Source organism: Magnetococcales bacterium, assembly GCA_015232395.1.
Classification (GTDB): domain Bacteria; phylum Pseudomonadota; class Magnetococcia; order Magnetococcales; family JADFZT01; genus JADFZT01.
This window is the reverse complement of sequence record JADFZT010000028.1, coordinates 1-53,389: the sequence shown is the minus strand read 5'-3', so window position 1 is coordinate 53,389 and position 53,389 is coordinate 1. Positions and strand designations below refer to the sequence as shown.

Sequence of the window (53,389 nt, the reverse complement as noted above, 5' to 3'; positions counted from 1 at the left end):
GGAGCCCTCTACGGCGCTGCCTTCATCGGCCTGTTGCTCACCGCTGCCATGGTGGTCATCACCGAATATTTCACCGCACCGTCCATGGGTACGATGTCGGCATAAGCACGAACCTCAATGGCTTGTTGGGGGCAGATCTTCACGCAGGAGTAGCACTCCCAGCACTGATCGGGCTCTTGGTTGAAGCCCTTCATGCGATCCTTGTCCAACTTCATGAGGTTGTTGGGACAGATATACATGCAGGCCGTTTTATCCTGACCTTTGCATCCGTCACACTTGTCGCTGATTACAAAACTCGGCATTACAAACTCTCCTGGAAAAAAGGGTGTGTAAAAGTCTTCCTGGATGGTGTCACTTGGCTATTAGCCGGTCGCTGCCTTGTGCAGCTTGATTTCCACCTTGTCGGAATCCTTGAGGCTCGCATAGTAGGCCTGAAGAATTTTGACCACCTCGGGCCGACTGAATTCCGCCGGGGGCTCTTCACCCTCGGAAAGCATTTTGCGCAGCTTGGTTCCGGAAAGCAGAAGCCTGTCGTCCTTGCCGTGGGGGCAAGTCTTCATGGAGGCCATGCCAGCGCACTTGTAGCAGAAGAAGGTCCAGTCAATCTTGAGAGGACGGGTCTTCAACTCTTCTTCACTGACCTGATCAAAGATGTATTGAGCGTCGAAGGCGCCATAATAGTCACCCACACCGGCGTGGTCACGACCGACGATCAGATGGGAGCAGCCGAAGTTTTGGCGGAAGACGGCGTGGAGCAGGGCCTCTTTGGGACCGGCATAACGCATCTCCATGGGATAACCGGCCATCACCACGGTATCGTCGACGAAATAGTTTTCCAGCAGGGTGTTGATGGCATCGGCGCGCACTTCAGCGGGGATGTCACCGGCTTTCAGCTTGCCCAACACCTGGTGAACCAGCACGCCGTCCAGGATTTCGATGGCGATCTTGGCCAGAAACTCGTGGGAGCGGTGCATGGGGTTGCGGGTTTGGAAAGCTGCGACCTGGCTCCATTTTTTTTCATCAAACATCGCCCGGGTTTCAGCGGGAGATTTGTAGATGTCGGGATATTTTTCCGGGTAGCCGCCTTCGGAGAGCACCTGAACCGAACCGCCCAGGTTGACCGCCGCCTGGTTCATCACCTTTTGGACGCCGGGATGCTCCAGGTCTTCGGTCTGAAAGACGCTGCGGCACTCCAGCTGCTTGTCGATGGTATATTTTTCCTCGACCTTCATGATGCCGCGAATTTCGCTGGATTCGTCATCGACCAGGGCCACTTCCTGACCGACTTCCAGTTGGTCTGCCTGCTCCTCGGTGGTGGAGAGGGTGACGGGGATGGGCCAAAACACGCCGTTGGCGAGCTTGGTATCATCACAGACACCTTTCCAGTCAGCCTTACCCATGAACCCGTCCAGAGGCGTAAAAGCCCCGATTCCCAGCATGATGAGATCGCCGGATTCACGGGAAGTCATTCTAACCTGGGTCAGGGTTTTGGCCTTGGCCAGACCTTCCGTCAAGGCGTTTCCGGTCAGCAGCAGGGGTTTGAGCTCCCCACCTCCATGGGGTGGAACAAGTCGCGACATGGGCATCTCCTCTAAGGGTGCAAAACAATTTTCAGGGGTGAATTTGAAGAGGCTTCTTCAAGTGCCTTTGCAAAGCCGATGAGAGCCCGCCCCCGATGGCTCATGCCATCTTTTTGGGCCGCTGTCATTTCGGCAAAAGTGTGTTCCGGGGCCTCCAAGGGGAAAAAAACCGGGTCGTAACCAAAGCCATTTTCCCCCCTCCTGGTATGACCAATCCGACCTTCAACAGTGCCGGAAAAGTGAAAAACCTCATCCGGCCCAAGAGCCAGGGAGAGGAGACATTCAAAACGGGCAGTGCGTTTTTCATCCGGCACGCCGTCGAGATCTTTCAGCAGGCGTTCCAAATTGTCGGCGTCACTGGCGTTGGGGCCTGCAAAACGGGCCGAGTGAACCCCCGGCGCCCCCCCCAAAGCATCCACAACCAGCCCTGAATCATCTGCCAAAGCAGCCAAACCGGTCTGTTTGGCGATGGCAACCGCCTTCTTGTCGGCGTTGGCTTGAAAAGTTTCCCCATCCTCCACCACCTCGGGAAACTCCGGAAAATCGTCCAGAGTGAGCAGTGTGACGGCCAAACCAGATACAATCCTTTGTATTTCCTCGATTTTCTTTCTATTGCGGGTGGCAAGGACAATCTTCAAGTTGGGCGCTTTTCCTGGGATATCGGAGTATTATCAAATTCTGATAGGGGATGTTATGCATGGCTAATTTGGCCTTGTCAAGACCCTGTTTCAGGATAAAATTTTTTTATCGTTAATCGAATATACTTGGGAAACAAAAAGCCTGGATTTCTCCCCGGACAACACGCCAAAAAACCCCCTCCCCTCTCTTTCAAAAAAACCTTGATCAGGGAAGATTTTGGCCTGTTCATGCAATGTGGATGACCTTGAGACCGGCGGTATGATAAACAGAGAGTGCGGTCGATTCACCCAATGTGGTCAAAAAAACTTTCACATTCGCCCCCAAGGAGGAATAACCATCATGCGCTGCCACGAAGTGGACTATGAAATTATCGGCGACGACATTCAACTGGTAGAGGTGGAGCTGGATCCGGGTGAAACGGTCATTGCTGAAGCCGGAGGCATGAGCTACATGGAGGAAGGGATCGAATTTGAAGCCAAGATGGGGGATGGCTCGAATATGTCCGGAGGCTTTTTCGGCGGCCTGCTCAACATCGGCCAGCGGGTGTTGACCGGTGAATCCCTCTTCATGACCCACTTTACCAACCGAGGCCACGGCAAACGGCGGGTGGCCTTTGCCGCCCCCTTCCCGGGAAAAATCATTCCTCTCGACCTCGGTCAACTGGGGGGATCGATCCTCTGTCAGAAAGATTCATTCCTGGCCGCCGCTCTGGGCACCCAACTCTCCATCGCCTTCAGCCAGCGGTTGGGAGCCGGTTTTTTTGGTGGTGAAGGGTTCATTCTGCAAAAAATTTCCGGGGATGGTTTGGCCTTCATCCACGCTTGCGGGGCCATCGTCGAAAAAGAGCTGCGCGGAGAAACCCTCAGAGTCGATACCGGCACCCTGGTCGGCTTCACCCCGGGACTCGACTATTCCATTGAGACGGCTGGGGGGTTGAAATCGATGTTTTTTGGTGGGGAAGGGTTGTTCCTCACCACCATCAGTGGCACTGGCAAGGTGTGGCTGCAAAGCCTGCCCTTCTCCCGCCTGGCCGAACGCATCCTGGCCCAGGCCCCAGCTTCCGGGGGAAATCAGGGAGAGGATTGATCTGTCTGGGAACACCCACACAGTGATTGAAGCTTCCTGGTGGCGGAATCGGTGAATGACAAATTCCAGTCATTTCTGCCATACTGATTCCAGTCATTTCTGCCATACTGTTCGAAACTTCCATTTTGGCTAAGGAACCCCCATGGAGGTCACTCTGACACCAAGCCAGGAAAGCTTCATCAAACAGCGCATTCATGAAGGCGCCTTCACCTCCCCCAGTGAAATCATCAGCGAAGGGCTGCACCTGTTGATGGAGAGGGAGCAGGAGAAAGCCAAAGAGCTGGCTTGGCTTCGCAGGGAAATCCAGATTGGTTTGGACCAGATCGAACGGGGTGAAACCGCAACCTTGGAAGAAGTCATAGCAGGCATGGATGAAATGATTGCCAAGGCCGAACCTGGCTGATCTCTCGCCTTTTTTCCGGCCCAAAAGGAGCCCATACTGTGAAAACAATTTTTACTCAAGTAAGCCCTTCCGAGCTCCCGGATCACTGGAAAAAACGCTTCCATCCCGATCCAAACTGTACTCTTCGTGTTGAAATTGAGGAGGAAGGATCTCCTCTCAAGTCTGACAAAAAAAACGCCGACGCCCTTGCTGCCTGGAAAAAACGCCAACAATTTTTAAAAGAAGCCGCTCAGTGTGGAGGCCATGAGGATTCCGAAGCCTGGATCAGAGAGATCAAATCAGATCATATCAATGCCAGATAAAAAAACACTCTCGCATTATTTAGCCTATCAACGCATGCAATCTAACTAGGCTCATTCCAGACATCAGCAGCAAACACTAAAATTTTGGAGAAAAAAATGCGATCGACACTCGGCGAATTTTTTTACATCCAAAGAGCAGCTGAAAATTTGGACAGAGGAGGGGAGCTGAGCCCTTTTGAAGAAGCCATGTTTCACAAATCGCCCGACTTTCGAAAACAAGTTGGCGAACACGTTTCATCATCTGGACAGTGGCAATACTATCAAATAATAAAAGATATGGGTTACACACAAGACAAAACACTGTTCAATGAAGAAACAATTACAGATGTTTTGATAAACCCAAGCAAAGAAAACACACTAATAAAGAAGGCAGATATTTGGCTGCCAAACGTTACAGAAGAGTTGATTGAGATATGCAGAAAAAAGCAACACCTTATCCATGAACTAACGCCTCGAAAATATGAAGAACTGATAGCTGGCATATTTTCCAATAATGGGTTTGATGTCGAGTTAACTCCTGAAAAAAATGACGGCGGGTTTGACGTTATTGCTATAAAAAAGTGCGGCTTGACAGGAGACACCGTCAACCTTATTGAGTGCAAAAAATATGTCCGCAAAAAAGTTGGTATCATAGTTGTCAGAGGACTACTTGGAGTAGTTAATCACAACAAAGCTCACAAAGGACTAATTGTCACTACATCCAATTTCACGAAACCAGCGCTTGATTTTGCCGAGTCAAACAAAACTAAAATTACACTAAAAGACCACGACAATGTACTGGATTGGCTAAAAACATTAAATCTGCCAAAATAACAATTCACTCCCTACCAGGAATACTGAAAACAGAAAAATAATCCACTTAACTGCCCAGATTCTTGACACGAAGGGTCCAGGCATGGATCATCGGTGGGTTTTTCCTTGAAACAGGGAGTCAGACGTGAATTTTCAGGAACTGATCTTTGGATTGCAGGCCTACTGGGCCAAAAAGGGGTGCGTGGTGTTGCAGCCCTACGATATGGAGATGGGGGCTGGCACCTTTCACCCTGCCACCTTCTTGAGAGTGCTGGGGCCGGAGCCCTTCAACACCGCCTATGTCCAGCCCTCCCGCCGCCCCACCGATGGCCGCTACGGTGAAAACCCCAACCGCTTACAGCACTATTATCAATTCCAGGTGATCCTGAAGCCCTCCCCATCGGACATTCAGGATCTCTATCTGGAGTCGCTGAAGGCGATCGGCATCGACCCCATGGCCCACGACATCCGCTTTGTCGAGGATGACTGGGAATCCCCCACCCTGGGGGCTTCGGGGCTCGGTTGGGAGGTGTGGCTCGACGGTATGGAAGTGACCCAGTTTACCTATTTTCAGCAGGTGGGCGGGGTCGAGCTGAAACCGGTCTCCGGTGAAATCACCTACGGCATCGAGCGCCTGGCCATGTATATCCAAGGAGTGGAAAATGTCTACGACCTCTCCTGGAACGGTGAGCTGACCTATGGGGATGTCTTCCACGCCAACGAGGTAGCCTACTCCCGCTTTAACTTTGAGGCCGCCGATACCGAGGTGCTCTTTCCCCTCTTTACCACCCACGAAGCCGAGGCGTTGCGGTTGGTGGAGCAAAAGCTCTCCCTGCCCGCCTACGATGCCGTGATCAAGTGTTCCCACACCTTCAATCTCCTGGATGCCCGAGGGGCTATCAGCGTCACCGAGCGGGCCGGTTATATCGCCCGGGTGCGCAATCTCGCCCGCCGGGTGGCGGAAGCCTATGTAGCGGAGCGGGAAGCGATGGGATTTCCACTGATCAAAAAATAAGGTGATCCCCTGATAGGGACTTTTTTGAGAAACCAAATGGTCCCCCATCAGTCTGACTGATCTATTTGAATCAACCAAAACCGGCCGCAGTGATTTTTCCAATGCTGGGCCGGGGAGGAGTGATGTGAACGAATTTTTGTGGGAAATCGGTTGTGAAGAGATACCGGCCCGTCTGCTGCCCAAAGCCATCGTCACCTTTCGGGAGCAGCTGGAAAAAGCTCTCAAGGATAACCATCTGACCTTTGCATCGGTGGATAGCCAAGGCACCCCCCGACGCTTGATGGCGGTGGTGCGTGATCTGGCCGACAAGCAACCGGACGTATCGGAGCAGCGCAAGGGTCCGGCAGTGAAAGCGGCCTTCGACAAGAAAGGCAACCCCTCCCGAGCCGCCCAGGGGTTTGCCCGCAGCTGTAAAGTGGAGGTGGATCAACTCCAGCGCATCGATACCCCCAAGGGGGAATATCTCGGCTATACCCTGCAAAAACCGGGACGCTCTGCCACGGAAGTGGTACCAGAAATCATGACCCGGATTCTCTCCACCCTCCCCTGGCCCAAAACCATGCGCTGGGGAGCTGGGGAGATGCGCTTTGTGCGACCGGTCCATTCGATGCTGGCGCTGATGGACGGCACCATCCTTCCCTTCAAGACTGAAGATGGTCTCGCTTCCAGCGATACCATCGAAGGCCATCGCTTTATGGGCCGGGGCCCCCACACCGTCCACTCTGCGGCTGAATATGGGCAAACCCTGGCCGACAATAAGGTCATTCTCTCCCTTTCCGAACGCATGAAGCAGATCCGCGCAGGGGTGGAACAGCTGGCTGAAGAGGCCGGAGGGCGTGCGGTGATGGATGAAAAACTCCTCTCCGAAAATGCGTGTCTTACCGAATGGCCGGTGCCCCTCATGGGCCGCTTTGATGCCAAATTTTTGGAGATTCCCCCGGAGGTGCTCATCACCTCCATGAAAAACCACCAAAAGTTTTTCTCGGTGGAAAACAGCGATGGAACGCTCCTACCCCGTTTTATCGTCATCGCCAACATGGAGACCCCGGACAACAACGTCATGGTGACGGGCTACGAGCGGGTGCTTAGAGCCCGCCTGGAAGATGCCGCCTTTTTCTGGAAGGAAGATCGCAACACCCCCCTGGAATCCCGGCTGGAAGGACTGGATCGGGTTGTCTTTCAAAACCGTCTGGGCTCGGTGGGGAAAAAAATCCGTCGGATGGAAGGGTTGTCCGCCCATCTGGCCAAAGCCATACCCGGGGGGAATGTGGAGCGGGCCCAACTGGGTGCCAGGCTTGCCAAATGTGATCTGCAGACCGGCATGGTGGGAGAATTTCCGGAGTTGCAGGGGATCATGGGGGGCTATTATGCCCGCAACGATGGCGTCGAAAATGAGGTCGCAACCGCCATTGAGGAGCACTATCGGCCCCAGGGAGCGGGAGATACCCTGCCTGAAACCCCCACCGGCACCATCGTCTCTCTCGCCGACAAACTCGACACCCTGGTGGGCTGCTTTGGGATTGGTCTTGTTCCCACCGGCACCAAAGATCCCTTTGCCCTGCGCCGGGCCGCCCTCGGTGTGATCCGCATGATCCTGGATGGCGAAGGTCTGCGCCTCTCCCTCTCCCAGGTGCTGGGCTCTGCCCATCTGCTCTATCCGGAAGGTATACTGGATCAAACCCGGACCAAAACCGTCGCCAGCCTGCTGGACTTTTTCTATGGCCGTCTCAAATCCCATCTCAAATCGGACGGCTTTGATTATGACCTGATTGATGCGGTACAAATATTGGGTCTGGATGATCTCAACGATGCCGTTGCCCGGGTGAAGGCCCTGTCGGAATTTAAAAAGCTCGAAGCCTATACCGCTCTGGTAGGGGCCAACAAGCGAATCCGTAATATTTTGGAAAAGGCCGATCCAGACAAAAAAGCCAAGGCAGGCAACTCTCTGGGTGAACCAGATGCCGCCCTTTTCCAAAATCCCGAGGAGGAAAACCTCCACCAAGCCGTCAGCGGCTCCCGGGATCAGGTGGCCCAAGCCTGCAAGAAAGGTCACTATGGGGAAGCCCTGAAAATTCTCGCTGGACTCCGGGAAGGGATTGATGCCTTCTTTGATCAGGTGTTGGTGATGGATCCCGACCCCAAGATACAAAACAATCGCCTGGCGCTCTTGGCCCAGGTGCGCAACAACTTTCAGCAGGTGGCCGATGTCAGCCGCCTGGTGCTTCCGGAAAATCGCTAGGAGCCCTCCATGGTACGCAACAAGCAGGTTTTTTTCTTTGGTGACGGTCTGGCCGAGGGGGATGCGGATATGCGCACCATCCTGGGCGGCAAAGGGGCGAATCTCGCCGAGATGACCCGTATCGGTATTCCGGTGCCAGCCGGGTTTACCATCGGCACTCAGGTGTGCAACGCCTTTTTGGCCAACCGTGAACAGTTTCCCCCGGATCTTCAGCCAAGTGTCGAATCAGCGCTGGCCTGGGTGGAAAAAACCATGGACGCCCGTTTTGGGGATCCTGAAAACCCCCTGCTCGTTTCGGTGCGCTCCGGGGCCCGGGCCTCCATGCCGGGCATGATGGATACGGTGCTCAATTTGGGTTTGAACGACGCCGCCGTCAAAGGTCTCATCAAAAAGACCAACAATCCCCGCTTCGCCTATGACTCCTACCGCCGCTTTATCCAGATGTATGGGGAGGTGGTGCTGGGGGTGGAACATCACCTGTTTGAAGAGAAGATCCAGGCGCTGAAAAAGCTCCGGAACAAGGAGCGGGATGTGGACCTCACTGCTGAAGATTGGCAGGAGCTTGCCAGCCGTTTCAAGGAGATCATTCTCCAAGAGACCGGCAAACCTCTCACCGAGGATCCCCATGAACAACTATGGGCCGCTATCGGTGCCGTGTTCAAATCCTGGAACATCCCCCGGGCCATCACCTATCGCCGACTCCATCATATTCCCGACCACTGGGGTACAGCGGTCAATGTCCAGGCCATGGTCTACGGCAATATGGGCGATGACTGTGCCACCGGGGTGGCCTTTACCCGGGATCCGGCCACCGGCGAAAATCGCTTTTATGGGGAATATCTCATCAACGCCCAGGGCGAAGATGTGGTGGCAGGCATCCGCACTCCGCAGCAGATTACGGTAGAAGGCAAGGAGCGCAATCGTTCGGACCTTCCGGCCATGGAAGAGACCATGCCGGAGCTTTACAAAGAATTGCGCCAGTTTGTCCGGCATCTGGAGACCCATTATCGGGATATGCAGGATCTGGAATTTACCATCCAGAACAATCGTCTGTGGATTCTGCAAACCCGCAACGGCAAGCGTACCACCGAAGCGGCGCTCACCATCGCCGTAGATATGGTCAAGGAGGGCCTGATCACCCGGGAAGAGGCGATCCGCCGCCTGGATCCCACCGATCTCGACCAAATTCTCCACCCCACCCTGGATCCCGTAGCCCGGGCCGACAAGCCGGTGCTAACCACTGGACTGCCTGCTTCTCCTGGAGCGGCTTCCGGGCAGGTGGTGTTCAATGCCGAAGATGCCGTGGCCGAAGCCGAAGCAGGACGGGATGTCATTCTGGTGCGGGATGAGACCAACCCCGAGGATATTCAGGGCATGCATGCGGCCAAAGGCATCGTCACTGCCCGTGGTGGCATGACCTCCCACGCGGCGGTGGTGGCCCGGGGTATGGGGCGGCCTTGTGTCTCGGGTTGTGTGGATCTGCGCATCGATTTTGCCAACGAACGCTTCAACGTCGGTAGCACCCGGGTCAAAAAGGGGGATTGGCTCACCATGGATGGGGCTTCCGGTGAAATCATGGTGGGGCGCATTGCCACCCGGGATCCGGAACCCAGTGAGGATTTCACCACCTTCATGAGCTGGGCTGACGGCATTCGCCGGATGGGGGTTCGGGCCAACGCCGACACCCCGGAAGATGCCCGCATCGCCCGCAAATTCGGCGCTGAGGGGATTGGGTTGTGCCGTACGGAGCATATGTTTTTCCAGGAAGAGCGCATTCTGGCGGTGCGGGAGATGATCCTGGCCCAGGATGAAGCAGGCCGCCGGGCTGCCCTGCAAAAAATCCTGCCCATGCAACGGGGAGACTTTGAAGGGCTGTTCCGGGAGATGCAGGGCTTGCCGGTCACCATCCGTCTGCTGGACCCGCCTCTCCACGAATTCATCCCCCGGGATGAAAAAGGCCAGGCCGAGGTAGCCAACTCACTGGGGCTGCCGATTTCCGACATCCGGGAACGGGTGGAGGATATGAAGGAGTTCAACCCCATGCTGGGCCACCGGGGGTGTCGCCTGGGTATCACCTACCCGGAAATCTATGAGATGCAGGTGCGGGCCATCATGGAAGCGGCCTGTGATCTGGTCAAGAATGAAGGATTTACCATCACCCCGGAAATCATGATCCCATTGGTAGGCCACAATAAAGAACTCGAAGCCATGCGCCGAACCTGTCAGGCGGAGTGCGACCTGGTCCAGAAAGAAAAAGGGGTCACCCTGAAGGTGCTCATCGGCACCATGATCGAACTGCCTCGGGCGGCCCTTGCCGCAGGCCGACTGGCTCAGAGCGCAGAATTTTTCTCTTTCGGCACCAACGACCTCACCCAGACCACCCTGGGCATCTCCCGGGACGATGCCGGGATCTTTCTGATGGAATATGTGGACAAGGGGATCATCCCCCAGGATCCCTTCGTCACCGTGGATCGAGCCGGTGTGGGTCAGTTGATCAAGATCGCGGTGCAACAAGGCCGGATCACCTATCCGGAGATTAAACTGGGCATCTGTGGCGAGCACGGCGGCGACCCGGCCTCCATCGCCTTTTTCGAGCAGGTGGGGCTGGATTATGTCTCCTGCTCCCCCTTCCGGGTCTATATAGCCCGGCTGGCCGCAGCCCAAGCCTCCCTGGGAGGGATGAAGGATACCATCTCCTATGAGGAGCAGACGATCAAACTGAACTGACGGGATGCCATCAAGCTGAAAAGTGGTGGTTTTACTGATTGAGAAAGGGTGTTGGCTGGATCGCTTCCAATAGGCCAACACCCTTTTTTTTCCCCTCCCTCTCCCCCCTCCCCACCCAACAGGCTCGCTTTACTTTTTCCCAAGGCATTACCAAAATAGTGGTTTGCTTCGTGAGCTTGCCGTAAAGCGTTCTCTTGGAACTCCCCGGCAATCGGTCGCTTTTTATCCGTTCAAACCTTTCTCTAACGTTTTTGTCTCTCCGGAAGAGCTCTGCTGTGGTACGATTTATCGGTCTTATCAGCATTGACCGCGAACAAAGCCGACCATTTGCCTAAATTTCCGGATGATTTCCAATGAACCGGAGATTCAAAATCCACCCTCCCGGGAGAGGATCGGGAGAAGATGGATGAGCCCAGGTTGAGACCATGTCCCAAATCACCAAAATCCAAATCTGCAAAGGGGTCTACTGGGTTGAAATTCCCCAGGCTGGGCTGAAAGTCCTCTGCGGCTGCCCTGCCGACAGCGTCAAGCATCTCATGAAACGGGGACTCATCGTCACCATGGAAACCAAAGGGGTGCCTTACGAAACCGGCCCCAGTGCCATTTTACTCTCCGACTTGGTGATACAAAATGGGCACATCGCCAATCTGGCGGAATTCCCGGTGATGCAGATGCTCTATAAACAGGGCATGATTCTCCCCAACCATCCCAATAATACCGGTGCCAAACCCCTGCTCATCGGTCGTGGGGAGCAGGTTAAAAGCCAGATGCAGACCATCTTTCGGGGCAATTATGGTCTCATCTCCGAAGATGAAATTTTGGAAACCGGCACCCCGCCGGAAGATGCGGAATGGATGATGCGCATCAAGCGCTGGTTTGCCTTTGGCAACATCCGCCCCTTCCAGGAACTCCTGGAAGCCCGCATCGTTGAAGATTCCCCTGTGGAAATTCAAAACGGGGCCTTCATCCAACGTAAGCGGCTCAATGTCTTCGAATTTCAATATGATGATGAACGGGTTAGCGTCGATCTCAATCTGGGCCCCAACGACGCCTATGAATCCGCCTATCCTCTGGGATTTCAACGCATCAAGCGGGAATATTTCGGCATCATCCACTCTGGCGAAGGAGACGGCTGGGATGTGGACCGCCCCACCATGTCCTCCATCCTGATGTTCCAGGGTAAAATCTATCTGATTGATGCGGGCCCCAACCTGCTCTATAGCTTAACGGCGCTCGGTATCGGCATCAGCGAAATCGAAGGTCTTTTTCATACCCACGCCCACGACGACCATTTTGCCGGTATCGCCACCCTCATGCGGGCGGGCCACCGGATTAAATATTATGCCACCCCCCTGGTGCGGGCTTCGGTGGAAAAAAAATGGTCGGCCCTGCTCTCCCTCGACACCCAGGCCTTTGCGGATTTTTTCGACATTCAAGATCTCACCTTCGAGCGCTGGAACCAGATTGAGGGGCTTGAGGTCAAACCGATTTTTTCTCCCCACCCGGTGGAAACCAGCCTGTTTCTCTTTCGTACTCTCTGGGAAAATGGCTATCCCACCTATGCCCACTTTGCCGACATTTCCGCCTTTGACGTCCTCAAGCGGATGATCACCGACTCCCCCACCGAGCCGGGCATCAGCGCGACCTTTTTCGAAACGGTCCGCAGCGCCTATCTCACCCCGGCTGATCTTAAAAAACTCGATATCGGTGGGGGGTTGATTCATGGCCGGGCTGAAGATTTTCGGGACGATGCCTCGGGAAAAATATTGCTTTCCCACATTGCCCGGGAGTTGACCGATGCCGAAAAGGAGATCGGCTCCAGTGCCCCCTTTGGGGTCACCGATACCCTGATACCGGATCGTTCCGATAGCCTGCGCCGCAGCGCCTATGAATTTTTACGCTCCTATTTTCCCACAGCCAAGCGCCACGACTTCCGGATTTTGCTCAACAGCGAACTGGGGGAGCTGAATCCCGGGACCATTATTCTCAAGGAACATGAGGTCAATAAAACCATCTTTTTGATCCTGGCCGGTAGTGTGGAGCGGATCCAAACCAAGCAAAACCTCAAAAGCGTGCTGTCAGCAGGCTCCCTCCTGGGGGATCTTACCGGGCTCTATCAACTCCCCTCCCCGGCGACCTATCGCACCGCCAGCTTTGTCCAGGTGCTCAAATTTCCCTTCCGGATCTATCTGGAGTTCGTCAAACGCAACGACCTCTACAGCAAAATTGAAGCAATCCACGAAGCCCGGGATCTGTTGGAGCAGACGTCACTCTTTGGTGAGGGACTCTCCCACACCACCCAGATCGAAGTGGCCGAATCGATGCACCTCCACCAATACCAGACCGGGGAAGAGGTGGCGGCTGGAGAGGAGCGGGACTTTCTCTATCTGGTCAAAAGGGGACGGATGGAGCGATTCTTGGGGGAGGAGTCCATCGAAATGTTGGGCCCCCGGGATTTTTTCGGGGAGGAGACGGCAGTCTTCGATACCCCCAGCCTGTTCGGTATCCGAGCGGTCTCTCGAACAGATGTCTATCGGATTCCCGCCAAGGTGGTCCGAGCCATTCCCATCGTTCGCCTCAAGCTGTTCGAAGCCTTCCGTAAGCGCATGGGCATCCTGCTGGAGAGCGAAAAACGGCTGACCCTTTTCCACTGGCGGGAGGCTTTCAGTATCAACGTCCAGGTGATGGACGCCCAGCACCGCAAGCTTTTACAGGTGGCTGACTCCATTCACGCCGTTTTAAACCGCTCGGAAACCCCCCAGCAAAGCGTACACAAGTCGTTGAAAATTTTGATTGAGTTTGCCAAGTGCCACTTCCATGATGAAGAAGAACTCATGATACGTCATGGCTATGAGGCCCTTGCCAGCCATCGGCAACAACATGAAGTGCTATTGGAACGAATCCACGCTTTTCAGGTCCAACTCCAGATGGAAGCAGATTGGTCAGGTATCGATTTTCCGCGTTTTTTCAAAGAGTGGATCATCGACCACATTCTGCCGGAAGATAAAAAATTTGGCTCCTTCCTGAATGGGAAGGGAATCTACTGACCCGGCTCAGGCCCCATCCAGCGGGCTTCATGCCACTCATTTTTTTTTCAGGAAAATTCATGAACGATACCACCAACAGTAACGACCGTTTAATCAAACCCATCAAAATACAGGCCATCCCCGCCTTTGAATCCGAAGCCACTTCCGAAACCTCCCGCAAAGCTGAAGCCAGCAAAGAGTGGAAGGAAAAACGCGAGGCGGTCACCAAACTCAGCAAGGAGGGCAACTGGGAGGAAGTGCTGAATATCCTGAAAGCCCTCTCCTCCAAGTTTAAAAATGTTGAAATTTACAAAGCACTGGCCCAAAGAGTCTGGGTGGGTCTAAAAACCCAGGCACCGGTGACTGAGCCCGTAATCGCCCTCTTTCATCTGCTCAACACCCTGGGGCCCAAGCATGAACTGGCCGGCCCCATCGCAGCCCTGGCCCATCTGGTCGCCAAACACCGCACCCCCGACCATCCCGACCGGGCTCTGGCTCAGGGGCAAGCCCAGCAGATGTTTGATCTGGTGTGCAAAACCGCCGGGGTGGAAAATAAACCGGCCTTTGACAAGTGGGTCAAGCTGAACAAGCTGGACGACCCCGACCACTACATTCCCCTGGTGATGACCGGCCTGGAACATATGGTGGGAGATGATTGGTGGATCGATCGGGAGGCGCTGCAAAAATCGGTAGATGAGGCCCACGCCGCCGAGGAAGCATCAAGCTGACAGCACCCAACACCGCAACGCTCCCATAAAAAGGGGGATTCGGGTAAATAAATACGCTACCCGAATCCCCCTTTTTGTTTTCAGTTGTGCCCTTCTCCTTATGACCCATCTTAAAATGAAAGGGGGATGATTTTCCCTCTACGAGGCTTCCTTTTCCGGCAGCAGCTGCCCACAGGCCGCCGCGATATCCCCTCCCCGACTCTCCCGCATCACCGTGACCAGTTTTCGATCCCAGAGCACCTGTTGAAAGCGTTCGACAGCCTCAGGGGGGGATGGTGAAAAGGAGCTACCGGGCCAGGGGTTGAAGGCGATCAGGTTGATTTTGGAGGGAATCCCTTCCAGATAATCCGCCAGCTCCCGGGCATCCTCCACGCCATCGTTCACCCCATCCAGAAGCAGATATTCCCAGGTGATCCGCCGCCCTCCCTTCAGGGGATAGTTCCAGGCAGCCTGTTTCAGCTCGGCCAGATTGTATTTTTGATTGAGGGGGACGAGCCGGTCCCGCACCGAATCCCTGACAGAGTGAAGAGAGATCGCCAGATTGACCCCCAGGTCGTGCCCCACCCGTACCAGGCGTGGCGCCACACCAGCGGTAGAGAGGGTAATTTTTCGGGAGCCGATGGCCAAACCGTTGGGATCCATCAGAATACCCACCCCCTTGACCACCGCATCATAGTTGTAGAGAGGCTCTCCCATGCCCATCAGCACCACGTTGGTGACCCGGCGCTCCTGGGGGCCCAGTTCCGAACGGGCAAACACCACCTGGGAGACAATTTCCGAGGCGGTCAGATTGCGGGAAAGCCCATAGGTACCGGTGCGGCAGAAGGGGCAGGAGAGGGAACAGCCCGCCTGGGAGGAGATACAGAGCGTCCCCCGATTGACCTCGGGAATGTGGACCGCCTCCACCCGCTCCCCATCACCAAAGGCCAGCAGCCATTTTTGGGTGCCGTCCCGGGAGATCGCATGGGAACGTATTTCGGGCCTGAGGGGGACAATGCTGGCCGCCAGTCGCTCCCGAAACCCCTTGGAGAGATCGGTCATAGCCGCCACTTCCCCGGCCAGTCGCACGTAGAGCCAGCGCCAGAGCTGTTTGCTTCGAAAAGGCTTTTCTCCCCAGGAAACAAACAGATCAGCCAGCTCCTGGCGGCTCATTCCCAGCAGGTCGATGGTGGAAGGAGCGACCGTGGGGGTGGCGGGCATCGCTATGGGTTCGGCCAGCTGTTCAAGGCCCGCACCAGCCCCTGGATTGGAGCTGGTGCGGGTGGGTATCGTCAACGGGGACACAGTTCCTCATCGGTAAAGTAAAAGGCGATCTCCCGAGCGGCTGTTTCGGGGGCATCGGAGCCGTGAACGGCATTGGCATCGATGGAGGCGGCAAAGTCGGCACGGATGGTGCCGGGGGCGGCATTGGCGGGATTGGTAGCGCCCATCACCTCACGGTTTTTGGCGATGGCATTCTCCCCTTCCAGCACCTGCACCAGGATGGGACCGGAACTCATGTAAGAGGTCAGGTCGTCAAAAAAGGGTTTGCCCTCGTGGACATCATAAAATTGCCCGGCCCGCTCCCGGGTGAGATGAATCATCTTGGCTGCCACGATCTGCAAGCCGGCACCTTCAAAACGGGAAAGAATCTCGCCGATGACATTTTTAGCGACGGCATCGGGTTTAACAATGGAAAGGGTACGTTCGACGGACATGAAAAACCTCCTGAAACGGGCCTGTGGTGTAGTGTGAATGAAAGCGGAGACTGCTGGACGCGGCACTCCAAGGCAGATGCGATCCTGCTTGCTTACCCCCACCGCGACCTATATATTGCCGCCATTATCGTCTGAATTCCCCTGCAAATCCACCCACCGTCCCACCATCGGGAGAGGTTTCATGTGCATACGGACACTGGTGACACTGATTTTTGCGGCTGCACTCCTAACCCCGGCCGCTGCCACCGCGCAACTCTGGTATCCTAAAGAGTTTTCTGCTGACATCACCCTGGCCAACCCCAACAACCCCCAAGACAAGGCCCAGGGGAAAATTTATATCGGTAAGCAGCGTTTTCGTACCGAAGGAAAACACCTAGGGGTTCACAAGGCGGTTATTGTCGATGCCCAGGCCAAAAAAGCCATGACCCTCTATCCCGGCAAAAAAGAATATCACGACGGCTACGGCCAGGCCCCAAGCCCCCCACGGCCTGATAGACAGCCCCTGCCCAGCACCTCCAAAAAGCTCTGCCAACAACAAAATGGTCCCCAGTGCAAACTGCTGGGCACCGAACAGCTCAACGGCTACAAAACCAACAAATGGGAAATCACCCTGCCCAAAGGGCGTCAGGGTAACGGGATGAAAATGACCCTGTGGACCGCTCCCGAGCGGCAGATCATCATCAAGCAACAGGCGGAAAATGGCCCCACCATGGAACGCAAACTCCTGGGCGTTGAAAATATCCAGGGCAGGCCCACTGAAAAATGGGAAGTAACCACCCGCTTCAAAGACAAATCCAAACGCCTCATCAAATGGATCGATCAGGAGCTTTTGGTGCCCATTCGGGTGGAGGACAGTAAGCGCCCGGGCTTTGAGCTGACCAATATCCAGGTAGGCCCCCAATCCAGCCAGCTGTTTACCCTGCCCAAGGATTACCGCAAAGTAGCCCCCCCGGCCCGCCCTTTAGGCGCTCCCCAACAAGGTCAGAGAAGCCAGCAGCAAGGTGGTGGCCAGCAACCAAATCGATAAATCAGCACGTTGGCACCCGAATCATCCAGCGACGCCATACCACAGAAAAAACCAAAAAGCCCCCTTCCCATTTCCGTTACCGGATTTTGGAAGGGGGCTTTTTTTGGTATCAGAGATGGAAAAAGAGCTTGATGGGGAAGGCCCGAAAACCATGTCGGGACAATCTCTTCAACAAACCAAACCCACACCAGGCTTCCGATGGATAGAGCTCAGATGTAGGAACCACCCCCCCGAATGTTGCGAGGATCGTCATCCGGCGTCGGCTCCGGAGAGGGCTTGGGGAGTGGCTTTTGCTGCTGCTGTTGCAAACGCTCCTCCCAATCACCCAACAACTCTTTCAAATTATCCAGCATCCGGCGGGAGCGTTCGTTCAAGGCCGGGGCGTGCTTGTCGTAGGTGAGACGCCCCGCATTCCCCAAAGCCTCAAGGGCGTCCAAAAGATGCTGACCCGCCTGATTGAGCGCCTCCTCAGCCTCCTGGGAACTCTTGGGCAAGGGCTTTGGCTCCACAGGGGGAACAGGCCCGGAATCTCCCTCCTGGGCACTCCCCGAAAGAGGCATTCCCACCACCCCAGCGACCATCAAAGCCATACCCAGCCTGGACCATTTCATCGACGCTTCTCCGGATTTGAAAGTTGAATCATGAAGAGGTAGTGGAGAGTTGGGGGAAATTGTTTCATGCCAGGGGATCCGCTTTCGATATCTCCAGAGGAGGTCGATCTTTCATTCTGGAAAAAACAGTGAGCCCAGAGAGCTGTCAGAGGCCCAGTAGCGGCGTTGATGTGGACACTCTGAATCAGCTTCGACACGCCAAACCAGATCCGCCTGGGTAGATAGTCGTTTTGGAGAAGCCCTCAGGAGCAGGAAGGCACATCCCACGGTCCCCACCCCATAGCGGCGGCCACCTGCTGAACCATCTGGGGGTAGGCGAGGGTTTCTCCAGTGACGGCGCGACCAAATTCAGCCTCATCCATCCAGAGAATTTCCAAAACTTCCCGACTCAACGCCCGAGGTTCCCCCTGCCAGGCGTCACAGCGGAAGAGAAAACCGATATGGGGTTTATCCTGCTCCAGGCAAGTCACCACCTCCACCTGCTCCGAAGCCAAAATATCGATCCCCACCTCTTCCTGAATTTCCCGTTTCAGGGCGATCGGCAGCCCCTCCCCTTGATCCACATATCCCCCCGGAAAGGACCATTTCCGCCAGCGGTGATCCCGATAAGCCAGCCGGGTCATGAGCAGTTGGGGGCCTTGCCCCTCTCCACCGGAAGCCTGATCGATGATCAAGGCGTGAACGGATACAGTGGGTCTGACCAACTTACCCGTATCAAACCCACCAGGATTTCCCGTCGGCTCTTTCAAGTGAATCCATCCATGCTTTGAAAGGGACTCTCCCAGAGGAGCTGTCCACCAAAATAAACTTGAAATACAGACCACTTATCCGCCTGCTTACGGCTATGGCCTGCCCGGATCCAGGGTGCTTGAACCCGGCACTCTTCGGCCAAAACCTGTCGCCGAAAATGTCCCACATCCAGCCAGATCAGCTGCCGGAGACCTCCCGTACGATCCGCCAGCGCCCCCTCTCCTTCTCCATAAAGAGGGTTTTTGCCACCTTGTCCTTGTAGCGGGAGGAGCGATAAATCTGCTGAAATGTCACCCGGGCCTCACTGTCGTTATCCAGCGTAACCTTCAGATTGCGCAGCTCCACTTTGATGGAACGGGCTTTGCGGATGATCCAGCGCCGTTTTTGCTCCCAGGCGGAACGATCAGCTACATCATCCGGCAGCTCAAAGTTGGATCCATAATGGGAGAGATAGCGGTTGACATCCCGGGCCGACCAGGCTGAAGCCCAAGCCCGAACCGCTTTTTCCACCGATGCCCGCTTGGCAGCACTGGAGTCCTTTTTGGCCTTGGCCGCTTTGGGTTTGGCGGCGGCTTGAGTCGTTTCACGACGAGGTGCGGGTGGGGGGGGGGTGTAGCTCTTTTTGACGGGTGCGGCCTGGGCCGTGCTGGCAGGAACCGCGCTCTCACCCTCCTGACCCGGCATCATGGTGAAAAGCTTGGTGACCAGGTTCAGCTTGGCCTGGGCCTGGGCATTGGAGCGATTGAGCTGCAAAGCCCGGCTGTAGGATTGAGAGGCCATCTTGGCGTAGATATCACCCAAATTTTCGTGGGCGGTGGCATAGTTGGGATGGGTTTCGATGGCCCGGGTCAGGGCATCCCGAGCCTTGTCGTAATCCCCCTGTTCGGCGAAAAGAACCGCAAGATTGTTGAATGGCTCCGGCAGCTCCGGATAGTCCCGGCTGAGAGCTGTGAAGACTTTGATCGCTTCACCGCGTTTTTTCTGTTCTGTCAGCACCAAGCCCTTGAGAAAACGTGCCTGGGGATCCTTGGGGTTTTCCTTCAGGTAGGCATTCAGGCGACGATTGGCCTGATCGAACCGTCTTTGGTCCGCCAACCGATAGATCTCCTCCAACTCATCGGCATAGCTCTTTTCCGGGAAGGAAAGACCGGTCAGAAGTGCAAAACAGAGACAAACGGCAACGAGAGATTTCATGGATAGGCCACGCTAAGTAAAAAATGATGAACGAATCGGTTCCTTCGGACAGTATACCCACCCCATCACCTGCCCACAACATGCGTCAGACCGCCTACAGCATGCTTCAGACCGCCTGTGATCAGGTGTCAGACTACCTACGATGAGGTGTCAGGCCGCCTACGATTGAGCCCACAGGTTGCCTGAGATGATGTGTCAAACCATGTATCAAGCCAAATGAGAGCAAGGGGTGTGCCGAACTGAAGAAAAAGGCGGGATTCGAAAAAGTGGCGTGATCAAATAGGCAAAAACATCAAAAACTGGATCGCCTGTTTGATATTTCTCTTGGTCTTTTGAGCGATAATCCGGGCAATGGTGTCTTGGCTGGCGACAATGCCCCCGGTCAGTCGCTCCACGCTCAAGTCGGGAAAAGGCCCCTTGAGCTGGTTGGTAACCAGGAAGAGCCGTCCCCGATCATTTTTGGCCCGGGAGAGCTTTTGCATGGCGATTTCAACATTGCGGGCGCTGTTATAGAGTTTTTGGGGGTCCAGATCGTCGAGGACGTAAAATTCGTGTTTCATGTTGTAAGAAGCCGCCAGCATCGACCCCAGCCCAACGGTAAAGGCGAGCACCCGATCCCCCTGAAACCGGTTGTCCATGCTGAGCAGAATGGCATCGGTACCCTGTTTGTCCCCAAGATCCGGAAAGCGCCAGTTGTGGTGCTTGCCGAAAACCCGTTTCAGGCTCCCTTGGGCTAAGGAATAACCGGATTTTTTCAGGGCTTCGGGATTATGGGCATAGAGGGAGTCCATCATCCTGGCCAACAAGCCCATCACCTCCCGGCGATGGCTGGCCACCACCAGATCGATATCGGTCTTGGCCAGATCGGTCAGCTCAAACCCTTCGTCCTGAATAGTGCCGGTGGATGAATTGTTGGCAGCACATCCGGTAAGAAGGAACAGCAGCACCAGCCCCCCCGGCAGCCAGCTGGATCGGTTCGAAAGCAGACGCAACCCCCTAGAAAACCAAGAGGATTGGATTTTAGAAGAAGGCACAGGGGGTGGGTTGCCGGGAAAAAAGGCGTTCCTATCGGAAGAGGAGGCCACCAACTGGGAAACCATCACTCGGTAATCTGTCTCCGCCGCAACTGCAGATAGGCATCCCTCAAAGAGACATAGGGATCGATGGCGGATTCTTTGAGGGCTTCATATTCACCAATACGCAGGGAGGTGTTGTTGACCACCTTCAGAGCAAAAATGCCGGCCCGGGCGTGGGAATCCTCCGGGACATAGGTGAAGGGATTGACCGCTGCATCGCCAACCAGGCCGACGCTATCGCGTAAATTGGATGGACCGATCAGGGGCCAGACCAGGTAGAGGGAGTCGCCGATGCCCCAGGCCCCCATGGTCTGCCCAAAGTCCTCATCCCCACTGGGCATACCAAAACGGCTTTCGGCAATATCCATCAGGCCGAGAATGCCCAGAGTGGAGTTGATACCAAAACGACCCAACTCCCGGGCTGCCAAAGTTCCTTTACCTTGGAGCAGGGCGTTGAGAAAGTGTTGGGGCATGGTCAAATTGTGAAAGGCGTTGCGAATGCCCACCCGGCCAAACTCAGGGATAATGAAGCCATAGAGCTGGGAGACCGGTTTGAGCAGGGCGTGATAAAAAATGTCGTTGACGGCAAACATCAGACGGTTCCAGGGCTCCAAAGGATCGGAAACTTCCATTCCCACCTCTTCCGGCCCCCAAAGATCGTCGTCAGAAATGGGCTCGGAGTCGGAAAGATGGATTTCTCCGCCAACCTGATGGGATTCAGCCAGCGTATCCACCGGCATCCAGAACAGTGCCAGCACCAATATGAATCCAAAAAAAACTCTCATTTGCCCCTCCACAACCACCTCTTCGATCCAATCGACATTTTACCAATCCCCAGTCCTTGCCAATGGGGCGGATGATGGATGATAATTTCGCCGTTCTCAATAATTAATCAATGGCGAAGCTGAACGATCCGTAACATGCCTTCGCACTACACGGACCGAATTTATACCCGGTATGCCCCTCTTTGTCCAACGTCTCGGCCAAGCCAGCCTCGATTCCGTTCAGGAAATGGGGCGGATGTTTGTCTTTTTAGCCATCAGTCTGGCCGCCTTTGTCACGCCCCCTTTCCGCCCTCGGAACCTGCTCAAGCAGATTCACTTTATCGGCATCCGCAGCCTGTTCGTCATCACCCTGACCGCCATTTTTGCCGGTATGGTCTTGGCGCTTCAGGGTTATTACACCCTCACCCGATTTGGCTCCGAGGCCTTGTTGGGGCCAGCGGTGGCCCTCTCCATGATCCGTGAGCTGGGTCCGGTGCTCTCCGGATTGATGGTCACGGGGCGAGCCGGTTCGGCGCTGACGGCAGAGCTGGGTATCATGCGCATCCGTGAACAGCTGGACGCCCTGGAATCGATGGGAATCCAACCCATCCGGTTTCTGGTTGCCCCCAGAATCGAAGCGGGCCTCATCGCCCTGCCCCTGCTGACGGTCATCTTTGACGTCATCGGTATTCTGGGAGGCTATCTGGTGGCGGTGCAACTTTTGGGCATGAGCGGCGGGACCTATTTTGGTGGTATCGAATCAGCCGTGGTGATGAAGGATATCGTCGTGGGCTTGATCAAGGCGTTCTGTTTCGGCCTCATCATCACCTGGGTCTGCACCTATAAAGGCTACTATACCAAGCGTGGGGCTGAGGGAGTCAGTCAAGCCACCACCTCCGCTGTGGTTCTCAGTTCAGTGCTGATACTGGTCTGCGACTATTTCATCACCTCCATCATGCTCTAGAAAATGGCCATGACCGGTTCTGACGCTCCATCCAGCCAATTTCCCCTCAAGCCCGATAAGCGCGGCTTTTATGAGCCAGGCCGCTGTCTGGTGGAGTGTGGCTGCATCACCGAAGAGCAGTTGCAGGCGGCCAAAAACAAACCGATCCCAAAAGGCAGTGAAGCCTTCATCGATGAAGCACTGATCGACCTGGGCTTTATCAACCGCGCCCAGATGCAAAAGTGCCTCTTCCGCCAGTTTTCCCAGGAGCGGCGGACCTATGGGGCCAGACCTGGCAAGGCCACCGCCGCCATCCGCTTTGAGGATGTGGAAAAAACACTCGATGGCCGCAAGGTGCTTGATCACGTCAACCTGGAAATCCCCGCCAACCGGATCACCGCCATCATCGGCATGAGCGGTGGCGGCAAGAGCGTCACCCTCAAACACATGATCGGCCTGATGAAACCCGATGCAGGCAAGGTGTGGGTGGGGGATCAAGATATCTCCAGCCTCAGCGGCAACAAGCTGAACGCCATACGCCGCCAATTTTCCATGTTGTTTCAGGGTGGGGCGCTTTTCGACTCCATGAACGTCCGGGAAAATGTCGCCTTCCCCCTTCGGGAAAAAACCGACCTGCCCGATCATGAAATAGCCCAACGGGTTCAAAAATGTCTCTCCGAGGTCAATCTCAGAGGGATGGGGGGAAAATTTCCAGATGAACTATCCGGGGGCATGCGCAAGCGGGCGGCACTGGCCCGGGCCATGGTGACCGATCCGGAAATTTTACTTCTGGACGAACCCACAGCCGGCCTTGACCCCATCATCGAAAATGCGATTCATTATCTCATCTGCCAAACCTATCTCCGGACCCGATACACCATGGTGGTGATCAGTCATGCCGTTCCGGAAATTTTCAATTGGTGCCATCATGCGGTCGTCCTGCACCAGGGCCGAATACTCGCTTCGGAGCCCTCTCAGGAGATCAAAAATTCAACCAACCCCATCATCCGGCAATTTATCAACGGAGAGCTGGAAGGCCCCATCAAGGTCGTCTGAGCCCTGTGGAGTGATGCAAGCATGAAAAGCGCAAAACTGGAAGTGGCAGTGGGCCTGTTCGTTCTGGCTGGAATTCTGGCTCTGGGCTGGATGTCGGTCAAACTGGCCCGTATGGAACTGATCGGTGGCAACTATACCCCCATCTACGCCCAATTTTCCTCCATTTCCGGCCTGAAGGCAGGCGCCAACGTCGAAATCGCCGGGGTTGAGGTGGGGCGGGTGGACTCCATCGAGTTGGATCTTGAAGAGTATGAAGCACGGGTACTCTTGAAAATTCGCAACGATGTCGCTATTCAAGAAGATGCGATCGCTTCGGTACGCACCAAGGGTTTGATTGGCGACCGATATGTGATGATCCTGCCGGGGGGGTCGGATATCATCCTTGAAGCCAACGAAGTCATTACCCAGACTGAACCAGCCATCAATCTGGAAGGGCTGATCAGCCAATTTATTCATGGCACGACGGAATAGAGGACCAGGGAGTCTGACATGATCCAACGCCCCATCTTTTTTATTATCCTGCCCCTACTCTGCCTCCTTCTCATGCCGAGCGCCCTCTGGGCTCAGCCGGACAACATCCACCTCATCAAGTCGACGGTGAATCAGGCGATCACCATTCTCAATGACCCGGAGCTTTCCCTACCGGAAAATCTGGAACTACGCCGTACCCGTTTGCGGGAGACCCTCTACAAGGAGTTCGACTTTGCCCGCATGGCCCAAGGGGCGGTGGGGCGTAAATGGCGGAAATTTTCCCCGAGCCAAAAAGAAAAATTTATCCCCCTTTTCACCCGCATTCTGGAAAACACCTATCTGGCCCGAGTGGAGCAATATCAGGGGGAGGAAGTGGAGTTTACCAAGGAGGTCCGTCAAACCAAGCGGATCACCCGGGTGGATAGCGTGGTCACCTCCAAATCCCAAAAATATGACCTTTCCTACCGGCTTTATAAAGACGATGCCAACTGGAAAATATTTGACGTCATCATCGAAGGGGTGAGCGTCATCGCCAACTATCGGGCGCAGTTTCAGCAAATTTTGAAAAATTCCTCCGTAGATGGATTGCTGGCCAAGCTGGAGGAAAAGCTTGAAAAAGAGGAGGGCTGAAAAAGCCTCTGCCGGGAGATTCCTCAACATGGCAATGAACTCCCATGGCTGCATCAAGCCAGGTTTTGCCGGATGGATTCACAGTGCCAGACTATTTTTCACCTGACCAGCCAAGCTCCAAAACGCAAAAAAGCCACCCCTGACCAACGGGATGGCTTTTTTTTGCCTGGAGTGGATCTCACAATTTCCGGCAGGGGTCGCCCCCCTTGGAGAAACCGGGATCAATCCGACGCCTGAAGGTAGCGCGTCGTCACCCCACCTTCAGATTGGCACTCGCCGAGAAGCTGCCGCCCTGGTTGTCAGTCCAGGTGACTTTCACGGGGCCTGCCTTGGTGGCTTTGACGTTGAAGGAGAGGAAGGGGTTTTTGGAAACCGCACCGGTCCACTCTGCCTTCAGCACCTGATTGCCATCATATTCGGCGACCACGGAGTTGATGAAATGTGCGGGAATGGGTTCGCCAGTATCTTTGTTTTTGCGAAGTCCACTCTCCATGGGGTGCTTGATCAGGGTTTTGATCAGCACCGAATCGCCGGCCTTGACGGGTTTACGGGGCCCGCGCACTTTGGGTTTACCGATTGCTGCCATGATGAACTGCCTCCAAAATCGTTCGATTCGTTACGAATTCCGGTAAAGCCGCATCCTTGCCCGAGTCCTGTTCAGGGTCTGGGGCCAGGAGTTGGGCTGACTAATTGGCGCATCCACCTGCCGCCACGGCGATTTCCTTCATGACACCGAAGAGCTCACCTTTGTTGTTCTTGGCCACCACCCGCAGCTTGGAGGAACCAGCCATACGGATACGGAACTCCAGGTCCACCTTACCAGCAGCGGGGCTGAACTCATAGAGGGCCACGAAGGGTTTGGGATTATTATCCACAAAGACCGCCAAGCTTTGGACATGATTGTCAGCGTCCATGGGATGATCCACGGAGACAGGTACCCGAACCAGCGCACCGTTTTCGGCGGTATCCGGGGTGCCCAGATTGACTTTGGCCATGGTGATGTTATCACCGCCCATTTTTTCAGCGATCAACGACTCCACCGTAGAGGCCTCGGCCCCACGGGGTACGGCCAGTCCGGCTGCCATGCAGGTCAATCCGGCCAGTCCGGCCCCCCGGAAGAACTCCCGGCGGGAAAGGGTTTTCTCATGTGATGCGTTCATGCGTTTCAATCTCCCTATAACGAAGCTGCCTTAACACTGTTTGCCACAATGACTCCCAAAGCCATTCAGCTTAGGGGTGGAGCGGTTTTTTTCGGTTTTCCGTTTGTTTTGGAAACCGTTTATGCCACTCCTGGGGAGGCGTTATCCACCACTCAACCCCATTTGAACAAAGACGCCAAAGGCATGCTGCCCACCCTAAAGGCTGAAGCACAATGCGCCCGAAGGTCAACCCTTCTTCTTCAATGCCCCCCTCACGGGAGAGGATCATGGAAGACCTTAAGCCCAAAAAAAACCACCGCCATAGCCACTTTCCGCTGATAACGGAACGCCATACCCCGATTTTACGGAGAGTGGAAATGGATGGCAAAAAAAGAGATGACGCCTTATCCTTGATGGAGAGCATTCAGCAACTGTTTGCCCTATCCATTTATGATCGACCGCGTTGATAGCGCCATACCAGAGGCTTAATGGATGTCCAGCAACCATGACCATGACGAACCCGTTGATAAAAACCCTCTGGATGACGATCCATTGGATGATGACCTGTTTCGCTGTCCCGAATGTGGCTCTCTCCATGTGGTCGGTTGGGGTGAGGAAAACTATGACTGCTACGACTGTGGCGCTGTTCGCTCCACCCCGGGAGCCTTTCCCCATGATCCATCCAAAGGGGATCAGGCTGTTTCAGAAGTGGAAGCAAGCCCTCCTGACCAGCAAGAGCCCCCTTCCCCATCGGCAGAGCAGGGCGACCCCCGGATAGATACCGCCACCCTCATTCAACTGTTTGGCTTTCTGGGCACCCTCCTTCTCATCTACAGCCTCACCCTGAAAGATATTTTGTCCGTGCCGTTACGCATCGGTCTTGCTGCCGGATATGTCGTCGGCATCATCGTCGCGGGGAGCAGCAAGGACGGCTTGACCGAAGAAAAACTTTTCAGCATCACCACCTTCGTTCTCACCGGCATCGGCGCTTTGGCAGGCGTTGGCTGGGGCTATTTTTTCGGTTAGCCCCCCTTTCCCTCTGCTACACAGGGTTCAAGCCATGCTCCCTACCTGATGCTGTAACGGGCCTGACCTTTTTGTTTCAAATCATTTTTCTCTTATCATCCCTATCCAACATCTCGGCATAGCCCAGGCTTGGGCAACCAGATATCCAGAAAGGATAGGTACCATCAAAACGGTAATCGCTCTTGACAAAAAATAATGAGCACACTAGTTTCGTGTATTCGTGTATTCGTGTATTCGTGTATTCGTGTATTCGTGTATTCGTGTATTCGTGTATTCGCACACAAATGCTTGCCTATGTTATTTAAAGAAAATTTGATGGTGCGGATGCCAGTTTCACAGCCCCTGACATCACCATACGCACAATATCTCCATATCTCCATCATTCAAAAACATCTGAAAAGGTGGCTATCTGTAATCATGACAGGTATGATATGGTCATATATGACTATAGAAACCAGAATGATCTGAGCGCCTGGTCAAGCAAAAAGAGAGGGAGAGGGAATGGCTGAAATAATCGAGTGGAGCGATGACTATCTGATCGGTCTGAAGGAAATCGATGTTCAACACAAGCGGTTAACAGAAATTGTCAACAAAGCCCTGAATGCCTGTAATACATTTCAGACGCAGAAACAAATCGTCGAGGCGATGGACGATGTGATGGCCTATACCAAGTGGCACTTTCAGTCTGAAGACATTTTAATGCGTATATACGAATATCCGGATTCGGAAAACCATCGCAGTGATCATGTCCTTTTAATCAAAGAGCTTCACAACAAGACCAAGGAAGCCATCAAAACGAAACCATCCCCTCAAGATTTATATCTCTTTTTCGTTGGCTGGTTTGGCGGCCACGCTTTTGGTTCAGACAGAAAGCTGGCTCATTTTATGAGATTGAAGTTTGGTGAATAGCCATAGCACCTATCTCGATACGCGCTGCTGTGGCCTCACACCCTGCCTGCAAAAGAAACGGTTGAAAGCTCACCCACTTTAGCAAATTCCCCTCTCCCTCTTGGATAAATAGCCACCCTTCTCTGCCATCAATCGATTTTCCTCCCCCACACTTGCAGTGAAACATCACTTCTTGAAGCGAAACCGCCGATATTTTTTTTGTGCCGTGGTAATGGATTTTCTAAAGGAGCGGGCAAAGCGTTGGGTGGAAAGTTTGGTTCGGACCGCTTCTTTGGCGGCTTCACCCATGTTTCGAGCACGCTCGGGATCTTGAAGCAACTCTTCGGCCCGGGCTTTGAGCTCCAGAGGATCGTCAGAAAGAAAGCCGCTCACGCCACTCTTGATAGGGGATGAGGGGTGGTTGTTACCGAGTACCGGAAGCCCCGCTGCCATCGCTTCCAGGGTGGCCATGTTGTAGCCATCTTCCAGATCGGGATGGGCGGTGTGGATAAAAAAACGGTGGGAGGCAAGGAGATTTTTTAGATCATCCCAGCTTTTGGAAGGGGTCACCCCAGCCAGATCCGGATTGTGCCCGACCAGCCTCACCGGTAATGATCCAAAAGCCGCCTCGTGAAAATCCCACATCAGAACAGCCCCCTTGGCGGTAATCTGATTGGCAATGCGGATGCCAGCGGCAATCTCCCCACGCCAGGGAGGGTATTGATTAACATCCGCTCCAAACGGCACCACATCCCCCAGCGCTCCCCAGGATTGGCCCTTAAGACGGGAGACCGCCACCACATGCCCCCCGATCATGGCGAGATATTGCTTCATCACCTCCCGAATCTGCTCCGGACTTCGCCCCCCTGGTGCGCTCCCCCGGATGCGACCATCCAGGGTGGTGTGCAGCACCAAAATCCGGGGGCCGGGGAGGGTTTTCAGATCCATCAAATCCGACAGATTGTGGGCGATCAGGCAGTCATAATCGTGGCTGGTGCCCTTTGCCAAAGCTTCTGACAGGGTGATCAGGCGACCCTTTTCAGGCACAGGACGGGCAAAGGTATCCCAAGAGGCTGGCTGGCGATTGGGCAGGCCATCGACAATGTCGAGGTGACCCTTGAGATATCCCAGCTGATGGATCCACGCCTCGTGGCAGTTCAGAGTCAGCAGTTTCAAAGGCTTGCCGGTGGGTGGCACGGCGGTTTCCTTTCAGGGAATCTCCCCTAGCGGATCCAGAGGGAGGGCAGATAGAACAGGGTGAGGAGCAGGCCTGCGATGAGGGCGCTCTCCTGAAGCTTTTTGAGGGGATTGGAGATCTCCAGCGATGATCGAATCCAGCTGGTTTGCCTTTTCATGGTTGAAAATCCTCTTGTTTTGAGCTTGGTAGACCACTCTCTCCAGAGTGTTTTCAGTGCGCTTACTCTGCCTAGCTCTTTTCACAGGGTCTTTTCACATTTTTTGTGCAATTGAGAGGCCAACCAACCCCTAAAACAGCCCTATGGACCCATGAATCAATCACCAAAATGGATCAAAGGCGATTCCACGCTGACAAATCCTTATATCGCTTCACGCGTTATGTATCACGCTATATTTTTTCAGGTCATAGGTCACGGAGCTACCCGGATCTGAACCCGATCATAACGCCCCGCCTCATCCATCACCGTTATTTCATACCCCCCCGGCTTCCGGAAAACATACCGAAACATCCCCCCAGCACGGCTTTCCTGCTTCATCTCCCGATTGACCAACCAATAGAGCCGCTCCCCACCCCCCAATGCCGAAAGGGTCACCACCGGATCCTCTCCCCCCTCCCCAGCCCGGCGCAACACGCTGCCGTTTTCCACTCCGGTCAACTTTAAGGGAGCGGGGTGGTGATCAATCCCGACAGGACAGGCAGGATCCCGGAGAGGCAGGGTTGATTTTTGGATGAGATCTCCAGAGAGCCACGGATGCACCCCCAAAGGCCAAAAAGCCAACCAACGAGCCTCCCGCTTGGCAACAGAACACCCCTCATCCACCCGCAAACCACTCTCAGGATTGATCCAATAGGCCAGGGGATTGCTCCGCCAGACTTTTTCCAAACGATCCGGCAGAGTCCCCGGAGCGGTTTGGGCCAATATCCAGGCACTCCTTTGCTGATGGCATAAACCACGTTGGTGGTCAGTCGGCTTCAGGAGGGTTCCCAAAGGCCAGCAGATGATCCTCTCGGAAACACTGGCAGGCTTCTGGGGCGGATCCCCCCACAAAAGCCTGGCAGGCAAACCATCCACCACATCAAACAAAATCGGTGCAGCCGTCACCGCTCCATAGTGACCTGGCAACGGCGTGCCGTCAGGACGCCCTACCCACACCCCAACGGTCAACCGATCCGTCACCCCCAAAGCCCAGGCATCCCGAAAACCATAGCTGGTGCCGGTCTTCCAGGCCAAGCGCCGGGGAGAGACGCCATCCACTTCGATCACAGATTCATTGGGGCGGGGATTTTTCGCCAAAATATACCGGATGATCCAAGCCGCCCCCGGAGAGAGCATGCGCCGCTCCTGCGAGGGGGTGGCTTCGGTCAAGCGCACCCTCCCGCTCATCCCTCCCCGGGCAAGGGCGGCATACCCCCCGACGAGGGCTTCCAGACTCACCCCCACCCCCCCCAAAATCACCGCCAGGCTCGGCTGCCCGCTCCCGGGTATCTCAAGCTTGACCCCCCCATTTCTCAGCCGCGCCACAAACCGCTTCGGCCCCAACCGATCCATCACATCCACCGCCGGAATGTTCAGGGATTTATGCAGCGCCTCCCCCACACTCACCGGCCCGTAAAATCCCCCATGAAAATTTCCAGGCCGATACCCCTTGAAGCTTTGGGGGGCATCCACCAGCAAACTTTCGGAGTGGATCAAACCATCATCCAAGGCAAATCCATACAGAAACGGCTTCAGCGTTGACCCCGGAGAACGTTTGGCCTGAATCATATCCACATGACCAAAACGACCGTCATTCTCAAAAGCCGCCGAGCCGAGATAAGCCCGCACCTGAAGCGCTTCGTTATCGATCACCAAGATCGCCCCGGATGTGCCTGGGGGGAGCCCTTCAATCCATCCGGATAAGCGGCTTTCCAGATGCCATTGCAGGGGGGCATCAATGGTGGTGATGAGGCGTCCCTGTTTGCGGGCTGCCTCTTTCAATCGCCTGGCCAGGAGGGGAGCGGTCATGGGGGATTCAAAGGGCAGGTTGACCACCCGCTCCTCCTTGGCCTCCCCTATGGTTTGATCCTCCCAGATATGAAACTTTCCCAGACGATCCAACACCTTGTCCCGAGCCTTTTGAGCGCGCTGGGGATGGCGGTCGGGACGCAGGCGGGAGGGGGCTTGGGGAAGTACCGCAAGCAAAGCCGCTTCCGCATGGCTCAAGGTCTCGGCACTTTTACCCAGATAGGCATAACTGGCGGCTTGCACCCCCTCCAGAGGTCCACCGTAGGGGGCAAGGTTGAGATAGTGGCTGAGAATTTCGGTTTTGCTATGGTGCAGCTCCAACTGCAAGGCCCGAAAGATTTGCCGAAGCTTGCCCCCCAGGGTGCGGGGGTGGGGGTCGAGCAGGCGGGCCACCTGCATGGTGAGGGTGGAGCCCCCGGAGATTACCCGGCCCTGATCAAGCCACTGCCAGAAGGCGCGCAGCAGGGAGAAGGGATTGACCCCGGGATGGTGATAAAACCAGCGATCTTCATAGCCCAAAAGCGCTTCGATAAAGAGGGGGGAGACTTCACCCGGCAAGACCGGATGACGCCACACCCCCCGCTGATCGGCAAAGGCCCGCAGCGGGGTGGCATCCCGAGCCGTCACCACAGCACTGCCCCCGGCGGAGATACGGGCTTGGGGCAGAGGGAAGAGATGATCCAGCAGGAAAAATCCTGCTGACAAAAACAGCCCGACCCCGATGAATATCAGCCCGCCCCTGCCCCAGCGCTTAGGGTTGATCCACAACCGTCATCACCCCCGGACTCGCTCCCAGGCCATAGCGGTCCGGGTTATACATATCCTCGGCAAAGGGGGGCGGCACAAAAAATTGCCCCGGGCTCACCACCCGCACCAGATAAAAAAGATGGTGGATTCGATTTTGCCCCAACGCCACCGCCGCCACAAAACGATCATCCCGATATTCCAGGTGGCGAATGTGACGCTCTGCCATGGCCGCAGCCGGTTTGATCCCGGCGATTTCCACCTCGCCCAAAGACTCCCCCTGGCTCAGGTTGGCGTTTTCGATCTCCAGCCCGGCGGGTAGCAGATCCACCACCAAGCCGTGCTCCATGGTTTTGGTGCTCTTCACCTGAAGATGCACAACCAACAAATCCCCGGAGCGTATGGTGGAGGTCGCCTCCGTACCATCCATACGATAATAATCCCGGGTAATGTGGAGGATGTCCGATTTTTCCGAAGGGGGTTTCTCCCCATAACCGGTGGTCTCCAGAATGCCATAGAGGGGGAAGGCGGCCCGGGAGATGATGCCAGGTTTTTGGGCCAAGGATTCCGAGTTAAACTGCATCGCCAGATCCCCCTTCATGGTAAAGGGATAGCCCTGCTCCCCCACCTGGATGATGCCGGACCACGACTGCTGGCTGTTCTTGGTGAGGGCTTCCCCGGCGGCAAAGAGGGCAAAGCGCTCCTGGGTACTGAACCAACGGCGCTCACCCATCTCCTGATCCAGGCGAAAGGGCAGATCCTCGATCTCATGGCCATGGCCCTGCAAGAGATAGATCATGAGAGCGGTATCCCGGGAGGGGCTGCCATAATCCCCCAGATAGGCATCCCCCTTACGGACTTTGTCCACCGCTTCCTGCAATGCTTCATCCGCCCTGCGTTCATCCCCCTGAGCCTTCAGCGCAAGCCCCAGATGCACCAAGGGCAAACCGGAAAGGGCGTGCTTGCGGTCGTTGTCGTGAAGAATGCGCAGAGCGCCCAGGGGTGCCCGGCCCAAACGGGAGAGCACATATCCGGCATAGCTGTTGGCGGCAAAACGCAGATGGTCCACAGCTTCACTCATCCCCGGGATCATCCGCCGCCCCCCGGCCCGCAACCCTTTCAGGAGATAATCAAGCCCCTTTTGCATCATCGCTTCCGGCACCTGAAAGCCACGCACCCGGGCATCCAGGAGAAAATCGAGCACATAGGGGGTGAGCCAGATTTCAGGATCATCATTGGCGCGCCAGAGTCCAAAGCTGCCATCGGGGCGCTGCATGCCGGAGAGGCGATCAATGGCCATTTCGATACGTCTTTTTCGTTCTTTACTGGAGAGAGGTTTCAACCCCAGCCGCTGGGCTTTATTGACCCCCATCACCAACAATGGAAAGGCCCGACTGGTGGTCTGCTCCAGGCAGCCGTAGGGATAACCCAACAGCCCTTTGAGCACCGGTCGCAGGTTTAAGGGGGGCCAGCTGGAAAGGCGCAGATCCACCTCAGCCGTGGCGGGCATCAATCCATCCATGAGGTTATCGGGCATGGTCCATTGGGCCCCAGGTACCAACACCTGCCGCTCCACCCGCCGCTCTCCGGGATAACCGGGACGCACCATCAACTCCCAACTGCGGGAAAGCGCGATAGCCTCCCCGGCTTCAGGGCTCCCCTCCCCGGCTTCAGGACTCTTCCCTGTCAGGCGCAATTGAATCTTGCCCACACCATAAGCAGACTCCGTGGTGAGAGGATAGCGCAGGGTGGTTTTTTCGCCATCTCCCAGGGAAACCGTCTCGCTGACCGGCGCCATGGCCAGGGGGGAGGTGACGTTGAGCTGTAGCTGTAACGCCTGATCGTGGCCACTGGCGTTGGTCAGATCCAAGGTAAGAAAGGCTTGATCTCCAGCTGCCAAAAAGCGGGGGGCGGCGATTTCGGCGATCACCGGGGCGGCAACGATAATCTCCTTTTCCGCTGTCCCGAATTGCTCCTCACCAAAAGCCAGAACCATCACCCGGAGTGCGCCGTTAAAATCCGGCACCTCCAACATCACCTCGGCATGGCCCTCCCCATCCACCGCCACCGGACCACTGAAGAGAGCCACGGTTTTTACTTCGGCATGGGGCTTTTTGGAGCGGGATTTCAGCGGCGCATCGCCACCAAAGCGCATCCCGGCCCGCACCCCATCCATGCTTTCGATCACCCGCCCATAAAGATCCCGCTGACCCACCCCATAGCGGCGTTTATCAAAAAACCAGGCGTGGGCATCCGGGGTGGCAAAATCGGTGATGTTCAAGATACCCACATCCACAGCCGCCACCGTCACCAGCACCTCCTGATCGGCCATTTCAGGGAGGTTAACCGAGATGGGCAGGGGTTTTTCAGGCTCGCTTTTTTCAGCGACCTCCACAGCCACTTCCAGCTTGCGTGCTTGTCGGTCCAGAGGCAGATGAATCAAGCCGATGGCCCGGTTGGGGGTGATTTTTTCCCGGTTGGAGCCGGGGCGAAAAACCACAGCGCTGATATAAAGATCGTGGCGCTGCCAGCTTTCATCCACCGGAATGGCTACCTGAATTCCCTCAGCGGGCACATCCATGCGACCCTGCCAGAGAGAGCGATCTCCCTCCACCACAATCAAGGCTTCCCCCCCATGGGGAGGGGTGAGGGTGAGTTGAAGAATATCTCCGGCTTGATAGCTCGCCTTATCCAGAGCCATCCCCACCCGATCCGGTCGCGCCTGGGCAGAGGCGGCCCGGGATTGCCAGTTCCAACCCGCTTCAAAACGATAACGGGTGAGGAGCTTGGTTTCGCTATCGCGGATTTCCAATCGATAGTTGCCATATTTGACCGGCACATCGATCTGCCCGGTTTTTCCTGGGGCCAGCGTTAAATCCCGCTCCAACACCGGATAGTGGGACTCGCTGTGTTCATAGCGCCATCCCCCCCCCTCGCTGTAGCTCCAAAAATAGTCCCGCTCTTCGTGAATCACCGACACCTGCAACCCTTTGGCAGGCAGCATCGATCCCGCAAAATCCGCCTTGACGATCTCAAAGGAAGCGGTTGAATCCCCCTCGGCATGTTTGCCCGAATAGAGGGGCCGCACCCCCACCAGTGCCTCACTTGGCCAGATGGTGCGGGCAATGGAGCGGGTGACCGGACGGCCACCGGTCTCGAAAAGACTACCGGTGAGCTGGATTTTTTGGGGGGTTTGTACCGCTTTGGCGGCTGGGGGAATCGTCACGATCATCCGCCCCTGATCATCCAGGGGACCGTCGGACAACTCCTGGCGGGAGGTGGTGGTTTTGGCGTCCTGATCCCCAAAGAAAAAATCATCCAGCGCGGCCACCGGGTGATGATCCCGATGGATGTTCAAAACCGCCTTGAAACGATTACCAGCAGCAGGAGCGCCATAGAGATAGGCCCCTGACACCGCTACCTGAAAGGCTTCATCCGGCTTCAAGCGAGCTTGATCACTCTCCAGCTCAAGCTTCATCCGCTCCGGCAAAAACTCCTCAACATGAAAGCGAAACTTGGAGAGGGGGGATTTGGCGCCGGGATCCACCTGGACCGTGAGTTCCCATTTTCCGGTGGGGGCATCCTCAGGCAGAATCGATTGCCAGCGGTAATAACCCAACCCCTGGGGAGGCAATATCTTGCGGGCTGCAACCTTGCCACCGGGCTTTTTCAAAACAGCGGTCAATGGCTGAGAAGCGACGGCGCGACCATCCCCATCCCGAAGCAGTACCGAAAAATCGATCTCCTCCCCCGGACGATAGAGATCCCGGGGGCCATAGATAAACGCCTCTCGACTGAGCTGGGGCCGCCCGGAAATTTCATAAGCGGAAAGATCGAGGGCAGGCTCCCGAAAAGAGAGAAACGACAGATGCGCCCCTTGCCTGGCCACCAACACCTGATTGTTTTTACTGTGAGCCCCCAGCTTCAGCCCCCCCTCCTGATCGGTGATGCCCTTTTCCAGGAGCTTGCCCTTGCTGTCCAATATCTCCACATCCACCCCTGAGAGGGGCTGGCCTGTTTCAAGGGAAGCGGCATGGAGGGAGATCCCTTCGGCATAGGTTCGCAGGTGCAGGCCGATGTCGCTGATGAAAAAGTGGCTGGTGATATATTTCCCAAACCGATTGGGACGACTCATCACCGCGATATAAAGCCCGGGCTGCTTGAGTTCGGGAATATCCTCGACGGGCAGGTGGGTGATGGTGCGGGTGTTGGCTTGGGCTTTGGTTTCGAAACGAACCAGGCGCACGCTTTCGGTAAAAACATGCATGGGATCGAGCGCCGTATCCCAATGCCGCCCCTGGCTGGTCCAATAAAATTGATTGAGGAAGGCCCCGAGCTTGTCGGACTTCACCCGAAGAAACTGCACATCCACTTCAGGGACGTTGACCGTCATGATGGGGAGCCCGTTGGAAAGCCGGGCTGGCAGCACCGCTCCCCGGCTGGCAAAACCAAAAGCGGGATCCATGGAGCGGGTTTTGAGCTGATCGACGAAAGGCACTCCCAGGCGCACCCCATTTTCCCCGGTAAGCCCCGCCACCACCTGCACCCGATAGCTGGTCTCAGGCAACACATGGGGAAAATAGAGCCGCCGCCGATTTTCCCCCAACACCCAAGCGCCATCGACTGGCTTTCCCTCCCCCTGGTCCACGGTGATATAAGCATCCGCATCCCCCTTGACCGACAGGGGGGATGAAAAGAGCAGGGACAGAGCCGACTTGCCATCCAGTGCCCGCTCCTTAAACTCAACCACCCGAAGGCCATCGGCTTGGGCTGCGCCAGAGAGGCAAATGATTGAAATGAGGACGAATAACAGGCTTTGTAAACCAGAGCGTTTCAGTGACATGATGATGCTTCCAATCATTTAGGGGAGCCATGGAAAGGACTCATTGTAATCCAGTTTGGATTGGAAATACATTCCATGACCTCACGACATTTTTTCGACTCTTTCGAAGTTGAAATCGATCCTGGATGGTATTGTCAATCCATTCAAAATCCATTTCCTCCCCTCTCTCCCTCTCTCTCGCCACCCCTTATTCATAAGTCCCCCTCCTTCACCACTCCTTCCCATCTCTAACCGAAACCGGAACTCAGTTCCGCTATTTCCTGTAATTGAGTATTCTGTGACAGGATCGTTTTCCAAAGACCAAAAGGCCCCAGCCATGTCCGCTTCCAATTTCAACACCAAAAACGACACCTTCCGCAAGCTCATGGGCAGCGGTTTGAGCTACCGAATCCCCCGTTTTCAGCGGGACTATAGCTGGGAGGAAGATCATTGGGATGATTTGTGGATGGATATCAAGGAAACCGTCAGAGAGGGAGGGGAGCCCGCACATTACATGGGCTATCTTGTGCTTCAATCCAAGGATGAGAAAATCTTCGATGTCATTGATGGTCAACAGCGCCTGACCACCCTGAGCCTCATCGTCCTCGCCGCCTTGAAAAACCTGCAAAGACTGATCGATGACGCCATCCACCCGGAAAACAACCAGCAGCGACTGGAGCAAATCCGGCAGACCTATATCGGTTTTCTCGATCCCGTCACCCTGCTTTCCCAAGCCAAGCTGATCCTCAACCGCAACAACGACCACTACTACCAAAACTATCTCGTTCCCCTGGGCAATCTACCCACGCGTGGCTTTCGGGCTTCGGAGCATGGCCTGCGCAAGGCCTTCGAATGGTTTGACAGGCGGGTTCGGGAATTTGTCAAAGGTGAAACGGATCAGGGAAGTTCCCTGGCACGATTGATTGAAACCATGAGTGACCGGCTCTTTTTTACCGTTATCACGGTCACCGATGAACTCAATGCCTACAAGGTATTTGAAACCCTCAATGCCCGGGGAGTGCGGCTTTCAGCCACCGATCTGCTGAAAAATTATCTCTTTGCCGTTCTTCACGGGGAGGGTGTGCACGAACAGGAACTCAAAGTCCTGGAGGATCGCTGGGAAGGAATGGTTGGTCGCTTGGGCAATGAAAGCTTCCCCATTTTTTTACGGACCCATTGGAACAGCCGACATATGCTCGTTCGTCAAACCGAATTATTTAAAACCATCCGAGGAAAAATCCGCCAGCGAGGAGAGGCTTTCAGGCTTCTCAATGAAATGGATGAGGATGTGGAAACCTATCTTGGGTTGACCCAGCCGGAGACAGGCTCCTGGTCTCCGGAATCCAAACGGTATGCTGCCACGCTAAAAATGTTCAATGTTCGCCAGCCCTTTCCCCTTCTTCTCGCAGCTTCCCGGATATTTGACAGTATGAGTACGGATTTCGAAAAATTATTGCATGCCTGCGTTATCATTTCCTTCCGCTACAACGTTATCGGCAACTTTCGCGCCAGCGACCAGGAGCGGACCTACAACACCCTGGCACAACGCATCGGCAGAAATGAACTTTCATCCATCCAGGAAGTCATCACCGGGCTGAAGGAACTTTATCCCAAGGACAGCGCCTTCAAAGCCGCCTTTACCGAAAAATCGATCCGCACCAGCCAATCCCGAAACAAACGGGTAGTGCGTTATATTTTAAGTCAACTGGAAAGCCATCTGACCCATACCAACCATGATTTTGACAGCAAGCGCTTCAATATTGAGCATATCCTGCCTCAAAATCCTCCATCGGATTGGGAAGCGTTTTCCAACACAGAGCAGGAGGCCATGACCTTCCGCCTGGGCAACATGGTCTTACTGGAAACAACAAAAAATCGGAACCTGGGTACAAAACCGTGGCCAGCCAAGCAGGAAGTGTTTCAGGAAAGCCAGTTCGCCCTGGCCAAACGAGTCGCTACCGAAAACGATAACTGGACGCCGGAACGGATAGCCAAACACCAAGCCTGGATGGCTATTCAGGCCACAGCCATCTGGCAAATCCCGCAACTTTAATCGGACTGGCAAGAGGTCAATTTGCCCATGGCTTTACCCCCCCTCCTCTTCCACTGACGACCCCCCCAGCATCTCCCCAATCTTATCAAGGGAGAGCTGGGCATCGGCAAAATCAAACCGATCCAGATGGCCCTCGATCAGGTCAAGTTCAGCAGCTATTTCACCCGGAGCCCCAGCCAGGAGCCCCTTCAGGCTGTCGAAGGATTCCTGGGATTCCGGGTCGAATTCAGTGATACATCGGAATAAATTTTTCATCTCCAGGGCGATCGCTTCCCGATCCAACTCCCCTGCTACTTCCGCAACCACCGACTCTTCCGACGTGTTGCTCTCCTCTTCTCTCTTTTGCAACTGCTCAATAGAGGTAATCACCACCCCCAAAGCCTCCTCATATCGATCCAGCAACTCCGGCCACGTCTCCCGATGCTGTTTTCGGATTCCCTCCTCCAGATCCCTGGCAGCACGAAACAGTTGCTCGGCGGAAAGATTTCCCGCCATTCCCTTCACCGAATGGGAGAGACGTTCAGCCAGCTCCATATCCCCTTTACGCCGCCCGCCCAGCGCCTTACGAATCATCGTGGCTGAATCGGCAAAGTCGTGATGAAACTCCTTTAAAATGGATCGAAACAGGCCTTGATTTTGGTTGAGCCGGGTCAGCGCTGCCTTGGTATCAATCCCAGCCAATGTCTCCGGCACAGAGAGGGTCTCGTCTTCAGGAAGGGGGGGTGGCTTCAAAACAGCAACAGGAAGTGGCCGATCTTTTGGTTCGATGTGGTGAATCAACGCAGCAAAAAGCTGCTTTTTATCGATAGGCTTGGTCAGATGATCGTCCATCCCCACGGCCAGGCACTTTTCCCGTACCCCCACCATGGCATGGGCGGTCATGGCGAGGATGGGCAGATTCATGAAACGGGAATCCTCTCGAATCCGGGCTGTGGCGGCATAGCCATCCATTTCAGGCATCTGAATATCCATCAGAACGACGTCATAGTCTGATTTCGAAACCATTTCCACCGCTTCCAAACCATTGACTGCCATCTCCACCACCAAACCCACCCCTTCCAACACCTCCCCTGCCACCTGTCGATTGATGGCATTATCCTCCACCAACAACACCCGGCTGCCACCCACTTTGGCTATCACCTCGTCAGGATCAGTCTCGTGCAGGCTTGGCCGGGAGACCTTTTCCACCTCCTGACCAAAAAGATCCATGATGGTGTCAAACAGGCTGGAACAATTCAGGGGCTTGGCGAGAAGGGCTCCCACATTGGCCTGTCCAGCACCCAGGTGGATATCCTCTACCTCACCATTGCCCACCATCAAGATGATTTTGGGGGGGGATCCCTGATCAGAGGAGGAGATCTCATGGATAAACTGTTGGGATTGTTGCGCTAGTCCAGAGACCTGGGAGGCGACATCCATCATAACCAGCTCATAGGGGCTATCAGAGGTGAGCCCTATCTTCCAAGCTGCCAACCCTTCGGTCTCGGAAGCCACTGCGGTTGTCACAAAGCCAAAAAAGCCCAGCAGCTCGGAAATAAAATCTCTGGCTGCGGCATTATCCTCTACCACCAACACCTTCAGCCCCCCCAAACCCTCCGGGGGAGTCATCTCACTTCCCTCACCCTCGCTGCCACGAGGCAGGGTCACGGTAAAGAAAAAAGTACTCCCCTTACCCGGCTCACTCTCCACCCAAACATGGCCGTTCATCAGTTGCACCAGCTGCTTGCTGATAGCGAGCCCCAAACCCGTCCCGCCAAATTTCCGGGTGGTAGAGTTGTCAGCCTGGGTGAAAGCCTCGAAGAGCCCCTCGGTTTCGGCCTCGGTCATACCAATACCGCTATCCCGAATGGAAAACAGCAAAACCACCTCACCGTCAGCTGTTTCGTCCATCCCCCTCACCCACACCACCACCTCACCCGACTCGGTAAATTTGAGGGCGTTGGAGATCATGTTCATCAAAACCTGCTCCAAACGCAGGGGATCCCCCCTCAGCTGATGACGACACTCTGTGGTGATGCCCATCACCAGCTCCACCTGTTTATCCCAAGTGGCTGTACGAAACAGGTTGGAGAGATGATCGAAAAGATCCCGCAGCAGAAAATCGGTATGCTCCAGCTCCAACTTGCCGGCTTCGATTTTGGAAAAGTCGAGAATATCGCTGATCAGACGCAACAGAGAGTGGGAAGAACGGGTAATTTTTTCCAGATAGTCCCGAACCTTGGCTGAAAGCTCCACCTGCAGGGCCAACCCCGTCAGACCGATGATGGCGTTCAGGGGGGTGCGAATTTCATGGCTCATGTTGGCCAAAAACTGGGATTTGAAGACGTTGGCTCGCTTGGCATTTTCCTCCTGAACCCGCAGGGCAATCCCAACCCGCTTGCGCTCGGCGATCTCCTCCTGTAGCTCGCCGACCACCTCCCGAAGTTCAACTGTACGCTCCTCGACCCGATCCTCCAGTTCCTGCTTGGCTCTCTCTGCCGCCTCTCGCGCTTCCTGAAGACTTTGAACCGTCTGTTGCACCACCCGGTGGGAGATAACAACCACCAAAAAGCTCAACACGATCAGAGGAAAGGTGATAATCGTGAGATCCCTCTGAAAACGGGCCTCAATCACCGAAGGATCTTCCCATAGGGTGATCCCCAGATTGTCTCTTCTGTTTCCCGGGATCTGATAGATCATGTGGGTTTTTTTAAGATGAGCAGCCTCAAGGACTTTCAGGTCGTAATGTTCATTTTGCAGAGTGGTTTCTCCCAGAGAGAGAGAAATCATGAGGTGATCATTATGAGCTATAAAACGATCCAACCAAACCTGACTGATCTGATGCCCTACCGCCAAAACGCCAATGGGACCGGACATACCATCCATCCGGGAAAGAGAGAGGGCGATCATTTTATTTTCAAAGAGAACCAGAGAATCAAGCACGCCCATATGATCATTGGCACTGAGTACACGGTTCATCAGTTGGTCGGTTTCACCAAAAAAACCGGGTTTATCCGCCCTCACCAGCAGTTTGGCTTCTGGGTCGTAAAACGCCACCAGATCAAAATCCAACCCTTCATAGTAGGGGGTGATGACGTCAAGCAGCCCTTCCATATCCCGCAGAATCAGATTGTCGACAAACTGCCAGTTGTTGTGGAGCAGATTGGTCAAATCGTCATTGCGATCAAAAAGCTGATCAATGCGACTGAAAAGGCCTTGCCGGAGCGTCTCAGTTCTCTGAGTGGAGGCCTTTTGGAAGGCGTCATACTGGCGAACGGTGATGTAACCGATGCCTGCTGCAAACAGGAGGGTGGTCAGGAGGGTTGGAATAAGTAGTTTAATCCGCAGAGTGAACAAAAAAATCTCCCAGCGCCATTATGATATGGCGGTTGGTTGGAACCATCGAAAATTATTTTTCGCCTTCCTCCTGATCCACCAGGGTGCGGACGATGTCGTAAAAACTGTCTGGTCGCACCGCATAGCCTTGTGCTGGCAATCCTTTCAGGAGTGCCGGATCGATATTGACCAGCAGGCCTTGAATTTTATCCTGTATCGATTTTGGCAACGATGGGTGGGCCACGATACAGAGATTGGGAATGGGAGGGGTTTCCAAAATGGGCTTAAAAATCTGGCCATGCTTTTTCTCTGCCTGAGACCAGTTAAAATCCCAGGTAGCCCCAGCGTCAATGGAGCCTGCTGCGATGGCATCGGTGACCCGGGGATGGCCACCCAGAAAAAAAATATCCGAAAAAAACTGTGCCGGAATGATCCCCCGATCTCGCAACAGGGCGTTGGGATATTTATAGCCACTGGAGGATTCCAGCTTGACGAAACCAAAACGCTTGCCTGCCAGATCCTCAACCTGCTGGATATCCTCCCGATCCTGGTGTGTTAAAATATAACCCCGGTAGGCATCGATCAGGCGGGTCTTGTCTTTGTTCCATTTTAGCTCGGTAGTGAGAACCGAAACCTCCGGATTCATCCGCTTGGCCAGCACATACGGCACTGGGGACATCCCCGCAAGCTGCACTTGGCCATTGGCGACCATTTCGATTATATGGGCATAGCTGCGCCCCTGGATAAAATTAAACCGGCTGCCGGTCTGCTCACCCAGCCAAGTGAGCATGGGCTTGTAGAGAATGCGAATGTCATCAACCGCTCGCCCTTTTTGCCAGGGGGGAATGGCAAAATTGTAGACAGGCGTCTCAGCCATGGCCTGACCAGATAATAACAGCAGGAAACTCAACACCCCAATAATGGATCGAATGAACATGATTCCTCCCCGATGATCCAACCCCCCGGATCTGCACCGAATGATCTTCAGAAAGCCCCCTCGGAGATCAACTGACCAGATATATTTTCCAACCATCGAAAAAACAGACACAATTTTATACTTTTTCCACTCTCCGAGCGAGACCTTTCATGAAGGTATGAGCGAAACCCTGCATATAAAGAACAGTCCCCTTAATCCTTGCCACTCCAATCCAACCGATCATGACGAAAAATACATGAATCAATTATTTGGCTGGCCATTTTTAAACAGATAAAACGCTTTTCCCATCGATTCAACACAACCCTTTTTCCCCGCATCTCTCACATCATCATTCTTTTCCCGGGTGTTTTTATCCGGCATCAAAGCCGCATCAAGCCCCCAAAGCGCGTGACTTTGCACCAACGGGGATGGATCATCTCTCAAACGTTCCAGAGCGGATAAAGCCTCAGGAGCCCCCCAATTGCCCAAAGCCACCGCCAGATTGCGCAAAAACCGCTCCCGCCCGATGCGCTTGATGGGGGATTTACGAAAAACCGCCCGAAAGGTGTCCTCATCCAAATCAGCAAATTCCAGTAGACTTGGTGCAGTCAAAGACTCCCTGGGCAGAAAGGCCTCATCCCCCGTAGCTGGAGCAAAACGATTCCAGGGGCAAGCTTCGATACAGTCATCACAACCAAACACCCGGTTGCCCATGGCCCGGCGCAGATGAAGAGGGATCGGGCCTTTATATTCCACGGTGAGATAGGCGATACAGTTGCGGGCTTCGAGCCGGTAGGGGATATCCAGTGCGCCGGTGGGGCAGGCCAATTGGCAACGATTGCAGCTGCCACATCGGTCGGGCTCAGGGGGATCAGGAGGCAACGGGAAGGGCAAAAAAAGCTCGGAGAGTAGCAACCAGGCGCCATATTGCCGGGAGATGAGCAGAGCATTTTTACCCTGCCAGCCGATGCCACACGTCGCGGCCAGTGGCTTTTCCATCACCGGTGCGGTATCCACAAATCCCCGGGTATTGACCTCTTCTCCCAGATGATCCCTCAGCCAGCGGGAGAGCCGTTTCAGGCGTTTTTTCAGATGATCGTGATAGTCGTTGTTGCGAGCGTAGGCGGAAATGCCCATCCTTGGGGGAGTATGGCAAAAGGATTCAGCCGGGCGATAGTTGGAGCCCAACACCAACACCACCCCAACCCCTTCCATCAGCTGACCGGGATCCTGACGCCGAGCGGTATTTTGAGTCAGCCAAGCCATCTCACCGTGACAGCCTTTTTCCAGCCATGGCAACAGGTTATCGGCAGTTGGAGGGGGGGTTGCCGGGGCAAATCGGGCCACATCAAAACCAATAGCCAAGGCCTGGGCACGCAAGGCCTCTTTCAGTTCCTGCCAGTGATTGTTAAAGTACGGCACTTTTTCAGGCCACTCCCAGACACTTGAGGGAAAATGTCATGTCCGACCAACCACCGGTCCCGCTGGAGCCACTCTATGATCTCAGCGATGAAGCATTGGATCTGCGCATCTCTGCCGTCAAGGAACGATTAGGAACGCGCGCCGTCATCCTGGGGCACCACTATCAGCGGGAAGAGGTCTATAAATTCGCTGATCTCACCGGTGACTCCCTGAAGCTCGCCCGCCTGGCTTCCCAACGCCCGGAGGCAGAATATATTGTCTTCTGCGGGGTACACTTCATGGCTGAGGTGGCAGACATTCTTTCCAGCCCCGACCAGACGGCCATTCTACCCGATTTGGCAGCCGGTTGCTCCATGGCTGATATGGCAGACCTTCCGGCGGTCTCTGTGGCCTGGGAGGAGTTAAGCCAGGTTCTCGATGTCGAAAATACCTGTACCCCCATCACCTACGTCAACTCCACCGCTGATCTGAAATCCTTTTGCGGGGAACACGGCGGCACGGTTTGCACCTCCTCCAATGCCGTGAAAATTTTGGAGTGGGCCTTCAGCCAGCGACAAAAGGTGCTCTTTTTCCCTGATCAACATTTGGGCCGCAACAGCGCCCACAAGCTCGGCATACCCCTGGAGGAGATGGCCCTCTGGCAAGCTGGAAAACCCATGGGTGGACTCACCGAGGCCCAGATCAAAAAGGCCAGGGTGCTTCTTTGGGACGGTTTTTGTTCGGTGCATCAGATGTTCCAGCCGGCTCATATCGATCTCTTTCGGGAGCGCATTCCCGGCATCCAGATTGTCGTTCATCCTGAATGCTCCTTTGAGGTGTGTCAAAAGGCGGATACCTTGGGCTCCACCGAACAGATTCAAAAGGCGGTTCGGGAAGCTCCATCAGGCAGCAACTTTGCCATCGGCACCGAGTTGAACCTGGTCAATCGGCTCAAAAATGAGATGCCGGACAAGGGAATTCACTTTCTTTGTCCCACCATCTGCATGTGCTCCACCATGTTCCGCATTGATCCACAGCATCTGTGTTGGGCGCTGGAAAATCTTGAACAAGGCCATGTGGTCAACCGCATCACCGTACCCGCTGGCGAGGCCCAGCAAGCCAAGGTGGCTTTGGAACGGATGCTTGCCGTCGTCTGACGATTGATCATCATAGGGGGGAAGCCTGTGTCCACTCTGGAGCGGGCCATAGCTATTGCCACCAGTGCACACGCCGGCCAATTGGATAAAGCAGGAGAGCCCTACATTCTCCACCCCCTACGCCTGATGATGAAAATATCAGGAGAGAAGGGACGTATCACAGCGGTACTCCACGATGTGGTGGAGGATAGCCCCATCACCCTTCAGGATCTCCGGGCTGAAGGATTTTGCGAAACAGTTCTTACCGCCCTCACAGCCCTCACCCACCTCCCGGATGAATCCTACGAAGCCTATCTTGAGCGGGTGCTCGTCCACCCCCTGGCCCGAAATATCAAACGCCTGGACCTTGAAGACAACATGAACATCCAGCGCCTGGGGGCTCTGTTGAGCGACCGGGATTTGGCGCGGTTGAAAAAATATCGTGCTGCCTGGGAAAAAGTCCGACACCCACCCCCGACCGAGACCGGGCCCCCACCATGACCCACAAGGTGTTTCGGGATGCCGTCCACGACATGATCACCCTCCACCGTGAGGAGGGAGGGCCTGCCACGGATTGGCTCGATTGGGGGGATGGGATGCTCCTTGATCTCATCGACACTCCGGAGATGCAACGCCTGCGGCGTATTCGCCAACTGGGTCCGGCAAGCCGGGTCTATCCTTCGGCTGAGCACAACCGCTTTTCCCACGCTTTGGGTACCCTGCATCTGGCCAAGCGAATGCTGGGAGCGCTCTTTCCCCGGGGCCGAACCGAACCCAATCGCGTGGAAGTGTTGCAGGTCAAAGTAGCCGCCCTCCTCCATGATCTGGGCCACGGCCCCTACTCCCACGTCTTCGAACAGATCGACCCCCAAGCCCCCTGCCATGAAGTGTGGGGGCTGGAAATTCTATCCGGCAAGAGCCAAGTCAATAAAATTATCGAAAGCCACTGCAAACGCCTGACTATCGATAATGATTTTTTTCTCTCTGGAATCGGTGCCATTTTAGGGTTCAAGCAAAAGAGCCATCCTCCGAACAAGCATCCCCATTGGGGACGGCAAATGATCTCCAGCCAGCTGGATGCCGATCGCATGGACTATCTTTTGCGGGATGCCCATTTTACCGGGGTCTCCTATGGCCGCTACGATTTGGAATGGGTGCTGCACAGTCTGACCGTGCAACATATGGCCGATGGTTGGCGGCTGTGTCTCGATATTTCCCGGGGACCGGCGGCTTTGGAGAGCTACATCACCGCTCGGGATCACATGTATCGGCAGGTGTATGACCACAAGACGGTACGGGCTTTTGAGGTGTTGTTGATCCATCTATTCCGGACCATCCTCTGGATCTGGAAGCTGGAAGGAGCTCCACCACCGGGAATACCACCAGAATTGCGGGCCTATCTGGAGGGGGCGGTGAAGGGGCATCACAAACCACGGATGGTCGATTTTTTGGCGTTGGACGATGCGGTATTGGATTATGCCGTGGGGCACTGGGCAGATCGTACGCCCGAAACCGACGCCCAGGAGGAGTTGCGCTGGAAGTGCCACCTCTTTCGCAACCGGCGGCCTGTTTATCGTCGGCTATTCTGGAACCATGCCGGAGCTGATGTGGGCGGGTCGGATCTGTTGCCGGATCGGGCCTCAGCAGATGCTCTGGAGCTGTTTTTTCATCAGGAGCAGGATCGGATGGTAGCGGTAGCGGATGACTCCGGTGAGCTTCATATGCGCCCCCTGAAACTATTGGTCCAGATGGATCAACTTGAAAGAGCCCCTTACGCCCATCTACAATATGCCGTATCCTTGTCTGATCCGATTCATGTGGTAGATAGTGGCGGGGTGCGGGCAGCGGAAGAAGCCTCGGCCCACGTCAATTTTTTAGGACACAGCCGCAGGCGTCTGGCACGGGTGTTTGTAGATCCCCGGGCCAGAGGTGCGGTAGAATCTTTGCTGAAAAAGCGTTTCAGCCACCCAGGATTGACTTTGGCCAACCCACCCCATTTTGTTGATGAGGCACTATGAGGACCATCTCCGGTCTGGATCTGGATGAGCTTCTGGGTATTTTGGACTCCCAGCGCCTGTTCAGGATCTTTACGGCAGACGAAAAGGAGATCCTGGTACAGCAGGAGGCTTTCATCACCCTGCGCCGTTACGATAAGGGTGAATTTTTGATTCGGGAGGGTACGGAGGAGGCGCGGGGGTTTTATCTGCTCCTGGCGGGGTTTGCCAGTGTGGTCAAGACCGGCACCTCCATTCCCCTGGCGACACTGGGGCCGGGAGATTTTTTTGGTGAAATTTCATTTTTAACCGGCCGCCCTCGCGCTACCAATGTCATTGTCCACGCCCCCCGCTCTGACCCTGACATGCCCCCACCAGAGCTAAGTCCCGAAGTGATCCACCATCTTGCGGATGGGGTGGCTCTGGCCATCCGCTTTGGACACGACGTATTGGAGCCCATGGGCACGGTGATGCGGGGCAAGTTGAAGGATCAGGTCATTCGCCGCCTGCTCTGGATCCTGGATGAGATGCACCGCAAAATTTCCGACTTGAGCCATGAAGAGCCCGAGTTTGAAATAGAAGAGGATCTCAACGCCATCCTGGAAGAGGATACCGGCGCTTCCATCTCTGACTTCATGACCGATTTTTCCACTATGGAAAACCTCACCCAGGAAACCCTGGAGCGGGTGCGGGACCGACTCATCACCCGGCTGGCAGAACATCTCGAAGTGATGAATGATCGGATTGTCGCCCTATCAACATAATTGTTTTATTCTGATTTTTTTATGTTATCGTAACCTAGAAAGGGAACCATGGTCCAAGTCGCCCTCCTTGCCCTCTTTTCCCTGGTATCCATACTCATGGCAGGCCCTATCGACATCGACCATCGTGAAATCGTCCGCGCTGTAGATCGCACCACCATCGACGAATCCACCCTCATCCAGGAGGCGCAGGATAAACAGGTGGTGCTGGTTGGAGAGTCCCATACCAACCCTCATCATCACGCTATTCAACTCTCGATAATCAAAAAATCATATGAATCCAACCCCAATCTCGCCGTGGGTATGGAGATGTTTCCCAAAGATCTGCAACCCGAATTGGATCGGTGGGTAGCGGGGGAGTTGGAAGAAGAGGCCTTTCTGGATGCGGTCTCCTGGTATTTTACCTGGGGGTATGATGCCGACCTTTATCTACCGATTTTAAGATTTGTGAAGGAAAAGGGGATCCCCCTCTTTGCCATGAATGTGCGGCGAGAGGTGGTGCGCGCTGTGCGCATGCAGGGTATGGCCCAGCTGGCTCGGGAGATTCGAAACCAACTCCCGGAGATTGCCCCGGCCTCTGGAGCCTATCGGGGCTATTTATCGGAAATTTTTGAGAGCCATCCGATGATGGCCGGGAAGATGCGGTTTGATTATTTTGTCGAGGCGCAGCAGGTGTGGGATGGGGTGATGGCAGATGCCATCGTCAATTGGCTGGCTGATCATCCGGAGGCTCAGGTGGTGGGGCTGGCTGGTAGCGGTCATCTGTTGCAGGGATTTGGCATACCCTATCAGCTGGAACACCGTGGAGTGGATCAGGTGGTTACGGTCATCCCTTGGAGTGTGGGGGGAGATTGGGCTCCTGGAGATGCTGGCACTTATGTGTGGGGCACCCAGGAATCCCCGGATACACTGCCCCCGGTTCGGTTGGGGATTCATCTGGTGGAAGAGGATGGCTCGGTCAAGATTGAAAAGATCAGCGAGAAGAGTATCGCTGCCACCTCTGATCTCCAAGCTGGTGACCGAATCCAACGCCTCAACGATATCCCAATTCAAACCTCCCATGCCCTGGTTCGGCTTCTGCGGGGTGTTGCCTGGGGGGATCGACTCATCCTGGATATCCTCAGAAAGGATCAACCGATCCAAATCCATATTGAGTTACCCTCCTCCCCACCGCCCCCCTCCCATATGGGCTGATTGTTTTTTCATCCCAAGCGCCAACTCCTCTGCCCCAATTTGGCCTGGATCGGATTGACCTGTCAGCAGCCTGCCTGATCCGGTCGGGATGGGTTGCGGTAGATGGATTGAACAGTCTTCCCCTCCTGTAAACCTCTCCCCCCCCTTTATTCATTTCCCCTGATAGATGATTGCAGATCCCATGGAGCATTCGCTATCATTCCAGTGGTTTTCGTATCCATCCATTCTTACCACCTGGAATCCACCATGGCTTCTCGTGATCCCATCCTGATATTGCATCTTTCCGACCTTCATTTTGGCAAGCACAGCCGCTTTGCCGGGATGGATAAAAAAGAGTTGGGGAGTCGGTTTGCCTCTTCGGTGAGGGAGGAGCGGGATCGGGTGGCGGGAGGTGTTCCCTTTGCTTTGGCGGCGGTGACGGGGGATGTGGCGGAGGCGGCTTTTCCCGATGAGTATGAGGAGGCACAGCTCTTTTTTGAGGTGATCTCCGATGAGCTTGAAATCCCCCGGGACCATTTTCTCTTCGCGCCGGGGAATCACGATGTTTCCTGGAGCCGGTGCCTGGCTGTAGCGGCTTTTCAGGATGAGGAAGGTTTCGATAATGATGAACTTCGCCAGCGGATGGATGGGGTTAAGTTTAAAACATTTCAGGATTTTTTACGCTCTTTCTATAGGCGTGATCCCGAGCTGTTTGGCACCCGTCTTGGCTCTGGTGTTTGGGTGTTTGACTTTCCCAAGCTTTCGTTAACTTCGGCTATTCTCAACTCCTGTGAGCTTGAATCCCATCGGATAGAGGATCATGTGGGATCAATTAGTAAAGAGCAGGCTCAAGGGGTGATGGATCATTGGCAGGGTGATACGGAACGGATGAAACTGGTGCTGCTCCATCACAATCCGGATGGGACGGTGCCTGGGAATATTGAAAAATGGATGGCGTATGCCGCTGACAAATCGTTGGATGCCAAACTCGTTCGGCGCTTTGCTGCGGATTTGAATGGGGTTGAGGGAAGGCCTTTTTTGGAGCGTCTGGTGAAAGAGCGGGAGGTGCAACTGCTGCTCCATGGGCACCACCACGCCAGTGGCCATAAGTTATGGAGCTCCGGTGAATCCGGCGTCGCTCCCCTACTCTCCGCCGGGAGCTGGGCTTGCACCCCCCACAAGCTCCCCAAGGATGAACCCAACGCTTGCCAGCTGGTTCTTCTCGATCCCGCTGAGAAACAGATCCGCAACTGGATCCTCAAATATGATCCCCAAGCTCCAGCTTCAGACCATGTGACCCCAGGCCGTTATATCCCCAATGGTGCCAAGCTGAATGGAGAGTCCTGGAAGCTGCATCTACCGGCCCATTTTCAAAGCTGGCAACCGACCCAAGGCAAGCCCTCTTCACCTCTCTCTCCGGCCAAAGACTATTCCGGCTTTCTTCAATCTTATCGGGATCGGATGTCGGCACTCTTTGGGCGTTGGGATTTGAAACATGCGGGGGTGGCTCAGAGTGGTGGAGCGGGAAGGCCTATTGATGCCGGGTTGGAAGCGATGTATCTGCCCCTTCGGCTTGGGGAAGGATTCGACCCGAACGAACTTGACCGAGGTGCCATCCTGAATCCCGATTCTCTGCTCGAACGGGAAAGGCCTCTGGTGATTCGTGGGGTGGCTGGTTCCGGGAAGACCACTTGGATGCGGTGGACTTTTCGGCAGCTTTTACAGGGGGAGGTGGCGCTACCGATCATGGTGGAGTTGCGCAATCTTGCCCGGCTTTGGAACAGGGAAGAGCATGGGGAAAAGCTCTCCCTGGAGGGTTATCTGGAAGAGTGGTTGTCTGAAAATCGGTTGGATGGGAAAAAACTCACACAATTTCTCACCCAAAAGAAAAGCCCCCGCCCCGTGCTCCTGGTGGATGGCTGGGATGAGTTGGGAGAGTTGGGGGAGGATCTGCGCGCCAAGTTGCTTGGATTTATGAAGGTCCATCCCCGGGTGCTGGTAGTGGTAAGCAGCCGCCCCTATGGTGATGGTCGCCCCTCCCACAGCGATGGCTTTGAGGTGCTGGATATCCAACCGCTGAACGATGCCGAAATCAACACCCTGGGCCAACGTTTTTTCCAGGTGTGTTATGGGGAGGAGGAAAACACCTCGGCTACCGCTTTCACTGAATTTCAGGAAGCCCTCTCCCGCTCTCCAGATGCCCAAGCCCTCTCCCGCACCGCCCTCCTCCTCACCATGATGCTCCTCATCTCCCGCTCCAGCCCCCTCCCGGATGAGCGGCATCGACTCTATGAACTCTGCATCGAAAACTTCCTCACCGCCCTCCCGGATCGCAAGGAAAAAAGCGGGGCACAGCTGGGGGCTGAACACTGGCGACCGGAAAAACAAGCTGAACGAATCCGGGTAACAGCAGAGTTGGCCTTCAGGGTTCAGGAAAAGGGATACGAGAAAAACAGTCGCTCAACCATCGTCCTCAAAACTCGTGAGATGGCCCGAATGCTCCCTGAAGGTTGGGGCACGAATCAACGATTTGGTTTCCTGGCTTGGCTTGCAGGACCGGCTGGAGTACTGGTAGATCGGACGGACGGCACTCTTGCCTTTGCCCACTTGAGCTTTCAGGAATTTCTCACCGCCTGGCACCTGAAGGAAGAAGTGGAAGGCGACTCTGTGCGGCTTAAGATGTGCCAGAAAAAATGCCAAGAAGGTGACTGGTGGGAGACACTGAGGCTTTGGGGTGCACTGGTGGGTGGGGGCAGCCCAGGGAAAATGGTTTCCGTGTTACAGGGGCTCTTGCAGGACAAAAAAAGCGGCCTCTGGTTTGCCGGGGCTCTGTTGGCGGATGGTATTGGAGAAGAATCGGTTTTCGATGCATGGCTGCAACAGAGCAGCGATCTACTCCTCTGGCAATGGTTTTCTGATGCCACAGATCGCTGTTTTCAAGCCTGGGGAGCCAGTCGCCAGGAGGAGCGCAGAAACAAACTGACCGACCATTTTCAAAAAAAAGCGGCCTCTGCCAAGTGGATCTCTTTCCTGCGTTTGGAGAAGGCCAGTGAGTTAGCCAACCTGCCACCACTGCAAAAACCTTCCTCTCAATCCAACTGCTTTGCCATCATCAATAATCTGGAAGGCTCCCCTAAAGATGATCACTCCCTGGCTGTCGGTCGAATATTGAGTGGTGGTGCGCCGGGTTGGCCGGGGAAAGAACAATGGCCATTGATGCTGTTGCAGTGTTGGCCTGCTCATCGTTTACAGGCTGGCCTCCGTCTGCAGTCACTAGCCAACCTTACTTCTGGTATGGAAATTTTAAAACAAACATCAAAAACGATTTTCAAAACAACACTTAACAGAGATCATGACTCGTTGGCATGCGATTCGGCGCGCAGTTTGGCACACAGTTTAGGGCGCTATTGGGCACGCGACTGGGCACGCGATTCTTCACGCTACTTGACACGCTACTGGACACACAACTTAACGTACAACTGGACAAGCTACTGGGCACAGCACATGGTGCAAGATATATCATACCTCTTGACGCATAATTCAGCACGCGACTGGGCGTATAGCTTGGCATATAATTTTGCACGCAACTTTGCCAACAGCTCAACATACAATATGGTTCACAGGTGCTTGGATTTGCACAACTCAAGACACAACTCGACACACCAACTGAAGCACGACTTGGGGCTTGCAGAACTCGCTTTCACTATGGAGTTGGGACTCAATTCAGATGCTCCTGTATATCGAAATTTTGTTCACGTAGAACTCTTTTCTATAGGTCGAATCAGTCCTCGTTTTCTCTTAGCTAATACCATAGGAAGCCTTTCTCCTGAACTTGACCTTTTTCGGTATGCAGCCAGGCTCTCCTTTAATCCTTCAGATTATGACACAGCATTCATAAACGCTCTCAAAGCTTACAAAGGGGATCCCCTCTGGCCTGCGCTGGCGAAGCACATAGCCCGGCGCTCCAGTGAGGGGGATCGGGCGCTGTTGATTGATTTGGCGAAGCATCCGGAAAAGCGGGAGCCGCCTTTATCCTGGGGATTGCAATTTATCGTGCGGGGG

The 53,389-nt window shown here is 54.9% G+C and carries 40 protein-coding genes; 22 read left to right on the top strand and 18 right to left on the bottom strand.

Features of this window, described 5'->3' with window-relative positions:
• Nucleotides 1–8: 8 nt before the first annotated feature.
• The 3 genes from HQL52_09895 to HQL52_09885 are packed head-to-tail and all read right to left on the bottom strand — an operon-like array spanning nt 9 to nt 2,218.
• Nucleotides 9–302 (bottom strand): 4Fe-4S dicluster domain-containing protein, encoded by a 294-nt coding sequence (locus tag HQL52_09895; GenBank protein ID MBF0369756.1) that lies wholly within the window; start codon nt 300–302, stop codon nt 9–11.
• Between the two features lie 60 nt (nt 303–362).
• Nucleotides 363–1,580, bottom strand: coding sequence for a sulfate adenylyltransferase (sat, locus tag HQL52_09890; protein MBF0369755.1), 1,218 nt, complete (start codon nt 1,578–1,580; stop codon nt 363–365).
• 11 nt (nt 1,581–1,591) lie between these two features.
• Complete coding sequence (locus HQL52_09885; protein ID MBF0369754.1) at nt 1,592–2,218, bottom strand: XTP/dITP diphosphatase; 627 nt, start codon at nt 2,216–2,218, stop codon at nt 1,592–1,594.
• A 340-nt stretch (nt 2,219–2,558) separates the two neighbouring features.
• Between HQL52_09885 and HQL52_09880 the strand changes: the two genes are divergently transcribed.
• From HQL52_09880 to HQL52_09845, 8 genes are all read left to right on the top strand, one after another.
• Entirely contained in the window at nt 2,559–3,305 is a 747-nt protein-coding gene (locus tag HQL52_09880; protein ID MBF0369753.1) for a TIGR00266 family protein, read from the top strand.
• 142 nt (nt 3,306–3,447) lie between these two features.
• Nucleotides 3,448–3,708 carry a type II toxin-antitoxin system ParD family antitoxin gene (locus tag HQL52_09875; GenBank protein ID MBF0369752.1) on the top strand — a complete coding sequence of 87 codons (261 nt, stop codon included), beginning with the start codon at nt 3,448–3,450 and terminating at the stop codon, nt 3,706–3,708.
• Nucleotides 3,709–4,106: 398 nt separating this feature from the next.
• On the top strand, nt 4,107–4,823 hold the full coding sequence (locus HQL52_09870; protein ID MBF0369751.1) for a restriction endonuclease: 717 nt from the start codon (nt 4,107–4,109) through the stop codon (nt 4,821–4,823).
• Between the two features lie 124 nt (nt 4,824–4,947).
• Nucleotides 4,948–5,817 carry a glycine--tRNA ligase subunit alpha gene (gene glyQ, locus HQL52_09865; protein ID MBF0369750.1) on the top strand — a complete coding sequence of 290 codons (870 nt, stop codon included), beginning with the start codon at nt 4,948–4,950 and terminating at the stop codon, nt 5,815–5,817.
• A 124-nt stretch (nt 5,818–5,941) separates the two neighbouring features.
• Nucleotides 5,942–8,056 (top strand): glycine--tRNA ligase subunit beta, encoded by a 2,115-nt coding sequence (locus HQL52_09860; GenBank protein MBF0369749.1) that lies wholly within the window; start codon nt 5,942–5,944, stop codon nt 8,054–8,056.
• 9 nt (nt 8,057–8,065) lie between these two features.
• A complete protein-coding gene (locus HQL52_09855) occupies nt 8,066–10,783 on the top strand; it encodes a pyruvate, phosphate dikinase (protein MBF0369748.1) in 2,718 nt (905 codons plus the stop codon).
• Between the two features lie 425 nt (nt 10,784–11,208).
• Nucleotides 11,209–13,830, top strand: coding sequence for a bacteriohemerythrin (locus HQL52_09850; protein ID MBF0369747.1), 2,622 nt, complete (start codon nt 11,209–11,211; stop codon nt 13,828–13,830).
• 59 nt (nt 13,831–13,889) lie between these two features.
• A complete protein-coding gene (locus HQL52_09845; GenBank protein ID MBF0369746.1) occupies nt 13,890–14,537 on the top strand; it encodes a hypothetical protein in 648 nt (215 codons plus the stop codon).
• Nucleotides 14,538–14,675: 138 nt separating this feature from the next.
• Here the strand turns inward: HQL52_09845 and rlmN are convergent, their stop codons facing one another.
• Together rlmN and ndk are read right to left on the bottom strand one after the other, a co-directional pair.
• Nucleotides 14,676–15,737, bottom strand: coding sequence for a 23S rRNA (adenine(2503)-C(2))-methyltransferase RlmN (gene rlmN / locus HQL52_09840; protein MBF0369745.1), 1,062 nt, complete (start codon nt 15,735–15,737; stop codon nt 14,676–14,678).
• Between the two features lie 71 nt (nt 15,738–15,808).
• Nucleotides 15,809–16,234, bottom strand: a complete 426-nt coding sequence (ndk, locus tag HQL52_09835; GenBank protein ID MBF0369744.1) for a nucleoside-diphosphate kinase — start codon at nt 16,232–16,234, stop codon at nt 15,809–15,811.
• A 181-nt stretch (nt 16,235–16,415) separates the two neighbouring features.
• On the opposite strand from ndk, the gene HQL52_09830 reads away from it, so the two are divergent.
• The gene (locus HQL52_09830; GenBank protein MBF0369743.1) at nt 16,416–17,261 is read left to right on the top strand and encodes a hypothetical protein; all 846 of its coding nucleotides are present in this window, start codon (nt 16,416–16,418) and stop codon (nt 17,259–17,261) included.
• Between the two features lie 209 nt (nt 17,262–17,470).
• Here HQL52_09830 and HQL52_09825 read toward each other — a convergent pair whose 3' ends face one another.
• From HQL52_09825 to HQL52_09805, 5 genes are all read right to left on the bottom strand, one after another.
• A complete protein-coding gene (locus HQL52_09825; protein ID MBF0369742.1) occupies nt 17,471–17,872 on the bottom strand; it encodes a hypothetical protein in 402 nt (133 codons plus the stop codon).
• A 242-nt stretch (nt 17,873–18,114) separates the two neighbouring features.
• A complete protein-coding gene (locus HQL52_09820; GenBank protein MBF0369741.1) occupies nt 18,115–18,621 on the bottom strand; it encodes an NUDIX hydrolase in 507 nt (168 codons plus the stop codon).
• Between the two features lie 178 nt (nt 18,622–18,799).
• Nucleotides 18,800–19,816, bottom strand: a complete 1,017-nt coding sequence (locus HQL52_09815; GenBank protein MBF0369740.1) for a tetratricopeptide repeat protein — start codon at nt 19,814–19,816, stop codon at nt 18,800–18,802.
• 275 nt (nt 19,817–20,091) lie between these two features.
• A complete protein-coding gene (locus HQL52_09810; GenBank protein ID MBF0369739.1) occupies nt 20,092–20,808 on the bottom strand; it encodes a hypothetical protein in 717 nt (238 codons plus the stop codon).
• A 107-nt stretch (nt 20,809–20,915) separates the two neighbouring features.
• Nucleotides 20,916–21,677: a VacJ family lipoprotein gene (locus tag HQL52_09805; GenBank protein ID MBF0369738.1), complete on the bottom strand. Its 762-nt coding sequence runs from the start codon at nt 21,675–21,677 to the stop codon at nt 20,916–20,918.
• A 172-nt stretch (nt 21,678–21,849) separates the two neighbouring features.
• On the opposite strand from HQL52_09805, the gene HQL52_09800 reads away from it, so the two are divergent.
• The 4 genes from HQL52_09800 (at nt 21,850) to HQL52_09785 (ending at nt 24,756) form a co-directional block, all read left to right on the top strand.
• The gene (locus HQL52_09800; GenBank protein MBF0369737.1) at nt 21,850–22,620 is read left to right on the top strand and encodes an ABC transporter permease; all 771 of its coding nucleotides are present in this window, start codon (nt 21,850–21,852) and stop codon (nt 22,618–22,620) included.
• 213 nt (nt 22,621–22,833) lie between these two features.
• Nucleotides 22,834–23,655, top strand: coding sequence for an ATP-binding cassette domain-containing protein (locus tag HQL52_09795; GenBank protein ID MBF0369736.1), 822 nt, complete (start codon nt 22,834–22,836; stop codon nt 23,653–23,655).
• 21 nt (nt 23,656–23,676) lie between these two features.
• Nucleotides 23,677–24,126 (top strand): outer membrane lipid asymmetry maintenance protein MlaD, encoded by a 450-nt coding sequence (gene mlaD / locus HQL52_09790; GenBank protein ID MBF0369735.1) that lies wholly within the window; start codon nt 23,677–23,679, stop codon nt 24,124–24,126.
• Between the two features lie 18 nt (nt 24,127–24,144).
• Nucleotides 24,145–24,756 (top strand): ABC transporter substrate-binding protein, encoded by a 612-nt coding sequence (locus tag HQL52_09785; protein MBF0369734.1) that lies wholly within the window; start codon nt 24,145–24,147, stop codon nt 24,754–24,756.
• 250 nt (nt 24,757–25,006) lie between these two features.
• Here the strand turns inward: HQL52_09785 and soxZ are convergent, their stop codons facing one another.
• Nucleotides 25,007–25,342, bottom strand: a complete 336-nt coding sequence (gene soxZ / locus HQL52_09780; protein MBF0369733.1) for a thiosulfate oxidation carrier complex protein SoxZ — start codon at nt 25,340–25,342, stop codon at nt 25,007–25,009.
• A 100-nt stretch (nt 25,343–25,442) separates the two neighbouring features.
• A complete protein-coding gene (locus HQL52_09775) occupies nt 25,443–25,916 on the bottom strand; it encodes a thiosulfate oxidation carrier protein SoxY (GenBank protein MBF0369732.1) in 474 nt (157 codons plus the stop codon).
• Nucleotides 25,917–26,387: 471 nt separating this feature from the next.
• Between HQL52_09775 and HQL52_09770 the strand changes: the two genes are divergently transcribed.
• Together HQL52_09770 and HQL52_09765 are read left to right on the top strand one after the other, a co-directional pair.
• On the top strand, nt 26,388–26,921 hold the full coding sequence (locus tag HQL52_09770; GenBank protein MBF0369731.1) for a hypothetical protein: 534 nt from the start codon (nt 26,388–26,390) through the stop codon (nt 26,919–26,921).
• Nucleotides 26,922–27,422: 501 nt separating this feature from the next.
• Nucleotides 27,423–27,830: a bacteriohemerythrin gene (locus HQL52_09765; protein MBF0369730.1), complete on the top strand. Its 408-nt coding sequence runs from the start codon at nt 27,423–27,425 to the stop codon at nt 27,828–27,830.
• 165 nt (nt 27,831–27,995) lie between these two features.
• Here the strand turns inward: HQL52_09765 and HQL52_09760 are convergent, their stop codons facing one another.
• From HQL52_09760 to HQL52_09750, 3 genes are all read right to left on the bottom strand, one after another.
• Nucleotides 27,996–29,006, bottom strand: coding sequence for a glycosyltransferase family 4 protein (locus HQL52_09760; protein MBF0369729.1), 1,011 nt, complete (start codon nt 29,004–29,006; stop codon nt 27,996–27,998).
• A gap of 410 nt (nt 29,007–29,416) precedes the next feature.
• Nucleotides 29,417–31,780 (bottom strand): penicillin-binding protein 1C, encoded by a 2,364-nt coding sequence (gene pbpC / locus HQL52_09755; GenBank protein ID MBF0369728.1) that lies wholly within the window; start codon nt 31,778–31,780, stop codon nt 29,417–29,419.
• On the bottom strand, nt 31,764–36,599 hold the full coding sequence (locus HQL52_09750; protein MBF0369727.1) for an alpha-2-macroglobulin family protein: 4,836 nt from the start codon (nt 36,597–36,599) through the stop codon (nt 31,764–31,766). The genes pbpC and HQL52_09750 overlap by 17 nt, the downstream gene beginning before the upstream one ends.
• 316 nt (nt 36,600–36,915) lie before the next feature.
• Here HQL52_09750 and HQL52_09745 point away from each other — a divergent pair, with 316 nt between their 5' ends.
• Nucleotides 36,916–38,631, top strand: a complete 1,716-nt coding sequence (locus HQL52_09745) for a DUF262 domain-containing protein (GenBank protein ID MBF0369726.1) — start codon at nt 36,916–36,918, stop codon at nt 38,629–38,631.
• A gap of 33 nt (nt 38,632–38,664) precedes the next feature.
• On the opposite strand, the gene HQL52_09740 is transcribed toward HQL52_09745, so the two are convergent.
• The 3 genes from HQL52_09740 to queG form a co-directional block, all read right to left on the bottom strand.
• Nucleotides 38,665–41,967 (bottom strand): response regulator, encoded by a 3,303-nt coding sequence (locus HQL52_09740; GenBank protein MBF0369725.1) that lies wholly within the window; start codon nt 41,965–41,967, stop codon nt 38,665–38,667.
• 52 nt (nt 41,968–42,019) lie between these two features.
• Nucleotides 42,020–42,883, bottom strand: coding sequence for a phosphate/phosphite/phosphonate ABC transporter substrate-binding protein (locus HQL52_09735; protein MBF0369724.1), 864 nt, complete (start codon nt 42,881–42,883; stop codon nt 42,020–42,022).
• Between the two features lie 240 nt (nt 42,884–43,123).
• The gene (gene queG, locus HQL52_09730) at nt 43,124–44,284 is read right to left on the bottom strand and encodes a tRNA epoxyqueuosine(34) reductase QueG (GenBank protein MBF0369723.1); all 1,161 of its coding nucleotides are present in this window, start codon (nt 44,282–44,284) and stop codon (nt 43,124–43,126) included.
• Nucleotides 44,285–44,322: 38 nt separating this feature from the next.
• On the opposite strand from queG, the gene nadA reads away from it, so the two are divergent.
• From nadA to HQL52_09700, 6 genes are all read left to right on the top strand, one after another.
• A complete protein-coding gene (gene nadA / locus HQL52_09725; protein ID MBF0369722.1) occupies nt 44,323–45,420 on the top strand; it encodes a quinolinate synthase NadA in 1,098 nt (365 codons plus the stop codon).
• A 27-nt stretch (nt 45,421–45,447) separates the two neighbouring features.
• On the top strand, nt 45,448–45,900 hold the full coding sequence (locus HQL52_09720) for a GTP pyrophosphokinase (GenBank protein MBF0369721.1): 453 nt from the start codon (nt 45,448–45,450) through the stop codon (nt 45,898–45,900).
• Nucleotides 45,897–47,417 carry an HD domain-containing protein gene (locus HQL52_09715; GenBank protein ID MBF0369720.1) on the top strand — a complete coding sequence of 507 codons (1,521 nt, stop codon included), beginning with the start codon at nt 45,897–45,899 and terminating at the stop codon, nt 47,415–47,417. Before HQL52_09720 ends, HQL52_09715 begins: the two co-directional genes overlap by 4 nt.
• Nucleotides 47,414–48,157, top strand: a complete 744-nt coding sequence (locus tag HQL52_09710) for a cyclic nucleotide-binding domain-containing protein (GenBank protein ID MBF0369719.1) — start codon at nt 47,414–47,416, stop codon at nt 48,155–48,157. The genes HQL52_09715 and HQL52_09710 overlap by 4 nt, the downstream gene beginning before the upstream one ends.
• 48 nt (nt 48,158–48,205) lie before the next feature.
• On the top strand, nt 48,206–49,348 hold the full coding sequence (locus HQL52_09705; GenBank protein ID MBF0369718.1) for a ChaN family lipoprotein: 1,143 nt from the start codon (nt 48,206–48,208) through the stop codon (nt 49,346–49,348).
• A 246-nt stretch (nt 49,349–49,594) separates the two neighbouring features.
• Nucleotides 49,595–53,389: NACHT domain-containing protein (locus HQL52_09700; GenBank protein MBF0369717.1), on the top strand; the 3,795-nt coding region annotated here is incomplete at its 3' end.

Coding starts and splice junctions, on each gene's coding strand:
- HQL52_09785 (MBF0369734.1), top strand. CDS start 24,145: ATGATCCAACGCCCCATCTTTTTTATTATCCTGCCCCTACTCTGCCTC.
- HQL52_09845 (MBF0369746.1), top strand. CDS start 13,890: ATGAACGATACCACCAACAGTAACGACCGTTTAATCAAACCCATCAAA.
- rlmN (MBF0369745.1), bottom strand. CDS start 15,737: ATGCCCGCCACCCCCACGGTCGCTCCTTCCACCATCGACCTGCTGGGA.
- HQL52_09870 (MBF0369751.1), top strand. CDS start 4,107: ATGCGATCGACACTCGGCGAATTTTTTTACATCCAAAGAGCAGCTGAA.
- HQL52_09750 (MBF0369727.1), bottom strand. CDS start 36,599: ATGTCACTGAAACGCTCTGGTTTACAAAGCCTGTTATTCGTCCTCATT.
- HQL52_09710 (MBF0369719.1), top strand. CDS start 47,414: ATGAGGACCATCTCCGGTCTGGATCTGGATGAGCTTCTGGGTATTTTG.
- HQL52_09855 (MBF0369748.1), top strand. CDS start 8,066: ATGGTACGCAACAAGCAGGTTTTTTTCTTTGGTGACGGTCTGGCCGAG.
- sat (MBF0369755.1), bottom strand. CDS start 1,580: ATGTCGCGACTTGTTCCACCCCATGGAGGTGGGGAGCTCAAACCCCTG.
- HQL52_09765 (MBF0369730.1), top strand. CDS start 27,423: ATGGCTGAAATAATCGAGTGGAGCGATGACTATCTGATCGGTCTGAAG.
- HQL52_09745 (MBF0369726.1), top strand. CDS start 36,916: ATGTCCGCTTCCAATTTCAACACCAAAAACGACACCTTCCGCAAGCTC.
- mlaD (MBF0369735.1), top strand. CDS start 23,677: ATGAAAAGCGCAAAACTGGAAGTGGCAGTGGGCCTGTTCGTTCTGGCT.
- HQL52_09735 (MBF0369724.1), bottom strand. CDS start 42,883: ATGTTCATTCGATCCATTATTGGGGTGTTGAGTTTCCTGCTGTTATTA.
- HQL52_09800 (MBF0369737.1), top strand. CDS start 21,850: ATGCCCCTCTTTGTCCAACGTCTCGGCCAAGCCAGCCTCGATTCCGTT.
- HQL52_09705 (MBF0369718.1), top strand. CDS start 48,206: ATGGTCCAAGTCGCCCTCCTTGCCCTCTTTTCCCTGGTATCCATACTC.
- HQL52_09795 (MBF0369736.1), top strand. CDS start 22,834: ATGCAAAAGTGCCTCTTCCGCCAGTTTTCCCAGGAGCGGCGGACCTAT.
- HQL52_09880 (MBF0369753.1), top strand. CDS start 2,559: ATGCGCTGCCACGAAGTGGACTATGAAATTATCGGCGACGACATTCAA.
- HQL52_09825 (MBF0369742.1), bottom strand. CDS start 17,872: ATGAAATGGTCCAGGCTGGGTATGGCTTTGATGGTCGCTGGGGTGGTG.
- soxZ (MBF0369733.1), bottom strand. CDS start 25,342: ATGGCAGCAATCGGTAAACCCAAAGTGCGCGGGCCCCGTAAACCCGTC.
- HQL52_09895 (MBF0369756.1), bottom strand. CDS start 302: ATGCCGAGTTTTGTAATCAGCGACAAGTGTGACGGATGCAAAGGTCAG.
- HQL52_09715 (MBF0369720.1), top strand. CDS start 45,897: ATGACCCACAAGGTGTTTCGGGATGCCGTCCACGACATGATCACCCTC.
- HQL52_09830 (MBF0369743.1), top strand. CDS start 16,416: ATGTGCATACGGACACTGGTGACACTGATTTTTGCGGCTGCACTCCTA.
- HQL52_09775 (MBF0369732.1), bottom strand. CDS start 25,916: ATGAACGCATCACATGAGAAAACCCTTTCCCGCCGGGAGTTCTTCCGG.
- HQL52_09805 (MBF0369738.1), bottom strand. CDS start 21,677: ATGAGAGTTTTTTTTGGATTCATATTGGTGCTGGCACTGTTCTGGATG.
- HQL52_09875 (MBF0369752.1), top strand. CDS start 3,448: ATGGAGGTCACTCTGACACCAAGCCAGGAAAGCTTCATCAAACAGCGC.
- nadA (MBF0369722.1), top strand. CDS start 44,323: ATGTCCGACCAACCACCGGTCCCGCTGGAGCCACTCTATGATCTCAGC.
- HQL52_09815 (MBF0369740.1), bottom strand. CDS start 19,816: ATGAAATCTCTCGTTGCCGTTTGTCTCTGTTTTGCACTTCTGACCGGT.
- HQL52_09770 (MBF0369731.1), top strand. CDS start 26,388: ATGTCCAGCAACCATGACCATGACGAACCCGTTGATAAAAACCCTCTG.
- HQL52_09850 (MBF0369747.1), top strand. CDS start 11,209: ATGTCCCAAATCACCAAAATCCAAATCTGCAAAGGGGTCTACTGGGTT.
- ndk (MBF0369744.1), bottom strand. CDS start 16,234: ATGTCCGTCGAACGTACCCTTTCCATTGTTAAACCCGATGCCGTCGCT.